The organism is Azospirillum sp. TSH20 (genome assembly GCF_003115935.1).
Taxonomy (GTDB): Bacteria; Pseudomonadota; Alphaproteobacteria; order Azospirillales; family Azospirillaceae; genus Azospirillum.
The window spans coordinates 55628-96735 of record NZ_LGQU01000048.1 but is presented as its reverse complement, the minus strand read 5'-3'; the positions used below and the strand labels follow the sequence as shown (position 1 = coordinate 96735).

Here is a 41108-nt window from a genome sequence, read left to right as displayed (position 1 = left end):
GCACCTTCGTGATCGCCGCCGTCAGCGACGTCTTGCCGTGGTCGACGTGGCCGATCGTGCCAACGTTGCAGTGCGGCTTGTTCCGCTCAAACTTTGCCTTCGCCATCGCTTTGGTCTTTCGTTCCCGACGTTCCGGACGCACACAATGGCCCGGCCGAGATCCGTTTTCCGTGGCGCACGCGGGATTGGAGCGGGTGAGGGGAATCGAACCCCCGTCGTAAGCTTGGAAGGCTTCTGCTCTACCATTGAGCTACACCCGCCTAAGCATCCCGCCGGCGCGACCGTCCGGGGCAAACGCGATCACGGACAAGCCGTGGAAAGTAGTGGTGGAAGGGGCTGGATTCGAACCAGCGTACGCTAACGCGGGCAGATTTACAGTCTGCTGCCTTTAACCACTCGGCCACCCTTCCAGTCCGCGGCTTGGCAGTGCCCGCCGCGGAGTTCGGCAATATGCGAATTTTTCAGACCTTGTCAACACGGGTTAAGCGGTTCACACCAGAAAAAATTCGGCTGCAGTCCGCTGCGGCCCCCTCCCCTTCTTCGTGGGTATCATGACGCGCTCCAGACATCCCGGCTCCGGCCCCGCTTCCAGCCGTTCTTCCGACCGCAACGCCGAGCGGTCCGGCGCCAAGGCGCAGCACGGGTCATCGCCGCGGCAGGACCAGGCGGACGACTCCGGGCGGGCCGGCCGTCGGCCGGCGAAGGGTGGCCGTCCGCCGGCCGCGCGCGGCGTTCTTCTCTATGGCCTGCACCCGGTCGCCGCCGCCTGGACGAATCCGGAGCGGCGCATCCACCGGCTGCTGGCGACCGACTCGGGCCGGGCCGCGCTGGAACCGGCTTTCGCGGCGGCGCGCGCGTTGGGGCTGCAACGGCCGGAGGCCTCGCCGGTCGACCGCATGGAACTTGAGCGGATGCTGCCGCCGGGCGCCGTCCACCAGGGCATTGTCGTCGACGCCTCTCCCCTGCCGGAACTGGGCATCGAGGATTTGTGCAACGAGTTGGAGTCCGAGAAGTCGGCGGTCATCGTTGCGCTCGACCAGGTGACCGATCCGCACAATGTCGGTGCCATCCTGCGATCCGCCGCCGCCTTCGGCGCCCGCGCCGTGGTGGTGACCGAACGCCATGCGCCGGAAACCACCGGCGTGTTGGCGAAGAGTGCATCGGGCGCGTTGGAAGTGGTGCCGCTGATTCGCGTCACCAACCTCGCCCGCGCGCTGACCGACCTGCAGCAGAACGGCTTCTGGTCGGTCGGGCTCGCCGAATCGGGACAATCGACTTTGGCCAAGCTGGATCTGACGGGCAAGACCGTGCTGGTCATGGGGGCGGAGGGCAGCGGGTTGCGCCGGCTGACGATGGAGCGCTGCGACGCCATCGCCCGCCTTCCGACCGGCGGCCCGGTGGGCAGTCTCAACGTTTCCAATGCCGCGGCGGTGGCTCTGTACGAGGTCGCCCGCCTGCGCGAGTGACCACGAAGTGGATCCGGTGCGGCCAAGTGCTTGTTTGCACGGAAAAGGGACGCTAAGGTGTGCCTCCGCCAAGCGATGGGCGCGCCGGATTAGCTCAGCTGGTAGAGCAGCTGATTTGTAATCAGAAGGTCACGGGTTCGATTCCTGTATCCGGCACCACCGCCCGCTGGGGATGTACGGGCAAGGCCATGGCCGCCCCGATGCCGCACTGGCGGTATTGTCACCACGGAACCCTTGGACGGCAGCACGGTTGGAGGAGGCATTGAAATGCCCCCTGACACCAGCTTGTGCGAAAGGCCGATCATGACCAAGCCCCAGCGCCCCGAGTCGGGCGGTAACACGCCCACCACTCCCAGCGCGGAGGCCCATCGGATGCGCGCGGACATCGACCGCGGGCTGACCGGCGACAAGGTTCCGGCCACCGATCCCGCCGCGGCCCCGCTCGGCACCGACGACGAGGCTGCCGGCACCACGCCGCCGCACGGCATGTCGCGCGATCCCATCGTCCCCAAAGACCAGCGCATCCCGCCGGGCCAGAAGAAGGGCGGCGACACGCTCGACACCTGACCGCCTGATTGCAAGACGTCCAAGACGGCAAAAAGCCCGGCCGGGGATCCCGGTCGGGCTTTTTATTGTCAGGCGTCCCGCCATCGACCCTCGGAAGCCTGGGCTCAGAAATAGCGCTCCGGCACCCGGACGACGTCGTCCGGCATCACCGAGGTGGTGATCGGAGCCTTGCGGATTTCCTTCTTGGGATCGGCGCCGCGGGTGATGAGGACGTAATCCTCCTTGGCACGGTAGGTGTAACCACCGGCCATCGCCACGGCCGACAGGGCGGTCATGCCGTTGACATACTGGTACTGGCCGGGGTTGCGCACCTCGCCCAGGATGAAGAAGGGCCGGTGGTTCAGCACCTCGACGCTGACCTTCGGGTCCTTCACATAGCCGGCCGAGAGGCGGGTGGTGATTTCCTTTTCAAGGTCGCGGGTGCTGCGGTCCTTGGCCGAGACTTCGCCGATCAGCGGCATGGCGACCTTGCCGGTGCCGTCCACGCGGAACTCGCCGGACAACTGTTCCTCACCGAACACGATGACGCGCAAGGCGTCGCCCGGGCCGAGATGGTACTCGCCGATCTGACCGGCGCTGGCGGTCTCCATCGGCGCGTCGTTGCCGGCACAGCCGACCATGGCAACGGCGAGCGCGGCCAACCCGATCCCCTGGCCCAGCGCACGGAACATATGACGTCGATTCATCCCTAAACCCTTTCCCTGGCTGGTGGATGCCTGCCGCAGCGCCGGTCCGGTCCTGATCACCGGTCCGGTTGGCCCGGATGGATGGAACGGCTCCTTGGAACCACCCATCCGCCGGCCGCCTTGCAGCGGCGTCCTTTGGTCACGCACCTGAATTCGGGTGGAGACTAGCAACTCGCAAGCGCTTGGGAAAAAGTGGAGAGGAATTACCGCCTTCGGATCCCCCCAATACATCGCTGCCCGCTACAAAATCAGGCATAAGAAAAGGGCGCCCGTCATAGGACGGACGCCCTGCCCTGTTCAGCAAAACCTTTAGGACCTTCGGCCGGGACTTTCCCGGACGGACGATCCGGATTCGGCGGATTACAGCCAGGATTACATCTGAGCGCCGAGTCGCAGGTAGATCAGGTTGTCGCTGTACTCGGCCGCACTCAGGTTGGAGTTGCGTTTTTCATAGGTGTAGCCGCTGGTCAGATACAGGTAGCGGTTCATCTGATAGGTGCCGCCGATGCCGGCCGTATAGACCTTGTCGTTGCGGTCGTTGCCGTTGAAGTCATCCTGGCGGTACTGCAGCCGGGCGTTCAGCACCAGGGAGCGCAGCAGCTCGTGATCGACGCCCAGGGCGAACAGGGTGCGGGTGTAGCTGGAGGCGGTGCCGAAGCCCGGGCTCGACGAGGTCTCGCGCACCTGGCGGCTGGCGGTGGCGCTGATGCCGGTCAGCTGGGTGACCGCCCAGTTCAGGCGCCCGCCGAAGGACAGGCCGCCGAAGTCCTCCAACCGCGAATCCTTGTAGTTGCGGACGAGATAGCCGGCGAAGACCTCGCCAGTGATCAGGCCGGTCAGTTCCGTGGCGAGGCCGCCAACCACCTCATATCCGTCGGAGTCGCGATCAAAGCCGGAGAAGTCGCGGTCATTCTTGTGGCGGGTCCAGGAATAGGTGCCCTGGACGAAGGCCTCATAGCCCTCGATGAACTCGTAGCCGACGCGGCCGACCGTGGCATATTCCCAGCGATCGCGGTCGCCCTGGGGGGCGACGCCACCACCGATTACCCCGACGTCATCGTACGAAATGTACTGGGCAGAACCGGACAGACGGGCGCGCAGACGGTTGAAACGCTGGGAATAACCGGCCTCGCCGCCGCTGGTGCGGTAGGTCACCGGTTCCGTATAACCCTGCAGGCTGTTGATGTCGCCGCGTCCCTCGTGGTTGCGGCGGTGGAACAGCCGGGCGTCCAGCGCGCCACCCTTGTTCACGTCGTAACGCCCGTCGGCCTGCAGGGCATAGTCCGTGTAGTTTTCGCCGGAATGGTCGCTGTAGCGGCCGGTATCGGCGGAGGCGGAGAAGTTCAGCGCATGGGCCGCGAAATCGGACTTGATGTCGACCCGCGGGCGGACGGTCCAGATGACGTCGTCCTCGTGGTTGTCGCGGGTGGCGTAGACGTTGGTTTCATAGGTGGCGCCGGCTTCCACCCGCGGCAGGAACAGGAAGGAGCCGGCGCGGACGCCAAGCTGCTCCAGCTCCGGCCGGCGGCGCTCCAGCACGGTTTCGCCACGCTGCAGGTCGTCCTGGGCGGCGGCGGGAAGCGACGTCAGCCCGGTCGAGGCGAGAGCGAGGGCGAGGAGGGAAAGGGTGCTGGTTTTCATGGAGTCACCGCGCTTGGCTGGGTTCGGTCGGCTCTGGGTTCGGTCGGCCCATCGGGCCGGGGGCCGGCCCCTTGGTGGGACACGTCCGGGCGCCGCCTTCCGGCGGGAACCGATGCGGACGCATCCTCGGCAAAGACACAACAAACCGTGCTCCTTCCGCAACAGTGAAGCCCGGCCGCCGCCGCTTTTGCCGGGTCCTGTGGTGTGGCCGCAACAAAGGGCCGGCAATGGGACAAGACCGGCGGTGGCAATGATTCGCTTGATTCCAGCCTCTTTTTCAAATGGTCGTAAGATGAAGGTCATAGCCAGCGGCCGGCAGAACTGGCGAAGCTCCCCCGTCCCTGCCCTGCCCCGACTTGGAACCGTCCGCCCAGCACCGGGTTGTTCATGACGATTCCTGACCTGGAAAGGTGCCGTATGACACGCCGACTCGACACGCCGCCGTCACCGCCCTCGACCAAGCGCCCGCCCGACGCCACCACCCCACCCTACACGCCGGGCGGGGTGACGCCCCCCGATGGAGAGGGTCCGGCAAGTCCTGCCGAGAAGACCGCTCCGCCCGACAGCTATCCGCCCAAGCGGAAACCCTGACGAAGAAAAGGCGGTGAGAAGCGGCGGCGACCGAAGCGTATCATAGCGGCGGCGTCATGAATCGGCGATCGGGTTCACCCGAATTGCGGCAGAAGCAGCGCTTGCCTTGTTTTCGAACTTGCGCCGCTTCTTTTGTTGCGCCGACGATCACGTTCGCATTCCTGTGGCTCTATGACGCATCTGCGAAGGTTGCACTGCGGCCATTGCGTTTTCTACCCTTTCCATGAGGAACGCATAATGGATGCAACAGGTGGCAACAGGCGGCAAACGCCGGGCCACCGCTGCCCACGCAGCCGGGAGCGGCGGTCCGTGCCCGCCCCAGCCTTCGCCCCGGACCGAAGGCGGGCGCGAACCACGGGCCCGTTGCCATGGACGACTTCGGACGACTGCCTCCCGACGACTACCAGTTGGCCGGCCAGGTTCACCACCGCCTCCGCCGCGCCCATCAGCGCTCGTCGGCGATCTTCATCGACCTGATCGGCGATTCGCTGCTGACCCCGACCCAATGGGCGGCCCTGGCCACCCTGTATGCCGAGGGTCCGCTGTCGCAGAACCAGCTCGGCCGGTTGACCTACATGGATCCGGCGACCACGCAGGGCGTGATCCTGCGGCTGGTGGAGCGCAATCTGGTCGAACGCCAGCCCGACCCGCAGGACCGCCGCCGCACCAGCGTCCGGCTGACGCGGATCGGGCAGGCGCTGGTCGTCGACCTGACGGCGAACGCCGCCGCCGCCCACGAACGCACGCTGGAACCGCTGTCGGAAGAAGAGCGGGTGCAGTTCATGGCCCTGCTGGCCCGCCTGATGTAGGCGGCATTGCCTGACGGTTTGGGAAAGGCCGAACGGGAAGACCCCGATCAGGCGGTGACTTTTGCGCGGGGTTTGCTATGAACGCGGTGTGTTGCGTCGCACCGCGACCCGGACACGCCGCTGGTCTCTCACGAACCGGGGTCCCCGCAGGATGAAGCACCGCCACCCGAACGCCTCGCCGACGGCGAAGTCCCTTCTTTCCGCCGCTTTGTTCGCCGCGATCTCTGTCGCCGCGCTCGCCACCGGTCCCGCCGCGGCCCAATCTGCGAAGGAGCCGGTGAAGTTCAGCGGCGCGCCGGTGCGGGTGGGCGAGATCAACAGCTACACCGGCCTGCCTGCCTTCACCATCCCCTACCGCCAGGGCTGGCAACTGGCGCTGGAGGAGATCAACGCCCAGGGCGGCGTGATCGGCTGCTGCGAGCTGCAGGTCGTCTCGCGCGACGATGCCGGCAAGCCCGACGACGCGGTGCGCGTCGCGCAGGAGTTGGTGACGAACGAGGCGGTGGACGTGCTGGCCGGCACCTATTTCTCCCACATCGGTCTGGCCGTCGCCGATTTCGCCGCACGCAACAAGGTACCGTTCGTCGCGGCGGAGCCGCTGACCGATGCCATCACCTGGGCCAAGGGCAACCGCTACACCTTCCGCCTGCGCCCCAGCACCTACATGCAGGCGGCCATGCTGGTGGAGGAGGCGGCAAAGCTGCCGGCCAAGCGCTGGGCAACCGTCGCCCCCAACTACGAATACGGCCAGTCGGCGGTGGCGTGGTTCAAGCAGCTGCTGAAGGAAAAGCGCCCGGACGTGGAGTTCGTGGCCGAACAGTGGCCGGCCCAGGGCAAGCTGGAGGCAGGCCCGACCGTCCAGGCGCTGGCCGCCGCCAAGCCCGACGCGATCTTCAACGTCACCTTCGGCGCCGATCTGGCCAAATTCGTGCGCGAGGGCGAGGGTCGCGGCCTGTTCCGCAACCGCAAGGTCGTCAGCCTGCTGACCGGCGAACCGGAATATCTGGAGCCGATGAAGGACGAGGCGCCGGAAGGCTGGATCGTCACCGGCTATCCCTGGGACCAGATCGACACGCCCGCCCACAAGGCCTTCGTCGCCGCCTACACCGCGCGCTTCAAGGAATCGCCCAAGGCGGGTTCCATCGTCGGCTACATCACCATGAAGGCGGTCGCCGCCGCGATCACCAAGGCCAAATCGGCCAATTCGGAGCCGATCGTCGATGCGCTGGCCGGCCTGACCATCGACAGCCCGGTCGGCCCGATCACCTTCCGCGCCTCCGACCATCAGGCGACCATGGGTGCCTATGTCGGCACGACGACGGTGAAGGACGGCCGCGGCACCATGAAGGACTGGCACTATGCCGACGGCGCCAACTACCTGCCGCCCGACGACGAGGCGCGCAAGCTGCGGCCGGCGGAGTAAGGCGCCAGCTTCGATTGCCCCCACCTAACCTCCCCCGCTCTCGGTCGACCGGAGGTCGATCCGATAAGGGGGAGGGACTGCCGCCGAACGTCGACAAAGCTCCTATCCCCTCCCCCACCCAGCTCTCGCACAGCAGGCGGACCATAGGTCCGCTGAGAGCGGGGGAGGGTTAGGGTGGGGGCAAGAGTCCGCATAAAGTAACCCCCGCCCCATGTCCTTCCTCCTCGTCCAGGCCCTCAGCGGGCTCGCGACCGCGGCGACGTTGTTCCTGGTGTCGTCGGGGCTGACCATCGTGTTCGGCGTGACGCGGATCGTTAATTTCGCGCACGGCTCCTTCTATATGGTCGGTGCCTATGCCGGCTGGTCGCTGATCGAGCGGTTCGGCGGCACGCCGGCCGGCTTCTGGGGGTCGGTCGCCGCCGCGGCGCTGGCGATGGGTGTTCTCGGCGCCGCCATGGAGATCGGGCTGCTGCGCCGGCTCTACCGCTCACCGGAGCTGTTCCAGCTTCTCGGCACCTTCGGCATCGTGCTGGTGGTGCAGGACCTGACCGCCTGGGCCTGGGGGCCGGAGGATCTGCTGGGCCGCCGGGCGCCGGGCTTGAAGGGCTCCATCGACATTCTCGACCAGCCCTTCCCGCTCTACGACCTCGTGCTGATCGGGCTCGGGCCGCTGGTGCTCGGGTTGTTGTGGCTGCTGTTCAACCGCACCCGCTGGGGCACGCTGGTGCGGGCGGCGACGCAGGACCGCGAGATGACCAGCGCGCTGGGCGTCGATCCGGCGCGGCTGTTCACCGGGGTGCTGTTCCTGGGTTGCGCGCTGGCCGGGCTGGGCGGCGCGCTGCAGGTCCCGCGTGAGGCGGTGACCCTGCAGATGGACATGGCCATCGTGGTGGAGGCCTTCGTCGTCGTCGTGGTCGGCGGCATGGGCAGCCTGAGCGGCGCCTTCCTCGCCTCGCTGCTGATCGGGCAGTTGCAGGCCTTCGGCATCCTGATCTTCCCGCAGATCACGCTGGTGATCGTCTTCCTGTTCATGGCGGTGGTGCTGGTGCTGCGCCCCCATGGCCTGCTCGGCCGGGCGGAGGAGGCGCCGCCGACGGCACCCTCCACTGTGACCGTGCCGCTGTCGGCCGGACGCCATGCCGGGGCTTGGGCGCTGGCCCTGCTGGCGGTCATGGCCGCGGCGCCGCTGGTCGCCGGCGATTATGCGCTGATCCTGTTGACCGAAGTGGTGATCCTCGCCCTATTCGCCGCCAGCCTGCATCTGCTGATCGGACTGGGCGGGCTGGTGTCGTTCGGCCATGCGGCATGGTTCGGGCTGGGCGCCTACGGATCGGCCCTGCTGGTCAAGCATCTGGACGCGCCGATGCCGCTGGCGCTGGCGGGCGCGCCGATTCTGGCCGGGCTGGGGGCGCTGGTGGCGGGCTGGTTCTGCGTGCGGCGGTCGGGGCTGTATTTCGCCATGCTGACCCTGGCCTTCGCGCAGATCGTCTGGTCGATCGCCTTCCAATGGTATGCGGTGACCGGCGGCGACAACGGCATCCTCGGCGTATGGCCGTCGGCCTGGGCGGCGGGCAAGGCGGCCTATTACTGGCTGACGCTTGCGCTGTGCGGCGGAGCGCTGTGGCTGCTGCGCCGGGCGGCCTTCGCCCCCTTCGGCTATGCGCTGAGGGCGGGGCGCGACTCGGGGCTGCGGGCGGAATCGGTGGGCATCGACGTGCGTCGCTTCCAGTGGATGGCCTTCGTCCTGGCCGGTACGGCGGCGGGTTTGGCCGGCGGCCTCTACGCCTTCGCCAAAGGCAGCGTCTTCCCCACCCTGCTGGCGGTGCCGCAATCGGTCGACGCGCTGGTGATGGTGCTGATGGGTGGCATCCAGACCGTCGCCGGACCGCTGGCCGGTGCCGCGGTCTTCCACCTGCTGGAATCGGAGGTGATGAGCATGACCGACTGGTGGCGGCTGGTGCTGGGCCTGATCATCATCGCCCTGGTGCTGGTCTTCCCCAAGGGGATCGTCGGCTTCCTGTCCGGCCTGCGTTCGAATTTCGGGCGGAGGCGGGCATGAGCGAGTTGGTGGTGCGCGACCTGCAACGCTCCTTCGGCGGGGTGCAGGCGGTGGGCGGCGTGTCCTTCACTCTGCGATCCGGCGACCTGCTGGCGCTGATCGGCCCAAACGGGGCGGGCAAGAGCACCTGCTTCAACCTGCTGAACGGGCAACTGCGGCCCGACTCGGGCTCGGTCAGGCTCGACGGCACTGAGCTGGTCGGTCTGCCGCCGCGGCGCATCTGGGCACTGGGGGTCGGCCGCACCTTCCAGATCACCGCGACCTTCGCCTCGATGACGGTGGCGGAGAATGTGCAGATGGTGCTGCTGTCGCGTGCCCGCCGGCTGTTCGGGCTGTGGCGCCCGGCCGCCGAGCAGTTCCGCGAACCGGCGCTGGCCCTATTGGACCGCGTCGGCATGGCGGCACAGGCCGACCGCCCCTGCGGCGTGCTGGCCTATGGCGACGTCAAGCGGGTCGAGCTGGCAATGGCGCTGGCAAGCGAGCCCACCGTCCTGCTGATGGACGAGCCGACGGCCGGGATGGCGCCGGCCGAACGCCTCGCCCTGATGGCGTTGACGGCGGAGCTGGTGCGCGAGCGCGGCCTCGCCGTGCTGTTCACCGAGCACGACATGGACGCCGTTTTCTGCCACGCCACCCGCGTTCTGGTGCTCGACCGCGGCCGGCTGATCGCGGAGGGATCGCCGGATGCGGTGCGCGCCGACCCGCGTGTGCAATCCGTCTATCTGGGAGGCGAGGCGTGAGCGAAGCTCTGCTGACGGTGGAGAGTCTCCAGGCTTGGTACGGCCGCGCCCATATCCTCGACGGCATCGGCCTGACCGTCGGGCGCGGCGAGGTGGTGGCGCTGATGGGCCGCAACGGCGCCGGCAAGACCACCACGCTGAAGGCGATCATGGGGCTGGTTGAGCGCCGCGCCGCGACCCTGCGCTTCGACGGCCGCGACCTGTCGGCCCTGCCCGCCCACCGAATCGCCCGGCTCGGCGTCGGCTATGTGCCGGAGGACCGCCGCATCTTCGCCGACCTGACGGTGGAGGAGAACCTGGAGGTCGGCCGCCAGCCGCCCCGCCCCGGTGCCCCGACCTGGACTCCGGAAAAGCTGTTCGCCCTGTTCCCCAACCTCGCGGAGATGCGCGGCCGCCGCGGCACCCGGATGAGCGGCGGCGAGCAGCAGATGCTGACGCTGGCCCGCACGCTGATGGGCAACCCGTCGCTGCTGCTGCTGGACGAACCGTCGGAAGGGCTGGCGCCGCTGATCGTGAAGCAGATGGCCGACGCGGTGCGACGCCTGAAGGCCGAGGGGCTGTCGGTCCTGCTGTCCGAACAGAGCCTGTCCTTCGCCTCGGCCGTCGCCGACCGCGCCTGCGTCATCGAAACCGGCCGCCTGCGCTGGACCGGCACAATGGCGGAGCTGATGACCGATGACGGGGTTAGGGCGGCGTACCTGGCGGTTTGACCGCCCCCTCCCCTTCTCGTCATTCCCCGGCGACGCTGAGATCCATCACCGACTTCGGGTCCAGCGACTTGTCGACCTGACCTTCCGACTGCCAGAACTTCACCTGATTGACCACATCGTCCACCAGCAGGCGGGCCTGCGGGTCGACATAGGGAAGGCCGGCGGCGACGATCTCCGGCTTCTGCTTGGTGGCGTCGGCAATGATGCCCAGCAGCTCGTCATAGCCGGGACCCTTCACCAGATTGCCCGAGGCGTCCTTGCCGTTGAAGGCGGTGTGGTATTCGGCCAGCGCGGTCTTGTAGGCGCGCATGAACTTCTCCACCAGCGGGCGGCGGTCCTTCATCGTCTTCGGCGCGGTGAACAGGGCGCCGAGCTGCCAGGGCGTCTCGTCGCCGACCCAGCCCAGGATCTTGCCGGCGCCGTCGGTCGCCAGCTGCCGCGACACGGTGGACGGCGCGATGATGGCGTCGACCTGCCCGCCCTTGAAGGCGGCAACCATCTTCGGCACGTCCTGCAGCGGTACCATGGTCACGTCCTTGACCGTAAAGCCGTGCTTCTGCGCCAGCAGCCCGATCATGTAATGGAAGGTCGAGCCGACGGTGGTGATGGCGATCCGCTTGCCCTTCAGGTCGGCCGGCGTTTTCAGACCGGCGTCATAGGCGGCGTTGGTCGCCATATAGGCGCTCAAGGGGAAGCCCGGCTCGTCGCGGCTCTGCGCGGCGATGATGGTGACGGCCCCCTTGGAAGCGAGGTTGTAGAAACCGGCGGTCAGGCCGGTGACGCCGAAATCGACATCGCCCGACGCCACCGCGACCGGCACCTGCTGGGCCGAGGTGAACATCTTCACATCGACGTCCAGCCCTTCCTTCTCGAAATACCCCTTTGCCTTGGCGATGAAGATCGGCCCGGAGGAGGATAGGGCCAGCGCGCCGACCGTCGCCTTCTCCAGCGGCTGCGCCAGAGCGGCGGACATCAGGGTGCCGGCGGCGAAGGCCGCCCCGGCAGTGGCGATCACGGCGCGCCGGGTGAGGCGGGCCACGGTCATGGCGGCGGTCATGGACGGAAATCCTCCCGATGGATGGTTCAGGTTTCTTGTGAAGAGGGCCGGTCAGCGCCAGTTCAGCAGGCGCCGCTCAAGCTGCGACAGAACCGTGCCGATGGCGAGCCCCAGCAGCGACAGGACCAGCACGCCAGCCAGCAGCGTGTCGGTCTGCATCAGGTTGCCGGCCATCAGCACGAAGGCGCCGATGCCGTACTCCGCCCCGATCATCTCCGCCGCCACCACCAGGATCAGCGCGATCGACGCGGTGATGCGGAAGCCGGCCAGGATACCCGGCAGGGCGCCCGGCAACACGATGGAGCGCAGGATCGACCGCCAGGGCAGTCCGAAGCTCTGCGCCATGCGGATCAGGTTGCGCGGCACCTGGTCGATGGCGCTGTAGGTGGCGATGACGGTGGGGAAGAAGACGCCGAAGCCGATGGTGGCGAATTTCGACGGCTCGCCGATGCCGAACCACAGGATGAACAGCGGCAGCAGCGCGATCTTCGGGATCGGGAAGAAAGCCGACACCAGCGGCACCCCCACCGCGCGGGCGGTGGAGAAGATGCCCATGGCGAAACCGACCAGCATCCCGCCCGCCGTGCCCATCACCCAGCCGACGGCGATTCGCGCCAGCGACGCCTTCAGGTTCAGCCAGAGCGAGCCGTCCGTCACCATGCCGGCCAGCGCATGGCCGACGGCGCTCGGCGGCGGCAGGAACAACGGACTGGCGAGGCCGAGGCGGCTCGCCCCTTCCCAAACCGCGATCAGCAGGGCGAAGGCGGCCAGCGCCGCCCAGGAATGGCGCTTTACGGTAAAACCGCCGCCGCGGAAGCGAACCGGCTCGCCGATTGCGGCGGTGGCAGCGACTTTAGGATTCAGGCTGTCAGGCACGGGCGATCTCCCGGTCGGCCATCTGGGCTTCGGCCTTCATCAGGTGCCACAGGCGGTCGCGCACTTCGGCCAGATGGGCCTGCGCCGACGGCTCCTGCCGGCGTTCCCGCGGCTCCTCGATGGTGACCAGTTCGCGGATACGGCCGGGACGACGGCTCAGCACGCAGACGCGGTCGGCCAGCCGCAGCGCCTCATCCAGATTGTGGGTGACATAAAGCGCGGTGGTCTTCTCCCGCCGCGACAGCTCCAGGAAATCGTCCATCAGCAGTTCGCGCGTCTGGGCGTCCAGCGCCGACAGCGGCTCGTCCAGCAACAGCATCGCCGGGCGCACTGCCAGCGCGCGGGCGATGCCGACGCGCTGGCGCATGCCGCCGGACAGCTGCTTGGGCAGGGCGTTACGGAACTCCGACAGCCCCATACGGCGCAGGCCGCTGTCGACGCGCTCGCGCCGCTCCGCCGTGGAGAGCCTGTGATGCTCCAGCACCAGGGCGATGTTGTCCTCCACCGTGCGCCAGGGCAGCAGGGCGAAATCCTGGAAGATGAAGGTGATCGGGTTCAGACAGCCATCCGGCACCTCCCCCTCGACCCGAATGCTGCCGGAGGTCGGGGCGACGATGCCGCCGGCGATGCCGAGCAGCGTCGACTTTCCGCAGCCGCTTGGGCCAATCACGGCCAGGATTTCGCCCTCCGCCAGCGTCAGGTCGATGCCGTCCAGGACGGTCAGATCGTCATAGCGGTGGGTCAGATCGGAAACGAGAAGCCTCATCGTGCCCTTTTATGCCCGCATCTTCGTCGGCGGGATCCGACTGTTCGTTGGGCCCGCCACTATAGCGCGGCGTTCCTTCTCTGGAGAGGGGAAAGGCTTTCCGCATTCCAGCCATACGGCAGTATGGTATTGGCCGGAAGGCGTCAAGGCGCTGTCGGCTTCACGACAGGGTTCGTCAGGCGATGCCCATCGCCGGACCACCGCCGGCCGGACGCTCCAGCGCCCTCAAGGCGGTGGCACAGCGGCCGACCGCGGCCTCCGCCAGACCATGGCGCTCGGTCAGGCCCGCTTCGTCCAGTTCGTCGGGGGTCATCGCCTGCAACAGGACGCGCAAGGTGCGGACATAGGTGCGCAGAAGCGTGGCTTCCTCGGCATGATTGCCCAGCAATCCCGCCTGACCGGCGGCGTGCAAGGCGGCAAGCTCGCCGTCCAGCGACGCCGCAGCCATTTCGATGGCCTGGAGCGCCCGGGTCAGCCGGACATGCTTCAGAACGACGACGACGGCCATGTCCACCTCCCTTGCCGGCTGGAATGGCGGAACGAAAGCAATGGCCGTGCCAGCGGTGGCCGGGTGGTTCAGCGCCGCCGCATCGACGGGTGCCACGCCGTCGTCGCCCGCTCCAGCAGCGCCAGCGCGCCATAAAGGCCGGAACCGGTCAGCGCCGCCACCGCGATGGTCGCCCACACGATGTCCAGGTTCATCCGCGCCACCTCGGTGGAGATGCGGAAACCCATGCCGACCACCGGCGTGCCGAAGAATTCGGCAACGATGGCGCCGATCAGCGCCAGGGTGGAGTTGATCTTCAACCCGTTGAACAGGAATGGCAGCGCATTGGGCAGCCGCAGCTTCACCAGCGTCCGGCCATAGCCGGCGGCGTAGGACCGCATCAGATCCAACTGGATGCGCTCCGAATTGCCGAGACCGGCCAGCGTGTTGATCAGCATCGGGAAGAAGGTCATGACGACGATGACCGCCGCCTTCGACTGCCAGTCGAAGCCGAACCACATCACCATGATCGGCGCGATGCCGACGACGGGGATGGCGCTGGCGAGATTGCCGAGCGGCAGCAATCCGCGGGCAAGAAACGGCACCCGGTCGGCAAGGATTGCCACCAGAAACCCCGCGCCGCAGCCCATCACATAGCCGCGCAGGACGGAGGTCAGCACCGTCTGGCGGAAATCATCCCACAGCACCGGCGCGTTGGCGGCCAGCGCCGCGGCGATGCGGCTGGGCGGCGGCAGCAGGATCGCCGGCACTTGGAAGCCGCGCACCAGCACCTCCCACCCCACCAGCAGGCCCAGGCCGAACAGGCCGGGCACGATGACGGAGCGGGTCCAGCCCGGCACCCCGGCCAGCACCCCCATCACCCGCCACAGCAGCAAGGTCGCCACCACCAGGAACAGCCACAGCCCCCAGCCGGCCGACAGGTCCATTCCCTCTTTCAGCAGGTGGAACGGCAGGAGCCAGGCCAGCGCCACACCGGCCAGCTCCGCCCAGGCGCCCCAGACCCGCTTCGGCGCCGACCGGCCGGCAATCACCGCCAGCACCACGCCGATCAGGAACAGCGGCGCCATCGTTCCGCCGAGCCAGCTGACGGACGTACCGTTCTGCGTGCCCAGCGGCAGGGCCAGCGCCACCAGCGCCGGCAGCGCAATGGCGACCAACCCCCAATCGGCGGCACTGCGCAGGCTGGTGCGGTAGGGGTTCGTCAAAGCCTCGCTCATCGCGCACCCGCCCGGCCCAGCAGAACCAGTTCCAGCCCGCGCACCACCCCGATCAGCGCCACCGACAGAAGCGAGGCCATGATCAGCGCCGCCCAGATTTGCACCGTTTGCCCATAATAGGACCCGGACAGCAGCCGCGCCCCCAGCCCGGCCTGCCCACCGGTCGGCAGCTCGCCGACGATGGCGCCGACCACGCTGATGGCGACCGACACTTTGAGGCTGGCGAACAGGAAGGGCATGGAGGCCGGAAGCCGCAGCGACCAGAAGGCACGCATCCCGCTCGCCGAATAGGTCCGCATCAGATCGAGCCACAAGGGATCGGCGGAGCGCAGCCCCTTCACCATGCCGACCGTGATCGGGAAAAAGCACAGATACATGCAGATCACCGCCTTCGGCAGCAGACCGGTCAGTCCGATGTTGCCGAGAATGACCACGATCATCGGCGCGATGGCCAGGATCGGGATGGTCTGCGACGCGATCACCCAGGGCAGCAGGCTGGCTTCCAGCGTGCGGGTGTAGACGATGCCGGCGGCCAGCAGGATGCCCAGAACCAGCCCCATCGCCAGCCCGGTCAATGCCGCCTCCGTCGTCACCCAGGTATGGAACAGCAGGTTGCGCGGGCTGGTCGGCGCATAGCCGGTCAGCGACGTCCACAGCTCCACCACCACCTGATCCGGGGTGGGCAGGATCGGACGCTTCATCGCATAGGCCTGGGCCAGCACGTCACCGAAGGCCGTGGGCTTTCCGGCGCGGGCCAACGTCTCCACCGCCTGCGGCCAGTTCAGCCACGCCGCCCCGACATACCACGCCGCCAGCAGGAGCAGCGTCATCACCGTCACGGGAAGCGCACGCTTAGTCATCGTAGCTGTGCCCCTCCTTCAGCCCCTCGCGCACGCGGTGGGCGATGGCGGCGAATTCCGGCGACTCGCGGATGTCCAGCGTGCGCTCGCGCGGCAGCGAATCGCAGTCGATGACGTCGAGGATGCGGCCGGGCCGCGGGCTCATCACCACGATGCGGGTGGAGAGGAAGACCGCCTCGGCAATGGAATGGGTGACGAAGACGCAGGTCTTGCCGGTCGCCCGCCACAGCTGGGTCAGATGCAGGTTCAGATGGTCGCGCGTGATTTCGTCGAGCGCGCCGAACGGCTCGTCCATCAGCAGCAGGTCGGGCTGCAGGGCCAGGGCGCGGGCGATGGACACGCGCTGCTGCATGCCGCCGGATAGCTGCCAGGGGAACTTGCGCTCGAAGCCCGACAGTCCGACGCGCTCAAGCTGTTCGCGGGCGCGCTGCTGACGTTCGGCCTTGGGCAAGCCCATGATCTCCAGCGGCAGCATCACGTTGCGCTCCACCGTCCGCCACGGATAGAGCGCCGGAGCCTGGAACACATACCCATAGAGCCGCTTCAGCCGCGCCTGTTCCGGCGTCATTCCTTCGATGACGACATCCCCGGAGGTGGGCCGCTCCAGATCGGCGATCACCCGCAACAAGGTGGTCTTGCCGCAGCCGCTGGGACCGATCAGCGAAACGAAATCGCCACGGGCGATGCTCAGGTCGACCTCGCTCAGCGCCGTGACAGGCTTGTCCGCGGTGGGATAGACCAGCGAAAGCTTGCGCGCCTCGACGACCACCGGGGACGCGGCCCGGTCCGAGCCTTGCCGAGAAGCAGTCGCTTCCCGGATATCGAGCGGATTGGGGAAGGTCACGGGCGGCGGTCCTTCACAGCTCGGATTTGGGGAGCGGACTTGACGGTTCGGTCAGAATCGTCCGTCCTGAAAACTATCACCCCTCCGATTGAGGCGCCAGGGTTGCAAAAGCCCAGCCCTCTTGCCCGAGGACATCAGAACGCAACTTTAAGGAAAATTTTCGCCGAAGCGACATTGGCATGCACATGCGTGCACGGTATTCTCGCGCCGCCAGACGCGCATCACGCGCGAAGGGCAACCGAAAGGAGGTGACGCGAGTGAAAAAATTCCTGAAGTGGCTCGACCGCTTCTGGTTCAAGTTGAAGTTCGAGTTCCAAGCGGGCTTCAACACGGACCAGGACAGGTAAGCCAAAGATGGTGGGGCCGGGAAACCGGTCCCGCCATTCAGGAAGCGGCTCGCGTCACCTCCTGCCCCCGAGATTACCACGCCCCCTACCATTTTCAAGACATGGGCGAAGGGCGACACAAGCGCGACACGCTCCGCGGGTGCGGGCCGTCCATCGTAGGGAAATGGGTGAAAGAACTGGACGGGCGGCACCATGCCGGAACAGGATCACGCCCCTTTACCGCAACACCCTTGAGACATGCCCGCCGCCAAGCCGCCCCCCAGCCTTGAGATCACGCGCGAGGACGGCGCGGCCGGTGCCGTGTTCGTGGCGACCCCGGTGCTGACCCCGGTGATCCGCACGCGCTATCTGCTGATCGCGGGGCTTCTGGCCACGGGCTTCATCGCCGGGGCCGGTCTGGCGCCCGAGGAACTGGCCGGCATGCTGCAATGGCTGGCGGTCTTCTGCGCGGTTCCGGTGCTGCTGCTGTGGGTGGTGATGCTGACCGAGACGGTCCAGTGCCGGGCCGTGCGGCTGGGCGTGACGGCACGCGGGCTGACAGTGGACGGTTCACGCATCCATGCGCATGAGACGATCCGCGATCTGGCGCTGTACCCGATGGTGGGCGGCAAGCCGCTGTTCGTCGCCTGGATCGACCCGGCGCACGATTACGGCCACAAGGCGGAGATGAACCTCGTCGCCGGCAACGTCGCGCCCAATGATGCGGTGAAGGCGGAACTGAAGGCGGCGGGCAGCCGCAACGTACGGCTGGTCATGCACCGGCGCGGGGGGCGCAAGGCGATCGTGCTGGTGCGCGGGTTGACCCTTTCGGGCGGGCAGACCCTGCTGGCCGCCCTGGCGGCGGAGCTTCGCGCTCACAGCCGCTAGGGCGTCAGGAAAAGACCAGCGTGATCAGCGGCGCGGAATGGCCGGCGGCTCCGGCAGGTCCTCTTCCAGGATGACGACGTTCAGGGCATAGGACACCTCGCCCTCGTCCTCGTCACGGTTCAGCGTGCCGAAGAACTCGCCATCCACCGTCACTTCGGCCGACTGGCCGGCCTTGGCCGGCGGCTCGATCACGATCTTCGGATTGCCCAGCGTCTTGCGCAGGTACATCTGCACGCGGGCGATTTCGGTGTCGGACATCCGGACGACGGACGGCTTGGCGGGCGGCATGGCGAACCTCGTTGTCTGCGAAGGAGCGTCATATAGGCGGCTTCGCCGCGAAGGGAAAGCGATACCTCGCCGGATCTCCTCCCTCCCGCCGGAGACGCGGCGCCTGCTCCGGCTCCGCCCATTGTCCACGCGGGGTAACGCCGGCACAGTCCGCCGCCCCGAAAGAGCGGGGTCCCCGACTGGTGGAAAAGGCTATGCTCCCGGCGGCGGTACGCAACCCGGCATCGGGCGGCGCATAGGATCATGCCCGTGCCGGAGGCTGCCGCGCAGACGAAGGATGGAACGCCGTGACGATGACCCCGACTGCAAGCCATGCCACCCGCCGCAAGACAGGAGGATGGAGGCGTCGCCTTGAAGCGACCGTCCTCACGGCGGCGCTGCTGGCCGCCCTGCCCTTCGGCGGCGCGCTGGCGGACACTGGAAAGCGCGTGGCGCTGGTCATCGACAATGGCCGCTACACGGCGCTCGACGGCCGCTCGGACCATGCCGCCGCCAATGCCTCGGCCATGGCGTCGGCCTTGCGCAACGCCGGTTTCTCTGTGACGCGGGCCGACAATGTCGGGCGGATCGCCATGGAATCGGCGCTGGAGCGCTTCCGCGAGGCGCTGTCCGGTGCCGACCTCGGCTTCGTCTATTACACCGGCCTCGCCGTCGGACTGGGGGAGCGGGAGTTCCTGCTGCCGGCCGACGCCGCGCCTACGGGTGCGGAGGACCTGCCGCGCGCCGCCCTGGACCTCGACACCGTGTTAAGCGACCTGCGGGACAGCGGACGCAAGGCGGTGGTGGTGATCGACCCCGGCATCGCCGAGGCGCTGGCCCAGCGGGTCGGCGGCGGCGCGCTGGGCACGCCGATCGAGGCGGACGGACTGTTCGTCGTCTACGCCCACCGTCCGGGCGTGCCGCCGGTGCCGCCCAAGTCGGGCAAGGGTCCCGATCCCTTCACCGCCGCGCTGGCGCGCGAGATGGTCAAGCCCGGCATCGCCTTCCGCGATTCGCTGGCCGAGGTGGCGCGCGCCGTCGCCGAACGCAGCGACGGCCGGCAACTGCCCTGGCTTCAGGACCGGTTGGGCAGCAATCTGGTGCTGGTGCCGGCCGTGGCATCGGCGCCCGCCAAACCGCCCGCCACACCGCCGGCCGCGTCCACCACATCTCCGGCAAAGGAACCGCCCGCGAAGGAACCGCCCGCGGTGACCACCCCAAGCCTTCCGCCCGGCGAATATGAGATGGCGAAGTCGAGCACCCTGTTCGACCGGCCGGCCGTCGGTGCGCGCGGCGTCGCACAACTGTCGGCCGGCAGCATGGTGACGGTGTTGGAGGCTGTGCCGGAAGGAAGCTGGCTGCGCGTGCGCGATCCGGCCGGCCGGACCGGCTATCTCACCGCCGGCGTGCTGGCCACCCGCTGGGCCGACCCATCGCCACTCGCCGCCCGCGCCCGTGGTCCGGTGGAGGCCGGCCCCTCCTTCGGCGATCCCGGCATAGAGCAAGGGATGGAGCCGCCGGCCGCCGGCAATTCCGATCCGATCCGGACGGAGCAGCCGCGCAGCTTCCCGACCGCGCCGCCCGGCACCGGCTTCACTGTCCCGGACAGCCCGGCGGTGGAAGCGGAGCAGCAGGCGATGCGCACGCTCGGCGATGCCCGCACCGCCGCGGATCGGGCGCGCAGCCGTCCCGACAGCCGATACTGGAGCTACGGCTTCGCCGGCGGCGACCGTTATGAAGGAACCTGGGCGCAGCCATCCTCCGGTTCGGGGCTGGGCCGGCCGATCCGCCAGGGGGCGGGCGTCTACCACTTCGCCAACGGCCAGACCTATGAAGGGGAATGGTCGGGCGACCTGATGTCAGGCTATGGCGTGATGACCTTCACCGACGGCAGCCGGTTCGCCGGGCGCTTCCGCGATGGCCAACCGGACGGGCCGGGCGTCTTCCACTACGCCAATGGCGGACAGAGCGCCGGCCTGTGGCGCGGCTCCGTCCGCCTGGACCAGTAAGACCACCGCCGAGCGGGGATCAGCGGGGCTTCAGCGCCTCCACCACCTGCACATGGCCCTGCAGCGCGCCCAGAGTCAGCGCGGAGTTGCCGTTGGCGTCCATGCGGTAGGGGTTGGCGCCGCTGTCGAGCAGAAGCTTGGCCACCGCCTCGTGCCCGTTGTTGGCGGCGTACATCAGCGCCGACCAGCCATAGGCGGTGGTGCGGTCGACCATCACCCCATGCTGGATCAGCGTGCGCGCCACGTCCTGATGGCCGCGGGCGGCGGCGGCCATCAGCGCGGTCTTGCCGTCGCTGTTGGTGGTGTCGAGATCGGCGCCGCCGTCGGCCAGCGCGCGGACCACCGCATCATGCCCGCCCCAGGCGGCGTACATCACCGCCGTGGCGCCGTCGGAGGTGCGCAGATCGGATCGGGCATGACGGTCCAGCAACACCCGCACCGCATCGGTCAGCCCCTGTTCGGCGGCGATCATCAGCAGGGTCTTGCCATTCTCCAGCCGCGTATCCGGACTGGCCCCGGCCTGCAGCGTGCGCGACAGCTCCGACGGGTTGCGCAGCAGGGCCAGCACCGATTCGCGGTCGCCCAGACCCGGAGTCGCCTTCACCGGCGCCGCGGAACTTCCGCCGCCGGTGCCGGACGCGGTGCCGGTGGAAGGGCCGTTGGAGGGGCCGGCATAGGCCCGCTGCTCGCCCGCCGCGCGGATTCGTTCGGCCAGATCGGGGCTGGCAGGCGAGATCATCTGCGCCCGCTCGTAGAAGCGCTTCGTCTCCGACCAGTCGCCGTCGCGCTCCGCCATCATCGCCCAGCGGCGATAGGTGTCCTCCATGGTGGTCAGCAGTTCCGCCACCTCGGGCGCCGACGGCGCGATCTGGCGGATGCGCTGCACCGTCTCGAAGGCATTGTCGCCGGGCGGGGTGGTCAGGCGCTTGCCGGCAATCTGGCGGCGGGCCTGATCGACCATGCTGCGCACGCGCTGGGCGGTGTCGGCGTCGGGAACGGCGACCTGCGGCACGGCGGGAACGGCGGGCGTGGCCGATGGGTCCTCCAGCGGCGGCAGCGAGGCCACGCCCGGCGCCGCCTCCGCATTGCCCGGCGAGGCGGAGGGCTTGGCGGCTGACGGCTGCGACTGGGCCGGCGGCAGTGCCGCGGTCTCGACCGGCGCCGCCGCCGGCGGAGTGGCGGTCGAGGCGGGCACCGCCGCCTTCGCCACCGTCTGGGTGCCACTCCCAGGCGTCTGCGCGCTCTGGGTGGGCGTCTTCTGAGCATCGGCCGTGGTGGCCGGACGCGGGGCGGGTGGCGTAGACGTCGGGGAGGAAGCGGCAGGCGCCACAGGAACGGAGGCTGCCGGAACCGACGTTGCCGGAACCGACGGGGCGGCACCGGGCGCGGCCGTGGCAGTATCGGCGGCAGCCTGCCGGCTGGCGGCCGGAGTCTCGTCACCGGTCAGGCCCAGCACCGTCCGCTCGACCGCATCGCGCGCGCGGACCCATCCCTCCTCCACCATCGCCAGCGCCCGGTCGGGGAAGGCGCCCGGCATCGCGGTGGCGATGGCGGCGCCTGCGGCTCCCAGCAGGACCAGGGTGGTCAGCGCCGCTCCGGCATAGAGCCCGGTCCGGCGCGGCGCCCGCATCGTCTGGCCCTGGCCGAAACCCGGGTACCCCCGGTTTTGATAGTCGGCGACCGGCCCCTCCGCACCGGCCATCGGTCCGGGATCGCGGTCGCTCCATTCCTGATCGCCCGACCAGCGGTGATCCTGCGGCCGGTCTTCCTGCCGCTCACCCACCGACCAGTCGTTCGCGGGCGGAATCGCCGCCGACTGGGGCGGCGGCGCCAGGATCGGCACCGGACGCGGCGCCGGCGATGCGGCGGCCTCCTGCGACTCGTCGACGAAGCCCCCGCCGGGCGACATCCGGTAGATCACGCCCATGTCGCGCAGCACATCCGTCAGCCCGGCCCGCGCCAAGGTTCCTTCCAACTCGGGAGTGCCGCAGAGCAGCACCTGCATGAAGCGGCCGGACGGCGTTTCCGCCCGCGTCAGATCGACCAGATCGGTCAGCACCGGCGGCGCCAGCACGGCGGCGTTATCCACCGCCAGCAGCCCGGAGCCGGCAAGCTCCAGCCTTTCCTCCAGCGCGGCGATCAGGGCGTCGAAATCGACCTCGCCGCCCTCATCCCCGGCGGCCAGATCGGGCAGCGCGCCGGTGCCGGCCGCGGCGACCAGATCCTCCAGCTCCGCGCCGAGCGACGCCGCGACCGGCAGCGCCATGGCGCCGTCCGCCTCGACGTGCTCGACCAGTTGGCGGAACAGCGCGGGACGGCCCGACCCGGCATCTCCCACCAGCACCAGCAGCCTCTTGCGGGCCAAAAAGGCGAGAACCAGTCCATCACGGATCTCGGCCGCCGTGGCGCCGGCGGATTCGGAAACGGGATCGTGGTAGCCCGGAGCGGCGCGCCGGGCGCGCGAGGAATGTTTCGGGGCAGAACGGTCCATGGACATCTCAAGACGCCGATCAGTGAAGGATGCGCTCATGAGACTCTAGTGATGCCCCCCGCAAGCCCCGACGGGGCAAAGGGCGGTTACCCCCTCTCTTCCGGGGTGGGTGGATTGACCCTTCCGGCACGAAAGCATCCCTGGCCCGCCGATCGGGGGAGCGGTATAGGGTTGCCCCCGAAAATCGGTCATCTTCCACCATCCGGACGGCGGCAGGCATGCGACTCGGAATCGATTTGGGCGGCACCAAGATCGCCGCCGTGGCGCTGGATCGGGATGGGACGGAACTCGCCCGCCACCGCCGCCCGACCCCGCGCGGCTACGACGCCACGCTGGATGCGCTGGTCGAGACGGTGGCCGCCCTCATTCCCGCTGGCGACCCGGCCGGAACGCGCGGCGTCGGCATCAGCCTTCCCGGCGTGGTCGACGCCGCCGCCGGACGGGTGCGCGCGGTGAACCTGCCCTGGCTGGAGGGCCGCCCCTTCGCCGACGATGCGGCCCGGCGGATCGGCCGCCCGGTGCGGATCGCCAACGACGCCAACTGCTTCACCCTGTCCGAGGCGACGGACGGAGTGGCGGCCGGAGACACGTCGGTGGTGTTCGGCGTCATCCTCGGCACCGGGGTCGGCGGCGGCATCGTCATCGACGGGCGCATCCTGCCCGGCGCCAACGGGCTGGCCGGCGAATGGGGTCATGCGCCGCTTCCCTGGCGCGAGGAGGCCGACGGCCCGCCGGTGCCCTGCGGCTGCGGCAAGACGGGGTGCCTGGAGACGGTGCTGTGCGGCGCCGGTCTGACGCGCCTGCACCGCCATCTGACCGGCGAGACGCTGGACCCGCCGGAGATCGCCGCCCGCGCCCTGGCCGGCGATGCCGCCGCGGCCGGAACATTGGCCCGGCATGCCGACGCGCTGGCCCGGGCGCTGGCCCCGGTGCTGAACCTGCTGGACCCGGACATGGTGGTGGTCGGCGGCGGCCTGTCCGCGCTGCCCGGCCTGTGCGAAGCGGTGACGCGGCGCTGGGGCGCCTGGACGCTGGCGGCCGAGCCGCGCACCCGGATGGCCGTTGCCCGCCATGGCGCCGAAAGCGGAATGCGCGGCGCCGCCCGCTTGTGGCCGGACTGAGCGTCACCACCTCTGCGACGGCGACCGCAACCAACGGTCACGGAGTGGCACGGGACTTGCGCATTCTCCGGTCGGACCGAACGGGGGTACGCCCATGATGCGGAAAAAAGTGGGGACGCGGGCTGCGGGCAACAGCGTCCATTTGCATTTTGCAAACCGGAACGCGACGCGGGCCGGAAAACCGGCAGTGCGTTTGCATTCTGCAAATGACCCTGACGCAAGTCAGGGCACCGGACGCCATCTGGAGCATGCCTGCGTCAGCCTGCAGAACGCGGCCGTCGAATTGGAGACGGTGCTGGCGAGACTGCCCGGCGACGAGCAGGCCGATCTGCACGAGGCGATCGGGTCGATCATGGAGACGCTGCAGTTGATCGCATCGACCCATGCCCGGCTGGAGCCGCCGATCGCTGCCGACTGACCCGCCGGTAAGCCGGCTGACGACGTGAAAAGCGACATGAAAAAGGGCGGCCACGCGGACCGCCCTTTTCGTTCGTCCGACGGCAGTGGCCTGCTCAGTCGGTGATGGTCTGCCAGAAGAAGAAAGCGACGGCGAGGACCATGATGGCGATGTCCATGGGAACGACTCCTGTGGATGACGGCGGATAGGCGTTTCACGTCGATCTATACGACAGTTCGCCGGCCGGTGGCAGTGCTTCCGTTCCCCTGCGGCGGTTTTTCACCCCCCGGCCCGGTCTGACAGCCGATCCGCACAAAAAATTCCGCTGGACGGACTGCGTCCACGATCCGGACAACGCCCAAATCCGGAGCGCCTCCACAGCCGCCAAACCCAACGGCCAGCCCCGGATGGCCGCCGCCAATCAGCGCAACTCTTTGCAAGCAAAAGATTTTCTTACTCAGCGGAATCGCCGGCACCGGTGGCCGACCACGCCCAAGCGGCGGCCCGTCCCCCATAAACTGCGGATTCCAGAGGGAAAAACCGCAGCGCTATGACGTTTTTCAGGGGTTGCCTTCCCAGGGGGCTTTCTGGCAAGAAAAAGGCCGCTGAAGTCAGCGGCCTTGAGTTTAGGGAGGAAACGCCCAAGAAGGGCGAAGCAGCAATCGCTTGCTGCACTGCAACAGTACCAGAACCCGGGGGGCCTGCAACCCCCAAAGCCGGCCCCTGCGTGGGGCCGCAGCTTTTGGCGGGTTCTGTTGCGGATCGGCCACAGAAAGCCTGCTCATTTCGTCAGGACTCTGGCCGTCTTCTCCTCCCGCCCGTTACTCACCTGCGGCGTGCCGGCCCCGGTCAGCCGCCGCATCCCGACAGGCAGCGGCGCGAGGAGCCAGCATTGACCCTCTTCCCCCCATCCGCTTTCACGGAATTCGACGCGTTCACCGCTGCACTGGACGGACGCACCCCCGCCCTGTTCCTCGACTATGACGGAACGCTGGCCGCCATCGCACCGCGCCCCGAATTGGCGGTGATGCCGGACGAGGCGCGCGCGGTGGTGCAGCGGCTGTCGGCCCTCTGCCCGGTCGCCTTCGTCAGCGGGCGCGACCTGGATGACCTGACGGCGATGGTCGCGGTGGAGGGGCTGGTCTATGCCGGCAGCCACGGCTTCGACCTGCGCGGCCCGGACCTGCGCCGGCAGGTGGGGGTGGAGTATGTTCCCGACCTCGACGCGGCCGAACGGCTTCTGCGTGACCGGCTCGGCGGCATCGCCGGCGCTCTGGTGGAGCGCAAGCGCTTCGCCATCGCCATCCACACCCGGCAGGTCGCCACGCCCGACAAGCCGCAGGTCGGCGAAGCCGTCCGCGCGGTGGCGGGAGCGCAACCGCGCCTGCGCATCACCGGCGGCAAGGAACTGTTCGAGCTTCGCCCCAACCTGCCCTGGGACAAGGGCCGCGCCGTGCTCACCCTGCTGGAGACGCTGGGGCTGGAGGGAAACGGCACCCTGCCGATCTATCTCGGCGACGACGAGACGGACGAGGACGCCTTCCGCGCCCTGGCCGGCCGGGGAGTCGGCATCCGGGTGATGGAAAGCCCGGCCGAGACCGCCGCGACCTGGAGCCTGCACGATCCGGCGGAGGCCACGGCGTTCCTGGGGCGGCTGGCGGACTGGCTGGCGGAGGGGTGAGGTCGCTTCGGCCGCTGCCCCCTCCCCAACCCTCCCCCTCTTCGAGGGAGAGGGTGCCTTATGCGAAGCGGCGGCAGTCCCCTCTCCCACCGAAGGTGGGGGAGGGTTAGGGAGGGGGCATTCGCCAGCCGACGCCTTCCGCATTCACCAACCCTAAACCGTCAGCCCGCTATCCTGCCCTTTCAACCAGCCGGACAGCGCGTCATGGACATCGGATCAGCCATTGGACCGGGCACCACCGCCACGCCCTACCGGCCGCAGGCCAGCGCGCTCGACGGATTGCAGGATGCGCAGGCGCGGACCGACGCGGCGTCGGAGCAGATCGCCGCGGGCAACCTGGACCCGGCGGTGGTCCTTGACCTGACCTCCGCCCAGGTGGATTTCGCCGCGAACGCCAAGGTGCTGCAGGCGACGCAGGAGAACAGCCGCCGCCTGCTCGACATGCTGGCCTGAAACCATAAACCCGGATCAGCGGGGCTTGTTCGGGCCGTAAATCTTGGGTTGGCTGAAGTTCAGGTGGTCGAGAAGCCCCTGGGTGGCGCAGCCGTCGACCGGCAATTTCGCCGCTCGCTGGTAGGAGCGGATCGCCGTGCGGGTGCGTGATCCCATCTTGCCGTCGACCGTTCCGGCGTTGAAGCCATGCTCGTTCAACGCCTCCTGCGCGCCGGAGATGAATGCCTGTCGCATCTCGTCCGGCAGATTGTCGGTCTCGCAGGCCGCGAAGGCCGGGTTCGCCAGCAGCATGGCGCCGCACAGGGCCGGAAGAAGAAGTCTGTTCATGGATCGGTTGCTCCAGATCGTTGGGGCCGCAGCCTGTTGAAACAGCCGAGCCCAGCCTTGCATTCCAGAATGCTGGGAATCAAAAAGGGCGGCCGCAAGCGACCGCCCTTTTTTCGTTCCGACCCGTCAGCCCCCGGCGGCGTGCGCGTCGTCGCTCTGCCCCTTGATCCGGGAGGCGAGCGCTGCCTCCAGGAAGGGATCGAGCGCACCGTCCAGCACCGCCTGGCTCTGCGAGGTTTCCACCTCCGTCCGCAGATCCTTCACCATCTGGTAGGGGTGCAGGACATAGGAGCGGATCTGGTGGCCCCAGCCGATGTCGGTCTTGGTGGCTTCCAGCGCGGCGGCGGCATCCTCGCGGATCTTCAGCTCGCGTTCGTACAGGCGGGCACGCAGCATGTCCCACGCCTTGGCGCGGTTCTTGTGCTGCGACCGTTCCTGCTGACAGCTCACCACGATGTTCGTCGGGATGTGCGTGATGCGCACCGCCGAGTCGGTCTTGTTGATGTGCTGGCCGCCGGCGCCCGACGCACGGTAGGTGTCGATGCGGCAGTCCTTCTCGTTGATCTCGATGTCGATCTTGTCGTCGATCACCGGGGAAATCGAGACGGCGGCGAAGCTGGTCTGGCGCCGCGCCTGGCTGTCGAACGGGCTGATGCGCACCAGACGGTGCACGCCGGCCTCGGTCTTCAGCCAGCCATAGGCGTTGTGGCCCTTGATCTGCACGGTGGCCGACTTGATGCCGGCCTCTTCACCCGGCGTCTCGTCCAGCCATTCGGTCTTGTAGCCGTGCTGCTCCGCCCAGCGGGTGTACATGCGCATCAGCATCAGCGCCCAGTCCTGGGCCTCCGTGCCGCCGGCGCCGGCATTCACCTCGACGAAGCAGTCGTTGGCATCGGCCTCGCCCGACAGCAGGCTTTCGATCTGCAGCTTGTTGGCGCGGTCGCGCAGGCCGTAGAGCTGGGCCTCGGCATCGGCGACGACGGTGGCGTCCCCTTCCGCCTCGCCCATCTCGATCAGCTCCAGGCTGTCGGACAGATCGCGCTCCAGCGCCCGATACCCGGCGACGGAGGTGTCGAGCTGGGTGCGCTCGCGCATGATGGTCTGGGCCCGCGTCGGGTCGTCCCAAAGCTTGGGATCCTCCGCGAGGTTGTTCAGTTCGTCGAGACGCCGCAGTGCATTGTCCCAGTCAAAGATGCCTCCTCAGCAGCGCCAGCGATTCTCTGATCTCGCCGGCGGCCGCTTCGATCTCGGCCCGCATGGCGGTGCCTCCTCGTCAGCCAGAGTTGAAGGGTTTGTCGGCTGCATATGTAGCCGCTCGTTCCCCGCCTTGCACCCTCTTAATGACCGCGGGCAGGCCAACTGGAAGCCCGCAATGGGAGGGCTTGCCACTTTCGTGTATGGCCCAGCCCCTGCTTGGAGGTCCTAACCGTTTGGGATCATCGGCCCGGCTCATTTCAGAGTACGTCCCAAATCCGGCCGCACAACCCTACCGCGGCGACCGGGAATTCCCGAAATCGAGGTTATGGTCGGCGTCGTTCCGCGCCTTTTTTGCGCGTTTCCGCGCATGGCCATTCCTGCGCGGATGCAAGGACGCGCGACCACCTCTGCCGGGGGCACGATGAGCTTCACCAGCCTGAATTTCCTGCTGTTCATCACCGTGTTCAGCGCCGGTTTCATGGCGCTGGCCCGCACCCGCGCCTTTACGCCCTTCCTGCTGGTGGCGAGCTACATCTTCTACGGCTATTGGGACTACCGGTTCTGCGGCCTGCTGGCGCTCAGCACCTTCATCGACTTCTATTGCGGGTTGAAGATCGCCGATGCGCCCGACCGCAGCACCAAGAAGATGTATCTGTTCATCAGCCTGGGTGCCAACCTGGGCATGCTGTTCTTCTTCAAATACTACAACTTCTTCGCCGACAGCGCCGAGGTGGCGCTCGCCTCGCTGGGGGTCGAGATCGGGCGGCGGACGCTCGACATCCTGCTGCCGGTCGGCATCTCCTTCTATACCTTCCAAAATCTCAGCTATGGCATCGACCTCTATACGGGAGAGCTGAAGCAGCCGGAACGCTCGCTGGTGCGCTATGCCAGCTTCGTCGCCTTCTTCCCGCAGCTGGTGGCCGGGCCCATCGTGCGGGCACGCGACCTGCTGCCGCAAATCCAGCAGCGCCCGCGCGACATCCCGTTCGAGGACCGCTTCGCCGGGCTGGAAAAGGTGATCTGGGGCTATTTCCTGAAGATCGGGTTGGCCGACAACGCCGCCGTGGTGGTCGATGCCCGTTTCCACCAGCCGGAGTTCTTCAATGCGCTCCAGCATGTGATCGGGCTGATCTGCTTTTCGCTGCAGATCTACGGCGACTTCGCCGGCTATTCGCTGATCGCCATCGGGCTGGCGCAGATCTTCGGCTACACCATGTGCCAGAACTTCGCCCGGCCCTATTTCGCCACCGGCATGCGCGATTTCTGGCGGCGCTGGCACATCTCGCTGTCCACCTGGTTCCGCGACTATGTCTATGTGCCGATGGGCGGCAGCCGCACGCGCTGGCTGCGCATCCGCAACGTCGTCATCACCATGCTGATCTCCGGCCTGTGGCACGGCGCCAACTGGACCTTCGTCCTGTGGGGGGCGCTGCATGGCGGGCTGATGCTGGTCGAGGACGGCGCCCGCCGACTGGCCGTCCTCAGCCCGGTGCGGCTCAGCGGTCCGGTGCTGGCCGCCGGGCGGCTGGTGATGATCGGGCTGGTCTTCGCCGTGGTGACGCTGACCTGGCTGCCCTTCCGCGCCGACAACCTGCACACGGTCTGGACCATCCTGGGCATCATCGCCGACGGTGATTTCGGGCTTCAGCAGGGCAACCAGCAGGCCAGCTCGCTTCTGCGTGTCGCCGTCACCGGCCTGATCGTGCTGATGGTCGACGCGATGATCGAGCGTGGAGCCGGCCGCCGCTATGCCGGGATGAATGTGGTGGCGCGGTCGATGGCCTGCTCCGCCCTGATCCTGGTGATGCTGCTGTTCGGCAGCTTCGCCAACCACGCCTTCATCTACTTCCAGTTCTGACCGGACGGAGCCCCCTCCCATGTATCGCCTTCTGGCTTGCATCGTGCTGATCCTCGCCACCGTCACGGCGATGGACCGGGTCCTGGCGTCGGCGCTGGGCGGCCTGCTGCTGCGCTCCAGCGACCGCTTCATGGCGATCTACCGCCCGTTCGAACCGGAAGCCGAAAGGCCGGGCATCAAGCCGCCCGCCAGACCGCCCGCCGATCAGGGAGAGCAGCCGAGTCCCCTGCTGGTGAAGGCCGCCCTGAAAGCCGAGCCGCACCCGGTTCGCGGGCCGGCCGACGTGCTGGTGCTCGGCAACTCGCGGGCGGACAACCATTTCCCCGTCTCCGCCCTGCAGGACATGACCTGTGGCCGGGCGTTGAATTTGGGAATGGGCGGGGCGCCGACCGTGCTGTCGGCCCTGTTGTGGGAGGACTACGTCGAACGCCACGGCGCGCCGCGCCTGCTGGTGCTGGAGCCGACCGGCGTGGTCGACAACCCGCACGACCTCGCCGACCTGCCGCTGCTGGCCTACTACTCGCCACGCATCGACGCCTTCGTCCGGCAGGAGAACGAGGAGCTGTGGATGGCCAACCACGCCTTCCACCTGATGACCTTCAACAACAACCAGACCATGCGGCTGATCGCCGGTCTGGTGAAGCCCGCCGCCGACCGCACCCTGGTGGGCGCCATCCCCGAACCGATGAAAATCCAGCTCGCCGCCGCGCCCGAGGAAGTGATGACCGCCGCCGACGTCAACTGGCAGGCGCTGGACCACATCATCCGCAGCGCCCAGGCGCACGGCACCCGGGTGGCGGTGGTCATCACCCCCTATTTCCCGACCTATGCCGGCAAGCTGAGGAATTTCGACGCCTTCTTCGCCGAGCTGAAAAGCCGCCTGCCCGCTGGCGTCACCGTGGTCGACGCCCGCCGCGCGGTGGACAAGGACGAGCTGTTCATGGACGCCCTGCACGTCAACGAGGACGGCGTGCGCGCGATGTTCGCCGCCCTGGAACCCGCTTTGCGCCCGCTTGGAACCTGCCCGGTGGACGCGCTGGCCTCGCTGTCGGCGGCGGGTTCGACGCACTGACCGCGACAGCATCGCTTCGTAGCGAATGCAAAGAAGAGGGGCGCCCACTGTGGGCGCCCCTCTTCTTTTGGCTCAGTAGAGCCCGCCGGTTCCCAGCGTCGCCGCGGCCGGCGGGGCCGGCACGCCCGGCTGTTGCGAGCCGAAGCCGCCTGTGGCGTTCGGATCGCCCATCATGGCGCCAGAAGCCTGCGAGGAGCCGTCCAGCACCACCTGCGGCTGGTCGGGGTTGGGCTCGGTGCCCGGCAGGAAGGCTTCCCAGATGGCGCGGTTGTCCCCCGGCTGGGCCAGTTGGCCGTTGGCCGGGTTGACGCGGACGAGGCGCAGGCCGGGCGGCACGCGGAACGGCGTCGCCGGCTTGTCCTTCAACGCCACCTGCATGACCTCCTTGAACACCGGCACCGCGGCGGACCCGCCGGTCTCGTGGCCGCCCAGCGAGCGCGGCTGGTCGAAGCCGATGTAGGTGCCGACCACCAGATCGGGCGAGAAACCCATGAACCAGGCGTCGTGGCTGTCGTTGGTGGTCCCGGTCTTGCCGGCCAGCGGCTTGCCCAGCGACTTCAGCGCCGCCGCGGTGCCGCGCTGAACCACGCCTTCCAGGATCGAGACGATCTGGTAGGTGGTGCGCGGGTCGTTCACCTGCTCCCGGGTGTCGGGCACCGCCGGCACCGCCATCCCGTCCTTCCAGGCGACGTTGTTGCAGCCCTCGCACGGGCGGTTGTCGTGGCGGAAAACGGTCTTGCCGTTGCGGTCCTGCACACGGTCGATGAAGGTCGGCACCACCCGCTTGCCGCCATTGTCCAGCATGGCGTAGGCGGTGGCGAGCCGCAGCACCGTCGTCTCGCCGGCACCCAGCGACATCGGCAGGTAGGGCTGCAGGTTGTCGACGATGCCGAACTTCTCGACCAGCGCCTTGACCTTGTCCATGCCGATCTGCTGGGCGAGGCGGACGGTCATGACGTTGCGCGACTTCTCGATGCCGACGCGCAGCGGGGTCGGGCCGTAGAATTCATGGCTGTAGTTCTCCGGCCGCCAGACCGGCTGTCCGCCGCCCGGATCGAAGGAGAAGGGCGCGTCCATCACCAGCGACGACGGGGTGAAGCCCTGGTTCAGCGCCGTCAGATAGACGAAGGGCTTGAAGGACGAACCGGGCTGGCGCAGCGCCTGGGTGGCACGGTTGAACACGCTCATGGCGGGGGAGAAGCCGCCGACCATCGCCAGCACGCGGCCGGTGTGCGGATCGAGCGCGACGAGGCCGCCCTGCACCTGCGGGATCTGGCGCAGGGCGTAGCTGTTCGGCGGCAGTTCCTTGGGCGCGGACTTGTCGCCCTTCTTGGCCGGCTTCTCATCCTCGTCCTTCGACGGGCCGGTCAGCGGCTCGACCAGCAGGACATCGCCCAGCTTGGCGACATCGGACGGCTTGCGGATCGCCGGGCCGGCGACGTCGCCATCCTTGGAAGCACGGGCCCAGCGCAGTTCCGACAGCGGGATGCGGCCGCGGCTGCCGTCAGCAAGTCCGATGTCCAGCCCGTCCGACTGGTCGTCCTTCAGCACCACCGCCATCTTCCAGCCTTCCGACCCGGCGGGCGGCGGCAGGGCGGCCAGCTTCTTCGGCCAGTTGTCGAAATTCTCCATCTTGGCCACCGGGCCACGCCAGCCATGGCGGCGGTCGTAGGCGATCAGCCCGTCGCGCAGCGCCTTGGTCGCGGTCGCCTGCAGCGTCGGGTCCATCGAGGCGCGGACCGACAGCCCGCCCTCATACAGCGCCTGCTCGCCGTAGAGCTTCACCAGCTCGCGCCGGACCTCCTCGGAGAAATACTCGGCGGTCACCACCTCCTGCTCGTCGCGCTTGCGGGTGACCAGCGGCCGTCCTTGCGCGGCCTTCGCCTCCTCCGGCGTGATGTAGCCGTCTTCCGCCATGCGGCCGATCACCCAGTTGCGGCGGGCGACGGCGGCGTCGTGCTGGCGGTCCGGATTGTAGTTGGAGGGCGCCTTGGGCAAGGCCGCCAGGAAGGCGACCTCCTCGATGCTCAACTCGTCCAGCGCCTTGTTGAAATAGTTCAGCGCCGCCGCCGCCACGCCGTAGGAGCGGTTCCCCAGGAAGATCTCGTTCAGGTACAGCTCCAGGATGCGGTCCTTGGTGAAAGTCCGCTCGATGCGGATCGCCAGGATCGCCTCCTTGATCTTGCGGGCGAAGGAGACCTCGTTGGTCAGCAGCATGTTCTTGGCGACCTGCTGCGTGATCGTGCTGGCGCCGACCGGCCGGCGGTCGCGGCCGAAATTCTCGACGTTGGTCAGGATCGCACGCAGGATGCCGATCGGATCGACGCCCTGGTGGCCATAGAAATTCTTGTCCTCGGCCGCCATGAAGGCGTTCATCACCTGACGCGGCATGGCGTCGATCGGCACGAAGATGCGCCGTTCCGACGCGAATTCCGCCATCAGGCGCCCGTCGCCGGCATAGATGCGCGTGGTCACCGGCGGCTCGTAGTTGGCCAGCTTGGTGTAGTCGGGCAGGTCGTGGTCGTAATGCTCGAACAGGAAGACCAGCCCCCCGGCGCCGGCAAGAGCCAGCATCACGAAGGCCATCAGCAAGGACAAAAGAAGGCGCATGACCGATCCCGCAAGAGACGACGAACGGCGCGCCGGCAGTCCGGTTCCAATGGATCCGGATCGCAGGTGCGCCTGACAGGGCGGCGCATCCTACACCGCCGCGGTGCGAAGTGCCGCCCTCGTTCCCGTCATGTCAGGAAAATGTGACACGCAGAGGGCGCACGCAAGAAGGCGCCGGCGCAAAGGGGGTATTCGGGCAATCAGTATGCCGGCAGCCCGGCCGCGTTTCAGCTCCGTTGCGTGCCGTGCAGCCAACGGAAATAGGCGTCGATGGTCCGGGCCAGCCCCTTGCCCAAACGCTCGCGGTGGCCGGAGGAGGTCAGCAGCTTGATATCCCGCTGGTTCGACAGGTATCCCATCTCGATCAGCGCCGACGGCACGTCGGGCGCGGTCAGCACGGCGAAGCCGGCCTGCCGGTGCGGCCGGTTGGGGATCAGCGGCACGTCGCGACCGAGATTCTGCAGCGCCAGCGTCGCGAACCGCTTCGAATGGTTCATGGCGTCGCGCTGGGCCAGATCGATCAGGATGTTGGCGACCAGCTTGTTCTCGCCCGACAGGTCGAGCCCGACCAGGGCGTCGGCCCGGTTCTCCTTGGCGGCCAGCATCTCCGCCTCGCGGTCGGACGCCTTGTCGGACAGGGTATAGATTGACATGCCGCGCACGTCGCCGCTGCTGATGCTGTCGGCATGCAGCGAGATGAACAGGTCGGCGCCGGCCTCCCGCCCGATGGAGACGCGGTCGCGCAGGCGGATGAACACGTCGCTGTCGCGGGTCAGCTTCACCCGGTAGCGGCCGGTCGCCTCCAACTGGCGCTTCACCTCCTTGGCGGTGGCGAGCGTGATGTCCTTCTCATAGATGCCGCCGACGCCGATGGCGCCGGGGTCCTGGCCGCCATGGCCGGGATCGAGCACGATCAGCGGCTTTTCCGCCACCGTCGGCGGCTTGTTGTCCGGCAGCGGCGGGGCAACGGGCAGCGCGGCCGGGATCAGCTGGGCAGGCGGGATCGGCGGCAGCGGCGCGAAGGGCGGCGGGGCGCTGACGGTGGCATTGGTTTCGGCAGCCGGCGGCGAAGGCTGCGGAGCCGGAACCGGCGCCGGAACCGCCATCGCCGACGAGACGATGGACGACATCGTCAACGGGCTCTTGCCGGTAACCTCTTTGGCGTCCTTCCCGGCCGCGGCGAGCTGCCTGAACTCCGCCGCCGAGATCTTCTCCAGGTCGAGCACCAAGCGGGGCTGGTGGCCGTCGCGCGCCGGGATCATGTAGCCGTCGCGCAGCCGGGCCGGACCGACCGTCTCGAAGGTCAGGCGCGTGCCGCGGGGGCCGCCCGCCGCATGGTGGTAGCGCGCGACCACTCCCTTGCCCTCCACCGGCAGCGCGCCGCCGGGCCAGATCAGGTCGGGCAGATCAATGATGACGCGGTAGGGATCGGCGGCCATCGACACGGTGAAGGACACCGTGTCGCTCAGCTCCAGCACGAAGCGGGTCTTGTCCGGATGGATGCCCAGCCGGGCATCGACCACCGCCGTGCGCGGCGGCGCCGACGGCAGGGCCGCGGTGGTCTGCGCCCTCGCAATGGCAGCCGTCCCGAAGCCGATCAGCACCAGCGCCAGCAGAACCGGCAGAACCGCACCGAGAATGCGCATCGCCAGTCGATGGGCCGAAGCGATGGCTGGAACGGCGGCTGTGGTCGGGCTGGGCGGCCGTGGCATCGAAACTCCTCGGCGGCTGAAGGGGCACAAAACAAGGCAACGGACGCTCAGCTATAGCCTAGCCAATTCAACGCTCTCAACGCGGATCGTCAGAGCTTGAGTCAATTCCGGACGGGGGTGCCGTTCCTGCAACAGTGATCGCGAGCGTGGCGGCGGCCATGTCGGGACGGGCTGCCATGGTGGAGGCACGCTCCTTCGCTTCCCCGCGACGAACTTGTTCGCCGAATCGGCGCATTTCCGCGTTGTGCAAGAGGGATCGCTTGTCTATGGTATCTTTGCGACAGACCGCAATTCGCCAGATTCGGGTCGGACTCCCAAGGTGAGCGCCGATTCGCTGATGCCGGGACCAACCTCCCAGGATCAGCCGATCGCCGGTCACGGGGCCGACCAAGGGGCTGCGGCGTCGCCTCCGACACCGCCTGTCCGGCCATCCGCGCCGGAGGGACGTCGCGGGGTGGCGCGTTCGGATTGGCGGTGAGAGGACGAAACCTCGAAGCTGGCTGTGGCCGCAAGGCGGCAGCCCGGCGCGTGTCGACCGGGCCGTCCTGGCTGCTCTCGTCAGCGCCGTTCGACGGTTCCGGTCCGTCGTGCCGTATGCTTCGCCCACAACAGACGCTGCGTCCAGGCGGCCCGACCGGTCGCGCGGGTTCCCTGGGTCGCGCCGTTGAGGACCGTATATGGCCAAGCGCATGCTGGTGGACGCCACGCACCCGGAAGAAACCCGGGTTGCCGTGGTCAATGGGAACCGGCTGGAAGAACTCGATTTCGAGATCGCCAGCCGCAAGCAGCTGAAGGGCAACATCTACCTGGCGAAGGTGACGCGGGTCGAGCCTTCGCTTCAGGCGGCCTTCGTGGAATATGGCGGGAACCGCCACGGCTTCCTCGCCTTCTCCGAAATCCATCCCGATTATTACCGCATACCCATCGCCGACCGCGAGGCCCTGCTGGCCGAGGAGCGCCGGCTGGAAGAGCAGGCGGAAGCCCGGGCCGAGGCCGCCGCCGACGGCGCCGTGATGGGCGAGCCGATCCGCCCCGAGCAGATCGTCGAGGAATGGTCGCCGATGCCCTCCCCCATCGCGCCCGAGGCGTCGGATGAGGAGGACGGCGACGACAACGGCGCCGAAGACACCGAGTCCGGTGACGAGCAGGCCGCCCAGACCGAGGGCGCCGCACAGGCCGCCGACAGCCCCGACATGGTCGGCGGCGACGAGGACGAAGAGGCCGAGACCCAGCGCCGCCGTTCGCGCCCGCTGCGTTCCTACAAGATCCAGGAAGTGGTGAAGCGCCGGCAGGTCATGCTGGTGCAGGTGACGAAGGAGGAGCGCGGCAACAAGGGTGCGGCGCTGACCACCTACCTGTCGCTGCCCGGCCGCTACTGCGTCCTGATGCCCAACACCGGCCGCGGCGGCGGGATTTCCCGCAAGATCACCAACCCGGCCGACCGCAAGCGCCTGAAGGAAATCCTGTCGGATCTCGACATTCCCGATGGCATGGCGGTCATCCTGCGCACCGCCGGGCTGGAGCGCTCCAAGCCCGAGATCAAGCGCGACCTGGAATATCTCCTGCGCCTGTGGGACGACATCCGCGAACAGACGCTGAAGTCGTCGGCGCCCTGCCTCATCTATGAAGAGGCGAACCTGATCAAGCGGTCGATCCGCGATCTCTACGCCAACGACATCGACGAGATCTGGGTCGAGGGCGAGGCCGGCTTCCGCACGGCGCGCGAGTTCATGGACATGCTGATGCCGGGCCATTCCCAGCGCGTCCAGCTGTACCGCGACAGCCAGATCCCGCTGTTCCACCGCTATCAGGTGGAAACGCAGATCGACGCCATCCACAGCCCGGTGGTGCAGCTGCGCTCCGGCGGCTACATCGTCATCAACCCGACCGAGGCGCTGGTCTCCATCGACGTCAACTCCGGCAAGTCGACCCGCGAGCGCAACATCGAGGAAACCGCCTACAAGACCAACCTGGAGGCCGCCGACGAGGTGGCGCGCCAGCTGCGCCTGCGCGATCTGGCCGGCCTGATCGTCATCGACTTCATCGACATGGAGGAGCCGCGGAACAACGCCGCCGTCGAGCGCCGCATGAAGGAGGCGATGAAGAACGACCGGGCGCGCATCCAGCTCGGCCGCATCTCCGCCTTCGGCCTGCTGGAGCTGTCGCGCCAGCGTCTGCGTCCGTCGCTGCTGGAGACCAACTTCGAGCGCTGCCCGCACTGCTCGGGCACCGGCGTCGTCCGTTCGGTCGAATCCGCCTCGCTGCACGTCTTGCGCGCCATCGAGGAAGAGGGCATCCGCAAGCGGTCGGCGGAGATCACCATCTACGTGCCGACCTCCATCGCGCTCTACATCCTCAACCAGAAGCGCGGTGAACTGGCCAAGATCGAAGAGCGTCATGCCTTCAGCGTCATGGTCCAGGCCGACGATACCCTGATCGCCCCGGACCACCGTCTGGAGCGCAACAAAGCCCGCCTGCCCGACGAGGAAGGCCCGCTGGTCAGCGCCGACCGCGTGATGGCCGAGACCGACCGCGCGCTCGCCGCCGAGCCGGTCCAGCCGGTGGAGGAGCCGGAAGCCGAGGTCGAAGCCGCCCAGGTCGAGGAGACTGCCGAGCGTGCCGAGACCAACGGCGATGGCAATGGCGAGGACCGTCGCCGCCGCCGCCGCCGCCGTCGGGGCCGTGGCCGTGATCGCGAGGAAGGCCGGGCCGAGGGCGACACCGCCGAGGGCGAGGGCGAGACGGAGGAGACCGAGGAGACCGTTCTGCCGATTGCCGCCGAGGCGATCCCCGGGGCCGCCATCTCCGAACCCGACGCCGACTCGGCTGAAGCCGAAGGCGACGACGAGGATGAGGACGGCGAGGACGAAACCGGCGCCGACGCCGGCGAGCGCAACGGCGAAGGCCGCAAGAAGCGCCGCCGCGGCAAGCGCGGTGGCCGTCGCCGGTCGCGCCGCGAGGGTGCGGAAGGCCTGGAGGGCGGCGAGGAGGCCGGTTCCGAGCAGCCCGCCGTTCCGGTTCAGGCCATTCCGGCCCCGGCCGAGGCGAGCGACCTCGACTGGATCCTGGCTGGCGATACGGCCCCGGCGGTCGAGCAAGCTCCGGTTCCGGTGACCGCCACCGAGCCGGCGGTGACCGCTCCGGCTCCGGCCGAAGCCGCCGCTGCGAAGGCTCCGGCCAAGAAGGCGTCGCGCAAGCGCAAGGCCGCTGCCGAGGCTCCGGCCGAGGCTGCCCCGGTGGCTGCCCCCGTGGCCGCTCCGGCGGTTGCCGAAGCCCCGGCCAAGGGCCGCAAGCGCAAGGCCGCCGCAGCGGTCGAAGCGCCGGTGGAAGCCGCTGCCGAAGCCGCGCCGGCCAAGAAGGCCTCGCGCAAGCGCAAGGCTGCCGCCGAGGCGCCGGTGGAGGCCGCTCCCGTGGCCGCTCCGGCCGCTGCCGAAGCCCCGGCCAAGGGCCGCAAGCGCAAGGCCGCTGCCGCCGCCGAAGCCCCGGCGGAGGTCGCGACCGACAAGGCTCCGGCCAAGAAGGCGTCCCGCAAGCGCAAGACCGCTGCCGAGGCTCCGGCGGAGGCCGCACCGGTCGCCGCCGCTCCGGCTCCGGTGCCCCAGCCCGCTCCGGCCGCCGAGCCCGCCAACGAGCCGGCTCCCGCCGGTGACGAGGACGAGGCAAATGCCAAGCCGCGCCGCGGCTGGTGGAAGCGGTAAGCCCAACGGCCCAACCGGGACCTCTGGAACGGGAAAAGGCGCCGCAAGGCGCCTTTTCCTTTTCCCGGACGTTATCACCCCTGCCACAGGACAGGTCGGACCATGAGCAAGGCCTTCACCCGCGAGAACGACACGCCGGACGACGACGAACTCGACGATCCGGCACCGCTGCCGCAGGGCTTCAAGAACTACATGACCCCGCCCGGCTTCCAACGCATGCAGGAGGAGTTGCGCCACCTGCTGCGGGTGGAGCGGCCGAAGGTGGTGGAGGTGGTGTCCTGGGCCGCCGGCAACGGCGACCGGTCTGAGAATGGCGACTATCTCTATGGCAAGAAGCGCCTGCGCGAGATCGACCGCCGCATCCGCTTCCTGAACAAGCGGCTGGAATCGGCGGTGGTGGTCAATCCGCAGGACCAGAAGAACCGCGAACAGGTCTTCTTCGGCGCCACCGTCACCTATGCCCGCGAGGACGGGTCGGAGAACACCATCACCATCGTCGGCGCCGACGAAGTCGACCCCGACCGCGGCCATGTCAGCTGGATCTCCCCCATCGCCCGCGCCCTGCTGAAAGCGCGGGAAGGCGATCTGGTCGACGTCCGTACGCCAGCGGGGATGGAGCAGGTCGAGGTGCTGGAGATCAGGTACGCGGGATGACGGAGGGGGCAGTAACCTGCCCCCTCCCCCTCCCTCACTCCGCCGCCGGCTGATAGATCTCCCCGCCCGACTCGCGGAACTTCTGCGACATCTCGGCCATGCCGGACTCTGCGGCGTCGCGGATTTCCTGCGTGATCTTCATCGAACAGAATTTCGGTCCGCACATCGAACAGAAATGCGCGGTCTTGGCGCCCTCCGCCGGCAGGGTCTCGTCGTGGTAGGCCATCGCCGTGTCGGGATCGAGCGACAGGGCGAACTGGTCACGCCAGCGGAAGGAGAAGCGGGCACGCGACATGGCGTCGTCGCGCAGCCGCGCCGCCGGGTGGCCCTTGGCGAGGTCGGCGGCATGGGCGGCGATCTTGTAGGCGATGACGCCGGCCTTCACGTCGTCGCGGTCGGGCAGGCCCAGATGCTCCTTCGGCGTGACGTAGCAGAGCATCGCCGTGCCGAACCAGCCAATCATCGCCGCACCGATGGCGCTGGTGATGTGGTCGTAGCCCGGCGCGATGTCGGTCACCAACGGCCCGAGCGTGTAGAAGGGCGCCTCGCCGCACAGTGCCAGTTGCTTCTCCACATTGTGCTTGATCTTGTGCATCGGCACATGGCCCGGCCCCTCGATCATCACCTGCACGTCGCGCGCCCAGGCGATCTTGGTCAGCTCGCCCAGGGTTTCCAGCTCGGCGAACTGGGCGGCATCGTTGGCGTCGGCCTGACTGCCCGGCCGCAGGCCGTCACCCATCGACAGCGCCACGTCATAGGCGCGGCAGATTTCGACAATGTCGGCGAAATGGTCGTAGAGGAAATTCTCGCGGTGATGCGCCAGGCACCATTTGGCGATGATCGAGCCGCCGCGCGAGACGATGCCGGTCACCCGCTTCGCGGTCAGCGGGATGTGGGCCAGCCGCAGGCCGGCATGGATGGTGAAGTAATCGACGCCCTGCTCCGCCTGTTCGATCAGCGTGTCGCGGAACAGCTCCCAGGTCAGATTCTCGGCCTTGCCATTCACCTTCTCCAGCGCCTGATAGATCGGCACGGTGCCGATGGGGACCGGGGAGTTGCGCAGGATCCACTCACGGGTCTGGTGGATGTCGGCGCCGGTGGACAGGTCCATCACGGTGTCGGCGCCCCAGCGGATCGACCAGACCATCTTCTCAACCTCCTCCTCGATCGAGGAGGTCACGGCGGAATTGCCGATGTTGGCGTTGATTTTGGTCAGGAAGTTGCGGCCGATGATCATCGGCTCCGACTCGGGGTGGTTGACGTTGGACGGGATGATCGCCCGCCCGCGCGCCACCTCGTCCCGGACGAATTCCGGGGTGATGAAGTCAGGGATCTCGGCACCAAAATCCTCGCCGTCGCGCCCCGATCCACTGGCGGCCTCCAGCGCTGCGGCGCGGCCCAGATTCTCGCGGACGGCGATGTATTCCATCTCCGCGGTGACGATGCCGGCGCGGGCGTAGGCCATCTGGGTCACTGCCCCGCCGCCCTTGGCGCGCAGCACGCCGCTGTCGGTGGTCTCAACGTCGC

Annotated in this window: 35 protein-coding genes and 3 tRNA genes (1 of these 38 cut by a window edge); 19 read left to right on the top strand and 19 right to left on the bottom strand. The window is 68.3% G+C overall.

The window, feature by feature from the left end; all coding sequences use genetic code 11:
- The 3 genes from TSH20_RS14130 to TSH20_RS14120 all read right to left on the bottom strand — a co-directional run.
- A partial coding sequence (locus tag TSH20_RS14130; protein ID WP_146207479.1) for a GTP-binding protein occupies positions 1-106 on the bottom strand: 106 nt, incomplete at its 3' end.
- A gap of 80 nt (positions 107-186) precedes the next feature.
- Positions 187-260 (bottom strand) — tRNA-Gly (locus TSH20_RS14125).
- Positions 261-324: 64 nt separating this feature from the next.
- Positions 325-410, bottom strand: a tRNA-Tyr gene (locus TSH20_RS14120).
- Positions 411-551: 141 nt separating this feature from the next.
- On the opposite strand from TSH20_RS14120, the gene rlmB reads away from it, so the two are divergent.
- The 3 genes from rlmB (at position 552) to TSH20_RS14105 (ending at position 2033) form a co-directional block, all read left to right on the top strand.
- A complete protein-coding gene (gene rlmB, locus TSH20_RS14115) occupies positions 552-1466 on the top strand; it encodes a 23S rRNA (guanosine(2251)-2'-O)-methyltransferase RlmB (RefSeq protein WP_109075330.1) in 915 nt (304 codons plus the stop codon).
- 83 nt (positions 1467-1549) lie between these two features.
- Positions 1550-1625, top strand: a tRNA-Thr gene (locus TSH20_RS14110).
- A gap of 144 nt (positions 1626-1769) precedes the next feature.
- Positions 1770-2033, top strand: coding sequence for a hypothetical protein (locus TSH20_RS14105; protein ID WP_109075329.1), 264 nt, complete (start codon positions 1770-1772; stop codon positions 2031-2033).
- Positions 2034-2137: 104 nt separating this feature from the next.
- On the opposite strand, the gene TSH20_RS14100 is transcribed toward TSH20_RS14105, so the two are convergent.
- On the bottom strand, positions 2138-2719 hold the full coding sequence (locus TSH20_RS14100) for a polysaccharide biosynthesis/export family protein (RefSeq protein WP_247870556.1): 582 nt from the start codon (positions 2717-2719) through the stop codon (positions 2138-2140).
- Positions 2720-3091: 372 nt separating this feature from the next.
- Positions 3092-4360, bottom strand: coding sequence for an outer membrane beta-barrel protein (locus TSH20_RS14095; RefSeq protein ID WP_109075327.1), 1269 nt, complete (start codon positions 4358-4360; stop codon positions 3092-3094).
- 417 nt (positions 4361-4777) lie between these two features.
- On the opposite strand from TSH20_RS14095, the gene TSH20_RS34955 reads away from it, so the two are divergent.
- From TSH20_RS34955 to TSH20_RS14070, 6 genes are all read left to right on the top strand, one after another.
- Positions 4778-4951: a hypothetical protein gene (locus TSH20_RS34955; protein ID WP_158281995.1), complete on the top strand. Its 174-nt coding sequence runs from the start codon at positions 4778-4780 to the stop codon at positions 4949-4951.
- A gap of 368 nt (positions 4952-5319) precedes the next feature.
- The gene (locus tag TSH20_RS14090) at positions 5320-5760 is read left to right on the top strand and encodes a MarR family transcriptional regulator (protein ID WP_109075326.1); all 441 of its coding nucleotides are present in this window, start codon (positions 5320-5322) and stop codon (positions 5758-5760) included.
- Positions 5761-5911: 151 nt separating this feature from the next.
- Positions 5912-7183: an ABC transporter substrate-binding protein gene (locus TSH20_RS14085; RefSeq protein WP_109075325.1), complete on the top strand. Its 1272-nt coding sequence runs from the start codon at positions 5912-5914 to the stop codon at positions 7181-7183.
- Positions 7184-7394: 211 nt separating this feature from the next.
- Positions 7395-9242 (top strand): ABC transporter permease, encoded by a 1848-nt coding sequence (locus TSH20_RS14080; protein ID WP_109075324.1) that lies wholly within the window; start codon positions 7395-7397, stop codon positions 9240-9242.
- Positions 9239-9982 (top strand): ABC transporter ATP-binding protein, encoded by a 744-nt coding sequence (locus tag TSH20_RS14075; RefSeq protein ID WP_109075323.1) that lies wholly within the window; start codon positions 9239-9241, stop codon positions 9980-9982. The genes TSH20_RS14080 and TSH20_RS14075 overlap by 4 nt, the downstream gene beginning before the upstream one ends.
- On the top strand, positions 9979-10692 hold the full coding sequence (locus TSH20_RS14070; protein WP_109075322.1) for an ABC transporter ATP-binding protein: 714 nt from the start codon (positions 9979-9981) through the stop codon (positions 10690-10692). Before TSH20_RS14075 ends, TSH20_RS14070 begins: the two co-directional genes overlap by 4 nt.
- A 19-nt stretch (positions 10693-10711) precedes the next feature.
- Here TSH20_RS14070 and TSH20_RS14065 read toward each other — a convergent pair whose 3' ends face one another.
- From TSH20_RS14065 to TSH20_RS14035, 7 genes are all read right to left on the bottom strand, one after another.
- On the bottom strand, positions 10712-11749 hold the full coding sequence (locus TSH20_RS14065; protein WP_247871121.1) for an ABC transporter substrate-binding protein: 1038 nt from the start codon (positions 11747-11749) through the stop codon (positions 10712-10714).
- A gap of 51 nt (positions 11750-11800) precedes the next feature.
- Positions 11801-12625 carry an ABC transporter permease gene (locus tag TSH20_RS14060; RefSeq protein WP_109075321.1) on the bottom strand — a complete coding sequence of 275 codons (825 nt, stop codon included), beginning with the start codon at positions 12623-12625 and terminating at the stop codon, positions 11801-11803.
- Complete coding sequence (locus TSH20_RS14055) at positions 12618-13391, bottom strand: ABC transporter ATP-binding protein (RefSeq protein WP_109075320.1); 774 nt, start codon at positions 13389-13391, stop codon at positions 12618-12620. The genes TSH20_RS14060 and TSH20_RS14055 overlap by 8 nt, the downstream gene beginning before the upstream one ends.
- 175 nt (positions 13392-13566) lie before the next feature.
- On the bottom strand, positions 13567-13899 hold the full coding sequence (locus TSH20_RS14050; protein ID WP_109075336.1) for a hypothetical protein: 333 nt from the start codon (positions 13897-13899) through the stop codon (positions 13567-13569).
- Between the two features lie 68 nt (positions 13900-13967).
- Positions 13968-15116, bottom strand: a complete 1149-nt coding sequence (locus tag TSH20_RS14045; RefSeq protein ID WP_109075319.1) for an ABC transporter permease — start codon at positions 15114-15116, stop codon at positions 13968-13970.
- Positions 15113-15976: an ABC transporter permease gene (locus TSH20_RS14040; protein WP_109075318.1), complete on the bottom strand. Its 864-nt coding sequence runs from the start codon at positions 15974-15976 to the stop codon at positions 15113-15115. Before TSH20_RS14040 ends, TSH20_RS14045 begins: the two co-directional genes overlap by 4 nt.
- Positions 15969-16745 (bottom strand): ABC transporter ATP-binding protein, encoded by a 777-nt coding sequence (locus TSH20_RS14035; protein ID WP_247871122.1) that lies wholly within the window; start codon positions 16743-16745, stop codon positions 15969-15971. Before TSH20_RS14035 ends, TSH20_RS14040 begins: the two co-directional genes overlap by 8 nt.
- Before the next feature lie 659 nt (positions 16746-17404).
- Here TSH20_RS14035 and TSH20_RS14030 point away from each other — a divergent pair.
- Positions 17405-18034, top strand: a complete 630-nt coding sequence (locus TSH20_RS14030; protein WP_109075317.1) for a hypothetical protein — start codon at positions 17405-17407, stop codon at positions 18032-18034.
- A gap of 24 nt (positions 18035-18058) precedes the next feature.
- Here the strand turns inward: TSH20_RS14030 and TSH20_RS14025 are convergent, their stop codons facing one another.
- The gene (locus TSH20_RS14025; protein ID WP_085088058.1) at positions 18059-18322 is read right to left on the bottom strand and encodes a DUF3126 family protein; all 264 of its coding nucleotides are present in this window, start codon (positions 18320-18322) and stop codon (positions 18059-18061) included.
- Positions 18323-18615: 293 nt separating this feature from the next.
- Here TSH20_RS14025 and TSH20_RS14020 point away from each other — a divergent pair, with 293 nt between their 5' ends.
- Complete coding sequence (locus TSH20_RS14020; protein ID WP_109075316.1) at positions 18616-20310, top strand: caspase family protein; 1695 nt, start codon at positions 18616-18618, stop codon at positions 20308-20310.
- Positions 20311-20329: 19 nt separating this feature from the next.
- Here TSH20_RS14020 and TSH20_RS14015 read toward each other — a convergent pair whose 3' ends face one another.
- Positions 20330-22801 (bottom strand): ankyrin repeat domain-containing protein, encoded by a 2472-nt coding sequence (locus tag TSH20_RS14015; protein WP_109075315.1) that lies wholly within the window; start codon positions 22799-22801, stop codon positions 20330-20332.
- A 218-nt stretch (positions 22802-23019) separates the two neighbouring features.
- On the opposite strand from TSH20_RS14015, the gene TSH20_RS14010 reads away from it, so the two are divergent.
- The 4 genes from TSH20_RS14010 to TSH20_RS13995 all read left to right on the top strand — a co-directional run bounded on the left by TSH20_RS14010 (position 23020) and on the right by TSH20_RS13995 (position 26453).
- Positions 23020-23922: an ROK family protein gene (locus tag TSH20_RS14010; RefSeq protein ID WP_109075314.1), complete on the top strand. Its 903-nt coding sequence runs from the start codon at positions 23020-23022 to the stop codon at positions 23920-23922.
- Positions 23923-24109: 187 nt separating this feature from the next.
- The gene (locus tag TSH20_RS14005) at positions 24110-24340 is read left to right on the top strand and encodes a hypothetical protein (protein ID WP_247871120.1); all 231 of its coding nucleotides are present in this window, start codon (positions 24110-24112) and stop codon (positions 24338-24340) included.
- A gap of 871 nt (positions 24341-25211) precedes the next feature.
- Positions 25212-26000 (top strand): trehalose-phosphatase, encoded by a 789-nt coding sequence (gene otsB, locus TSH20_RS14000; RefSeq protein ID WP_109075312.1) that lies wholly within the window; start codon positions 25212-25214, stop codon positions 25998-26000.
- Between the two features lie 204 nt (positions 26001-26204).
- The gene (locus TSH20_RS13995) at positions 26205-26453 is read left to right on the top strand and encodes a hypothetical protein (RefSeq protein WP_109075311.1); all 249 of its coding nucleotides are present in this window, start codon (positions 26205-26207) and stop codon (positions 26451-26453) included.
- 15 nt (positions 26454-26468) lie between these two features.
- On the opposite strand, the gene TSH20_RS13990 is transcribed toward TSH20_RS13995, so the two are convergent.
- On the bottom strand, positions 26469-26780 hold the full coding sequence (locus TSH20_RS13990; RefSeq protein WP_109075310.1) for a peptidoglycan-binding domain-containing protein: 312 nt from the start codon (positions 26778-26780) through the stop codon (positions 26469-26471).
- A gap of 126 nt (positions 26781-26906) precedes the next feature.
- A protein-coding gene (gene prfB, locus TSH20_RS13985; protein ID WP_108546617.1) for a peptide chain release factor 2 occupies positions 26907-28038 on the bottom strand; the annotation gives its coding sequence in 2 pieces (ribosomal slippage) (positions 26907-27968 and positions 27970-28038; 1131 coding nt in all).
- 360 nt (positions 28039-28398) lie between these two features.
- On the opposite strand from prfB, the gene TSH20_RS13980 reads away from it, so the two are divergent.
- A complete protein-coding gene (locus TSH20_RS13980; RefSeq protein ID WP_109075309.1) occupies positions 28399-29835 on the top strand; it encodes an MBOAT family O-acyltransferase in 1437 nt (478 codons plus the stop codon).
- A gap of 19 nt (positions 29836-29854) precedes the next feature.
- Positions 29855-30907, top strand: a complete 1053-nt coding sequence (locus TSH20_RS13975; RefSeq protein ID WP_109075308.1) for a hypothetical protein — start codon at positions 29855-29857, stop codon at positions 30905-30907.
- A 72-nt stretch (positions 30908-30979) separates the two neighbouring features.
- Here the strand turns inward: TSH20_RS13975 and TSH20_RS13970 are convergent, their stop codons facing one another.
- Complete coding sequence (locus TSH20_RS13970; protein WP_109075307.1) at positions 30980-33517, bottom strand: penicillin-binding protein 1A; 2538 nt, start codon at positions 33515-33517, stop codon at positions 30980-30982.
- Positions 33518-33744: 227 nt separating this feature from the next.
- Positions 33745-35229 (bottom strand): N-acetylmuramoyl-L-alanine amidase, encoded by a 1485-nt coding sequence (locus TSH20_RS13965; RefSeq protein WP_109075306.1) that lies wholly within the window; start codon positions 35227-35229, stop codon positions 33745-33747.
- A gap of 677 nt (positions 35230-35906) precedes the next feature.
- Between TSH20_RS13965 and TSH20_RS13960 the strand changes: the two genes are divergently transcribed.
- On the top strand, positions 35907-38927 hold the full coding sequence (locus TSH20_RS13960) for a ribonuclease E/G (protein WP_109075305.1): 3021 nt from the start codon (positions 35907-35909) through the stop codon (positions 38925-38927).
- A gap of 102 nt (positions 38928-39029) precedes the next feature.
- Entirely contained in the window at positions 39030-39581 is a 552-nt protein-coding gene (gene greB / locus TSH20_RS13955; protein ID WP_109075304.1) for a transcription elongation factor GreB, read from the top strand.
- A 34-nt stretch (positions 39582-39615) separates the two neighbouring features.
- Here the strand turns inward: greB and thiC are convergent, their stop codons facing one another.
- Positions 39616-41108, bottom strand: partial view of a phosphomethylpyrimidine synthase ThiC gene (gene thiC, locus TSH20_RS13950; protein WP_109075303.1) — the 3' portion only. The gene runs 247 nt beyond the window's last position; only the last 1493 of its 1740 coding nucleotides appear in the window; its start codon lies beyond the right edge, outside the window; it ends in the stop codon at positions 39616-39618.

Bases quoted from the DNA above. Each gene is read 5' to 3' on its own strand.
- rlmB (WP_109075330.1), top strand. From the start codon at position 552: ATGACGCGCTCCAGACATCCCGGCTCCGGCCCCGCTTCCAGCCGTTCT.
- TSH20_RS14105 (WP_109075329.1), top strand. From the start codon at position 1,770: ATGACCAAGCCCCAGCGCCCCGAGTCGGGCGGTAACACGCCCACCACT.
- TSH20_RS14100 (WP_247870556.1), bottom strand. From the start codon at position 2,719: ATGAATCGACGTCATATGTTCCGTGCGCTGGGCCAGGGGATCGGGTTG.
- TSH20_RS14095 (WP_109075327.1), bottom strand. From the start codon at position 4,360: ATGAAAACCAGCACCCTTTCCCTCCTCGCCCTCGCTCTCGCCTCGACC.
- TSH20_RS34955 (WP_158281995.1), top strand. From the start codon at position 4,778: ATGACACGCCGACTCGACACGCCGCCGTCACCGCCCTCGACCAAGCGC.
- TSH20_RS14090 (WP_109075326.1), top strand. From the start codon at position 5,320: ATGGACGACTTCGGACGACTGCCTCCCGACGACTACCAGTTGGCCGGC.
- TSH20_RS14085 (WP_109075325.1), top strand. From the start codon at position 5,912: ATGAAGCACCGCCACCCGAACGCCTCGCCGACGGCGAAGTCCCTTCTT.
- TSH20_RS14080 (WP_109075324.1), top strand. From the start codon at position 7,395: ATGTCCTTCCTCCTCGTCCAGGCCCTCAGCGGGCTCGCGACCGCGGCG.
- TSH20_RS14075 (WP_109075323.1), top strand. From the start codon at position 9,239: ATGAGCGAGTTGGTGGTGCGCGACCTGCAACGCTCCTTCGGCGGGGTG.
- TSH20_RS14065 (WP_247871121.1), bottom strand. From the start codon at position 11,749: ATGACCGCCGCCATGACCGTGGCCCGCCTCACCCGGCGCGCCGTGATC.
- TSH20_RS14055 (WP_109075320.1), bottom strand. From the start codon at position 13,391: ATGAGGCTTCTCGTTTCCGATCTGACCCACCGCTATGACGATCTGACC.
- TSH20_RS14050 (WP_109075336.1), bottom strand. From the start codon at position 13,899: ATGGCCGTCGTCGTCGTTCTGAAGCATGTCCGGCTGACCCGGGCGCTC.
- TSH20_RS14045 (WP_109075319.1), bottom strand. From the start codon at position 15,116: ATGAGCGAGGCTTTGACGAACCCCTACCGCACCAGCCTGCGCAGTGCC.
- TSH20_RS14040 (WP_109075318.1), bottom strand. From the start codon at position 15,976: ATGACTAAGCGTGCGCTTCCCGTGACGGTGATGACGCTGCTCCTGCTG.
- TSH20_RS14030 (WP_109075317.1), top strand. From the start codon at position 17,405: ATGCCCGCCGCCAAGCCGCCCCCCAGCCTTGAGATCACGCGCGAGGAC.
- TSH20_RS14025 (WP_085088058.1), bottom strand. From the start codon at position 18,322: ATGCCGCCCGCCAAGCCGTCCGTCGTCCGGATGTCCGACACCGAAATC.
- TSH20_RS14020 (WP_109075316.1), top strand. From the start codon at position 18,616: ATGACCCCGACTGCAAGCCATGCCACCCGCCGCAAGACAGGAGGATGG.
- TSH20_RS14015 (WP_109075315.1), bottom strand. From the start codon at position 22,801: ATGGACCGTTCTGCCCCGAAACATTCCTCGCGCGCCCGGCGCGCCGCT.
- TSH20_RS14010 (WP_109075314.1), top strand. From the start codon at position 23,020: ATGCGACTCGGAATCGATTTGGGCGGCACCAAGATCGCCGCCGTGGCG.
- TSH20_RS13995 (WP_109075311.1), top strand. From the start codon at position 26,205: ATGGACATCGGATCAGCCATTGGACCGGGCACCACCGCCACGCCCTAC.
- TSH20_RS13990 (WP_109075310.1), bottom strand. From the start codon at position 26,780: ATGAACAGACTTCTTCTTCCGGCCCTGTGCGGCGCCATGCTGCTGGCG.
- TSH20_RS13980 (WP_109075309.1), top strand. From the start codon at position 28,399: ATGAGCTTCACCAGCCTGAATTTCCTGCTGTTCATCACCGTGTTCAGC.
- TSH20_RS13975 (WP_109075308.1), top strand. From the start codon at position 29,855: ATGTATCGCCTTCTGGCTTGCATCGTGCTGATCCTCGCCACCGTCACG.
- TSH20_RS13970 (WP_109075307.1), bottom strand. From the start codon at position 33,517: ATGCGCCTTCTTTTGTCCTTGCTGATGGCCTTCGTGATGCTGGCTCTT.
- TSH20_RS13965 (WP_109075306.1), bottom strand. From the start codon at position 35,229: ATGCCACGGCCGCCCAGCCCGACCACAGCCGCCGTTCCAGCCATCGCT.
- TSH20_RS13960 (WP_109075305.1), top strand. From the start codon at position 35,907: ATGGCCAAGCGCATGCTGGTGGACGCCACGCACCCGGAAGAAACCCGG.
- greB (WP_109075304.1), top strand. From the start codon at position 39,030: ATGAGCAAGGCCTTCACCCGCGAGAACGACACGCCGGACGACGACGAA.